The following is a 57,671-nucleotide window of genomic DNA, read 5'->3' as shown; positions in this document are numbered from 1 at the left end:
TGGTGCCTTATTTAGTGGAAGACGAGCTGCGAAATAAAGGCGGTAAATTTGAAGCTGCAGACGATTTTGCAGTGAAGGTATGTACCGACGGGTTACTGGTAACGGGTCAGAATCCACCGTCATCACGACCTGCCGCAGATGCCTTAATTAAGTTGCTGTCATAGAGTGCTTCGTTGCACTACACCGATGGTGTGAATACATGATAACGTGAACTAAAACGCAAAAAGCCGCCAATGGCCTCACTTCATAGTGAATGTCTATCGGCGGCTCTTTTACAGGCTGTGACGTTTATTGTTTGGCGCTACTTAGTAAGATTGTCTCAGTTAGAGACTGTCTTTATTAAACGTTGTCTTAGTTAAACACTGTCTTTATTAAACACTGTATTAGTCAAACGTTGTCGAATAACTCTTCCACACGAATTCGCAATTCTTCAATTTTTTGAACATCCGCAGGCGCGATAAAGATAGTATCGTCACCAGCAATGGTGCCCAGTACGCCATCTTTTTTACTCAACGAGTCTAGTAGCCTGGCAATAAGTTGTGCTGCGCCTGGGCTGGTTCTAATAATGACCATTACATTGTTGTGTACTACATCAAGCACAAGCTGTTTTAACGGGCTTTTGGCAGTGGGCATTCCAAGCTCTGGTGGTAGGCAGTAAACCATGTCTCCACGAGCGTTACGAGTGCGTACAGCGCCAAACTTACTGAGCATTCTTGATATTTTCGACTGACTAATATTGTCGAAGTTTTGCGCCTTTAAGGCATCTACTATTTCACCTTGTGAACCGTAGCTCTCAGCTTTAAGTATTTCTTTGAAAGCTTTAATCAGTTGTTCTTGTTTTGTGTTAGCCATTAAGCGCTCTTTTTTGTCTCATTAGTTGTTTTAACCAGTAGGGTATGGCCAAAACAACTGAATTCAGTTTTTGTTCGCATATTGTGCCCCACAGGTGGACTTTAGGCAATTTGTTTGCATAATCATCCATGATAATGAATATTGACAAAAAATCGCTGTTTATGGCGTCAATAAGACGATCCGGTGATTGAGTTTTCCCCCGCGTTGCATTAGTGTGACGTTCCGTTTAAATACGTGAGTAATCCCATAGGAGAAATGGTATGAAAGTAGCCGTGTTAGGTGCTGCAGGTGGTATCGGTCAAGCGCTGTCGTTGTTGTTAAAAACACAATTGCCAGCAGGTTCAGATTTAGCGCTTTATGACGTTGCGCCAGTTGTTCCTGGTGTTGCAGTTGATTTAAGCCACATCCCCACTGCGGTTAAAGTAACCGGTCACGGTAAAGATGACCTAGCTGGTGCACTAACTGGATCAGACGTTGTTCTTATTCCAGCTGGTATGCCGCGTAAGCCGGGTATGGATCGTTCTGATCTATTCAACATCAACGCTGGAATCGTTAAAAACCTTATTGAAGGTGTTGCTGATAACTGTCCAGACGCGTGTGTTGGAATCATCACCAACCCAGTTAATACTACAGTTGCTATCGCAGCTGAAACGCTTAAAGCAAAAGGCGTTTACAACAAAAACAAACTTTTCGGTGTAACTACGCTAGACGTAATCCGCGCCGAAACTTTTGTTGCTGAGCTTAAAGGTGTAGACGTATCTTCTGTGCACGTGCCGGTAATCGGTGGTCACTCTGGTACAACTATTCTTCCTCTTCTTTCACAAGTTGAAGGTGTTGAGTTTACCGACGAAGAAGTGGCTAGCCTAACGACTCGTATCCAAAATGCGGGTACTGAAGTTGTTGAAGCAAAAGCGGGCGGCGGCTCTGCAACCCTTTCTATGGGTCAAGCAGCAGCTCGTTTCTGCCTATCTCTAGTTGCAGCAATGCAAGGCGAGAACGTTGTTGAGTACACTTATGTACAAACAGACGACAGCGATGACGCAGCATTCTTCGCTCACCCAGTTCGCTTAAGTGCAAACGGTGTTGAAGAAATCTTGCCATACGGCGAGCTAAGCGCATTTGAAGAAAAAGCGAAAAACGACATGCTTGAAGGCCTACGTGGCGACATCAAGCTAGGCGTAGATTTCGTAAACGGCTAGGGGTGAAATCACTGGTAGGCTTGTAAACGCAGGCCCGCCGTGAATACATCCTTGTAGGCTTCGCCACCGCATCCCTGCGGTGGAGAGCCTGCTCATTACAAGCCCACCAGTTTAAGCATTCCCCGCATAGCATCCATTTACTGCGTTTGAGTATAAGAACAGACAGTCTGTTACGACCTTACGTATCCAGCCTTTTTGTTACATCTTGTAGGCTTCGCCGCCGCACTCATGCACGGGCTCTTGAAAGAGTAAAAGCCTGCTTGTTACAAGCCTTCCAGTTTAAGCATTCCCCGCATAGCATCGATTCACTGCGTTTTAAAAGTAAGCGATCAATATAGGCCGTCTTCCCCAGATTTAGCTACTCCGTAAAATAGCCTCCGTAGATTTTACTAACGGAGACTTTACTGATGGCAACAAAAACTTCGGCTGTGAAGCACGGTTAGATATAGAACGCATCTCCTTAAACGAAGATAGCCTCAAACACTAAACGAATCACAACGGTCTATATTGATCGCTTACTTTTAAAATAAGTAAATGCAGTCTGTTACGACCTTACGTATCCAGCCTTTTTGTTACATCCAGTAGGCTTCGCCACCTTATTGATTTTTAATTCTGTACAGTTTTATTTCGCCCGAGCCTACTGGGTAACCTTTATGTAGGGCATAGGTATAGCCGTGTATCATGCCTTCAGCTTTAACAAATAAAAGAATGTTTGAGGCGAAGGTAGTGTGTGAGGCTTCAATCTCGATCACTTTACCGTTTATACTGACGTTGTCTGGCGAAAAATGAGTTTGAGTTTCCTGAAATGTATTAGTGCCTTTGCTATATACACTTAATGTTCCCTGTTTATGCTCGTTTAATTGGAGTAATGCCAGCTCTGGCTCATCTAAATACTGCATCACGCCAACCCATGTACCGTAGGGGTGCTCTACTAAACTCTTCTCAGCGTCCAGAATGATATGCTTACGATTCTCAACAAATTTACGGGGAGTGGATTTTGCTTCTTGTTTTACAAGCCGATAGGTTCGAGATAAATAACTATCATCCCCTTTATAGCTAGATTCTAAAACCGAAAAACCGATCCCTAAATAAGGAGATAGGGTGAGAGTTCGCGTTACGTTGTCTTCAATAATAGTGTTGATTGTGCACCGGTTTTCTATGCACTTTATATCGCTGTTGGTGAAGGTTGTACGTCGAACTTTTTTCAAACCACCCGGAATGACTATTTCATAGAAGTAGTGTTCATCACTGTCAGTTATTTCAAGCAGTCTGAAGGTTAATTCATCATCAGCAATGCCTTCCCATAACCCTGGTGACATTTCCATAGTTTTAGCGTTGCCGATATTACTTAGCGACAACGACGCAATAAATAGTGTTAGTAGAATAATGCGCATTTTTAATCCTTTAAAAAAGAGGAGACGGCTTTCAAGGTTGTCAGGCTCGTACTGCCAATAGGAGTAATACCAGTTTTCTTTAATAATTCAAATAAAAAAGCCCGTGCTGTTAATCCAGTACGGGCCTTTCGAATAATGAGGTCGTCAATCGGTTAACTGACCGCTCATCAAATTAACGTTATTTATATTAACCAGTATTACGCATACCAATGGCAATACCTGCAATTGTCACCATCATGGCGCGTTCTAAGCTGGTATTTTGCGACTCGTCACCTGCTTTTCTAATGCGGTCAAGCAATTCAATTTGCAGATAGTGAAGAGGCTGCAAGTACGCTGCACGAATTTCCATCGACTCTTTGCCTTGAGGGTCATTAGTCATAATGTCTTTTTCGCCAGTAATTGCGAGTAAAGAAGAAATGCTTTCTTTTAGCTCAGTACGTAGGGCTTCACCGAAGTGTTTAAGCTCTTTTGGCACTAGGCGCTCGTCATACGCCTCACTAATGCGTGGGTCGGCTTTGTGGAACACCATATCAAGCATGGATAAGCGCGAACGGTAGAATGGCCACTCACTGAACATCTCGTTGACGACTTTTTCATTCTCAGGCGTTTTTACGCTATCGATTGCACGCATAACGCCAAGCCAGCTAGGCAGTACTAAGCGGGTTTGTGCCCATGCAAATATCCACGGAATAGCGCGTAAGCTCTCAATACCGCCTTGTGGTTTACGTTTCGCAGGGCGGCTACCTAGTGGTAACTTACCAAGCTCTTGCTCTGGCGTTGCAACGCGAAAGTAAGGAACAAATTCTTCATCGTGACGTACAGTGGCGCGATAGTTGTCGCGGCCCTGACCTGCCATAGTAGTGATAAGCTCGCGCCATTCTTCTTTTGGTGCTGGAGGCGGGAACAACATAGCTTCTATAATAGCGCTGGCGTAAATACCTAAGCTGCGCTTAGCAAGAGTTGGCATGCCGAACTTATAGCGAATGGTTTCGCCTTGCTCCGTTACGCGGAAACCGCCTTCAAGTGAACCAGGAGGCTGCGAGTAAATAGCGGCGTGAGCCGGTAAGCCACCTCGACCAATAGTGCCGCCACGACCGTGGAATAGCGTAAGCGATACATCAAATTCTTCGGCAATAGCAACAAGCGCTTCTTGAGACTGATACTGTGCCCATCCCGCGGCGAGTGCTCCGGCGTCCTTTGCCGAATCAGAGTAACCAATCATCACAAACTGACGACCCTTCACGTATCCGCGATACCAGTCAATAGACAGTAGTTTGCGCATTACATCAGGTGAATTATTTAAGTCGTCTAATGTTTCAAATAGTGGAGCCACTGGCATTGGCCAGCTTACGCCGCTTTCTTGAAGTAGTAATTGCACGGCAAGCACGTCAGACGGCTCGCTCGCCATTGAGATAATATAAATACCAAAACCATGCTTACTGTGCTTAGCAATAACTTTACAGGTTTCAAGTACTTCTTTAACGTCGTCAGATGCATCCCACTGTGCTGGGAATAGCGGGCGTTTCGAGCCAAGTTCTCTCAATAAGAAAGCTTGTTTATCGGCTTCACTCCACTGGGCATAGTCGCCTAGTCCAAGATAGCGAGTTAGCTCACTAAATACGTCTGAATGACGTTCGGAGTCTTGGCGAACGTCAAGACGCAGCAAATGGATACCAAATACACGAGCACGGCGAATGGTATCTAGTAATAAGCCGTTAGCCACTACTTGCATGCCACAGTCAATCAATGACTGGTGACAAAGCATCAGTACGTCAATTAACTCGTCATCGCTTTCTACCCACTCTGAAGTATCTGGGTTTTTACCAGCTAAATAGTCATCAATACCATCGCGTGTTTTAATAAAGCGAGATACCAATGGACGAAGCAGCGCACGATATGGCTCGTTAGCATCGCCAACTTTTGCGCGAAGCTCATCGTTACAGTCGTACATTGACAGCTCAACCTGTAAGCGGTCTAAATCGATAGCAAATAATTTTGCTGCTCGCTTTCTCGCTAACAACAATACCTGCTCAGTGACTTTTGAAGTAACGAATGGGTTACCATCGCGGTCTCCACCCATCCAAGAACTGAACTGAACTGGAGAAGCGTCAAGTGGTAACGCAACACTGTAATCTTTAGTAAGACGATCGCTTAACTCGCGAAGGAAGTCTGGCACCGCTTCCCATAGTGAATTTTCGATAACCGAGAAGCCCCAGCGAGCTTCGTCTACAGGTGTTGGGCGTACCGAGCGAATTTCTTCGGTATGCCAGGCTTGTGCAATCAAATCGGCGATACGAGTTTCTACTTTAGCGCGATCGACATCGTTGAGTGATTCTTGGTGAACGGCCTGTAGGCAATCAGCTAATTCTTTATGCTTATGTATCAGGGTTCTTCGAGTGACTTCAGTAGGGTGAGCAGTTAAAACAAGATCGATATTGAGTTTGCCTACAGCTTCTTGCACTTTTTCAGTGGTGAGCTCAGCTTTATCAAGGTGCTCAAAAAGAGCGTCCATCGACGCATCAACATTCATTGCTGCGTTATATTCTTGCTCAGCAATATTGCCTAAATTCAAAAATTGCGCGAAGGCACGGCCGACGGTAAGTAAATCGTCATCGGTCATGGTTTTGAAAGTTTCTTTCAGTTCTTCGCTACATTTTCCGTCGCCTTGATACGAGGCTCTGCCGTCGATTCGTATTTTTTCAATACGATCAAGCCATTCTTGACCCAACTGATTTTTAATAGTTTCGCCAAGTGTCTTTCCAAGATATCGAACGGTATCTTTTAGTTCAGCATCGTGATGAGTTTGCATGCTATCCTCCTAAATATATGGTTCTAACCATACTGCGTCCTTTGCAACTTGTCTAACCTCTTTCGGTTATAATTTACAACATTTTGATACTTTTACAGCCTTATTAACAATGCTGAAGGCAAGATAAATTATGGTGTGGTACACTCTCGCACCGGAAAATGCAGAAAAATTCTCGCAGTATGCGAGTTGTTTAAAATTCGTACTGCATTTGTAATTTAATTTCAGGAGTTATTGTGACTGATACTTTCAATACAGTAGAAACCCAAGCGAGTTACGGCATTGGTTACCAAATGGGCCAACAACTACAATCTAACCCTTTTGACGGTTTAGCAATTGATGCAGTTGTTGCTGGCTTAAAAGATGCGTTTGCGGCTTCTGCACCTCAAGTTGACAACGATACACTTCGCGATGCGTTCGGTGAAATACACAACCGTATGCAAGCGGCTAAAGAAGAAGCTAGCAAGGCTGTAATAGAAGCAGGCACTAAGTTTCTTGAAGACAACGCTAAGCGCGATGAAGTTAACGTTACCGAGTCTGGTCTTCAATACGAAGTTGTTGCTGAGGGCGAAGGTGAGTCACCAGTTGCAGCAAGTACAGTGCGTGTTCATTACCACGGTACACTCATTGACGGCGCAACATTTGACAGCTCTTATGAGCGTGGTCAACCTGCGGAATTCCCAGTAGGTGGCGTAATTAAAGGTTGGACTGAAGCACTTCAAATGATGAAGGTTGGTTCAAAGTGGCGTTTATACGTTCCTCACGACCTTGCCTATGGTGAGCAAGGCGCGGGCGCAGCCATCGCTCCTTACAGCACACTTATTTTTGATGTTGAACTTCTTGATATCCTTGGCTAATTAAACGCCATCAATTGCAAAAGTAAGCGCAGCATCTTGTTGCGCTTTTTCATTCCTAGAGTTTATAACCAGTAATTCCACTCTCATTTTCCTTTACTAAAAACCCCGTATTCAACCAACCCCAATATGCGTTATGCTTTAAAACATGCAAGATACATCTGCTCCGAGTTGTTAAACGCAGTCACAGCATTACAATAGCGCCACGCTTAAATAAGGAAAATTATTATGGTTATCAAGCCTAAAGTGAGAGGCTTCATTTGTACAAATGCACATCCAGAGGGGTGTTTGGCATCGGTGGAAGAGCAAATTGCCTACGTGGAAGGCCAAGGTGATTTGGGAGAAGGGCCCAAAAACGTACTCGTTATTGGTAGCTCAACCGGTTATGGTCTCGCGTCTAGAATAACATCCGCTTTTGGCTATGGCGCTAAAACCTTAGGTGTGTGCTTTGAAAAAGCGCCTACTGAACGTAAAACGGGAACCGCGGGCTGGTATAACACTGCCGCATTCCATCGTAAGGCTGAAGCAAAAGGATTATTTGCAGATACGATTAATGGTGACGCTTTTTCAGACGAGATAAAGCAACAAACTATTGAAAAGATCAAAGCGGGGATGGGCAAGGTTGATTTGGTAATTTACAGCCTGGCATCGCCACGTAGAACCGACCCAGATACTGGCGTAACGTATAAGTCTACACTGAAGCCCGTCGGTCAGGCATACACAACAAAAACTTACGATACTGACAAAGACAAGGTACATGAAGTTGCGTTAGAGCCGGCTAACGATGAAGAAATCTTGCACACTATTAAAGTAATGGGCGGTGAAGATTGGGAACGTTGGATGGATTTTCTGCGCGATGCAGATGTGTTATCAGAAGGCTGTAAAACCACTGCTTACACCTACATTGGCAAAGAATTGACTTGGCCTATTTATGGGCAAGCCACTATCGGAAAAGCCAAAGAAGACTTAGACAGAGCTGCTGCAGCCATTATTGGCAAAAACAGCGACTTGTTTGTTCAAGCGAATGTAAGCTCGTTAAAAGCGCTGGTAACACAAGCGAGTTCGGCAATACCTGTCATGCCTCTTTATATCTCACTCATATACAAGGTAATGAAAGAAGAGGGCACGCACGAAGGATGTATTGAGCAAATTCATGGATTATTTACACAGTGTTTGTTTGGCGATAGTCCAACGCTGGATGAGGCCAATCGCTACCGCATGGATGGTAAAGAAACCAATGATGCCACTCAAGCGAAAATAAAGGCGCTTTGGGACCAAGTTACACAAGAAAATTTTCACGCGGTAAGTGATTATGAAGGTTACCACCATGAGTTTTTGAAGTTATTCGGGTTTGATATTGAATCGGTCGATTATGAAAAAGACGTCGATCCAAAGGTAGAATGGTAGTCTACTTTTAATGCGTTATACTATGCGATAAGCCGCTGCTGAAAGCGGCTTTTTTATATTGTTTTTTACTGCCATTTACATCGCATAAATCAGTAAATAGGTGATACAGACCATTGGTTTACATTAAATTGTCGAAAATTTTGCCTTTATCTGTGATTTGCGTGGCACAAACGTGTTGGTTAATGCTAAAATCCCGAAATTAAGTGGGGGGCCGTTTTAATCCTCGCTAAAACAACAGTCTCATATTTGGCATCAGTATAGTAAAAACAACGGTTTCCGATGAGATTGTCCAAGAAAGATAGGGTGAAAAGCCCGCATTAGGAATGAATCACCACGGTTTCGTTTTCGCAAGTCGTGAAAAGTTCGGCAAGTTCCGTCAATCAAGAATAAAAGGTGTTTAACACCTGTTACTAGTACGCTTTTGCATGCTGACAGGCAGGATTACTGCGGTTATGCAAAAGGGTATTTCTATTAGAGTAGTGCAATTACATATGATTAAAATCAAGAAAGGTCTCGACCTCCCAATTGAGGGAGCGCCAAAGCAGGAGATTGCTGATGCATCTGCTGCAACGCGCGTTGCCATTCTGGGAGAAGAATATGTGGGTATGCGCCCTACCATGCACGTCCAAGTTGGCGATGTAGTGAAGAAAGGTCAGGTTCTTTTTGAAGATAAAAAGAACCCAGGCGTTAAATTCACTGCACCGTTAGCGGGTGAAGTGGTAGAGGTTAATCGTGGTGCAAAACGGGTACTTCAGTCTGTAGTGATTAAAGCTAACGGTAGCGATGCTGTTAAATTTGATACGCTAACAGCTGACCAAATCTCAAGTGCTTCACGAGAGCAGCTCCAATCAATCCTCGTAGAATCTGGCATGTGGACAGCGCTTCGCACGCGTCCATTTAGCAAATCGCCTGCGTTAGATTCTGTACCAAACTCAATTTTCGTCACAGCAATGGATACTAATCCACTTGCAGCCGATCCGGCTGTGATTATTGCTGAGCGCCAAGAAGACTTTGCAAATGGTCTGAAGGCGTTAACGCAATTGAGCGGTGGAAAGACTTACGTCTGTAAGGCGCCAGGTACATCGGTAGCAACCGGTGATGCCGCGGTAGACGTAGAAGAGTTCGGTGGTCCACACCCAGCTGGTCTTCCAGGTACGCACATCCATTATTTAGATTCTGCTGGCATGAACAAAACTGTTTGGCACGTAAATTACCAAGACGTAATCGCCATTGGCGCATTGCTGACAACAGGTGAATTAGACAGCAGACGTGTAGTTTCATTAGCCGGTCCTGCAGCTAAAAATCCACGCCTTGTTCGCACAACGGTGGGAGCTGATTTAGCAGAATTAACAAAAAATGAACTTGTAGACGGTGACGTACGCGTTGTGTCTGGCTCTGTACTTAACGGTACAACAGCACAGGGTGTTCACGGCTTCTTAGGTCGTTTCCACACACAAGTATCAGCATTAAAAGAAGGTCACGAGAAAAAGTTCTTTGGTTGGATTACTCCAGGCTCAGACAAACACTCAGTGACACGCGCATACCTAGGTCACCTAGGTGGTAGCAAGAAATTTGATATGACAACAACTACCAATGGTTCTGAACGTTCTATGGTTCCAATTGGTAATTATGAACGCGTTATGCCCCTAGATATCATTCCTACGCTTTTGCTTAGGGACCTGATTTCTGGAGATACTGACAGTGCTCAGACATTGGGTTGCTTAGAGTTGGACGAAGAAGATTTGGCATTGTGTACTTATGTATGCCCTGGCAAATATAATTATGCTCCTATTTTACGCGACTGTTTGGCCACGATAGAGAAAGAGGGTTAAGTCATGGGTTTAAAAGCGTATTTAGAAAAAATCGAACCGAACTTCGAGCCAGGTGGTAAGCATGAAAAGTGGTATGCGCTTTACGAAGCTGCGGCTACCATCTTTTACACGCCGGGCAAAGTAAACAAAGCAAATACTCACGTGCGCGATAGTATCGATCTTAAGCGCATCATGATCATGGTATGGATGGCAACATTCCCAGCTATGTTCTTTGGTATGTACAACATTGGTTTCCAAGCACAAGATGCAATTGCAGCGGGTGCTGGTACATTACCTGATACATGGCAAGCGGGCCTTTTCACTGCGCTTGGCGGTGATTTGTCAAATGCTGGCGTACTAGGCATGTTCTTCTACGGCGCATGTTTCTGGTTACCTATTTATGCCACTACTTTTATTGTAGGTGGTTTTTGGGAAGTGCTATTCGCATCTGTACGTAAGCATGAAGTTAACGAAGGTTTCTTTGTAACCTCTGTGCTCTTTGCTCTTACACTTCCAGCCACTATTCCATTATGGCAGGTAGCTCTAGGTATTACTTTTGGTGTTGTTATCGCCAAAGAAGTATTCGGCGGAACAGGCCGTAACTTCCTTAACCCAGCACTATCAGGTCGTGCTTTCTTGTACTTTGCTTATCCTGCACAAATCTCAGGTGACCAAGTATGGGTAGCAGCAGACGGATATTCTGGTGCTACTTCTTTAAGCCAAGCAGCATCTGGCAAACTTGATTACTCAAACATGGACCACTGGATGAATAGCTTCATCGGTACCATTTCAGGTTCTGCGGGTGAGGTATCTACCTTAGCCATTATTCTTGGTGGTTTATTCATCATGTATATGGGTATTGCAAGCTGGCGCATCGTTGCAGGTGTAGGCTTAGGTGTGGCGTTCTTCGCAACACTACTTAATGTTATTGGCAGCGACACAAATATGATGTTTGCTATGCCAGCATACTGGCACTTCGTTGTGGGTGGTCTTGCATTCGGCATGTTCTTTATGGCGACAGATCCAGTATCTGCAGCGTTTACAAATCAAGGTAAGTGGGCTTACGGCTTCTTTATCGGGTTCATGACCGTGTTAATACGCGTATTGAACCCAGCCTTCCCTGAAGGTGTGATGCTAGCGATTCTATTTGCTAACTTGTGGGCACCACTGTTCGACTATTTTGTCGCACAAAGCAATATCAAGCGGAGGGTAGCACGTGTCGGCTAAGAAAGAATCTTTAGGCAAAACGTTTGGTATTGTTGTTGCCGTATGTTTAGTGTGTTCAATTGTTGTATCTGGCGCGGCCGTAGGCCTGCGCTCGTTACAGCAAACAAACGCCGCTCTAGATAAAAAGAGCAACATCCTAAATGCTGCAGGCCTTTACGATATGGGCATGAGCAACAGCGAAATTGAAAGTACGTATTCTGAACGTGTTGAGTCGCGCTTTGTGAACTTAGACAGTGGACAGTTTGTTGAAGCACCAAAGCCAGATTACGATATGTATAAGGCTGCAAAAGAAACTGAGTACAGCACAAAAGTGACGAATAGTAACGTTGGATTCCAACGTCGTCCTGACGTTGCCAGTGTTTACTTGGTGCGTGATGCACAAGGTGAAGTATCTCGCATCATCTTGCCTGTTCACGGCAGCGGTCTATGGGATCTTATGTATGGTTTCTTAGCATTAGATGCAGACGGAAAAACCGTTCGCGAGCTAATCTACTACCAGCAAAAAGAAACACCAGGGCTTGGCGGTGAGGTTCAAAATCCATCGTGGCAGGAAAAATGGGACGGCAAAGAAATATACGAAAATGGCGAAGTTGCTATTCGTGTAGTTAAAAATGCGAACCCAAGCAATCCTCACACAATTGATGCGCTTTCAGGTGCAACCCTTACTAGTAACGGTGTTGAAAATACAATTCGTTACTGGGTAGGCGAGCAAGGCTTCGGCCAGTTCCTGAAGAACCAAGCATGGCGTTCATAAGGGAAGTCTCATGGCAGATACTAAAGAAATGAAAAAGGCCCTCTTTGGGCCGATATTGGACAACAACCCGATCGCCCTTCAGGTATTAGGGGTATGTTCAGCACTGGCAATTACCACCAAGCTAGAAACGGCGTTGGTAATGTCATTGGCGCTTACAAGCGTTGTAGCGTTCTCTAACTTGTTTATCTCACTAATACGTAATCAGATACCGTCGAGCGTGCGAATTATCATTCAGATGACAATTATTGCGTCTTTGGTAATCGTTGTTGACCAAATATTGAAAGCGTATTCCTATGAAATATCGAAGCAACTGTCGGTATTCGTTGGCCTCATTATTACAAACTGTATTGTAATGGGCCGTGCGGAAGCTTACGCAATGAAGAGCCCACCTCTTATGAGTTTCCTTGACGGTATTGGTAACGGTTTAGGATATTCTTTCGTCCTTGTTGTTATCGGTACAATTAAAGAACTGTTCGGGTTCGGTACTATTCTTGGTTTTGAGATCCTTCCACTTGTACAAAATGGTGGTTGGTATCAGGGTAACGGGCTATTAATACTGCCATTCAGTTCATTCTTCTTAATCGGCGGTATGATTTGGTTTATCCGTACCATCCGTCCAGAGCAAGTAGAGCCTAAGGAGTAAGTCGTGGAACATTATTTGTCGTTATTTGTTCGCTCAATTTTTGTTGAGAACATGGCGTTATCACTTTTCTTAGGTATGTGTACCTTCTTGGCGGTATCTAAGAAAGTAAAAACTGCAATGGGTCTTGGTGTTGCGGTAATTGTTGTTCTTGGTATTTCAGTACCTGTGAACCAAATAATTTACGTAAACATACTTGCTCCTGGTGCGCTAGCTTGGGCAGGTTTCCCAGAAGCAGACTTAAGTTTTCTTAACTTTCTTACGTTCATCGGTGTAATCGCTGCATTGGTTCAAATTCTAGAAATGAGTTTGGACAAGTTCTTCCCAGCGCTATACAACGCACTTGGTATATTCTTGCCGTTGATCACCGTTAACTGCGCAATCTTTGGTGGTGTTGCATTTGCGGTTCAACGCGAATATAACTTGAGCGAAAGTGTGGTTTACGGCGTAGGAAGTGGTATCGGTTGGGCAATTGCCATTGTGCTGTTGGCCGCTGTACGCGAAAAGCTGAAATATGCCGATATGCCTGATGGTATTCGTGGTCTTGGATCTGTATTCATGATTGCGGGCCTAATGGCGCTTGGCTTCCAGTCATTCACTGGTATTCAGCTTTAATCGAGCTCGGGAGCATTTAAATGAATAACGTAGAAATTTATCTAGGCGTCGCCATGTTCATTGCCATTGTATTGGCACTAGTATTCATCATCATGTTTGCCAAGTCGAAGTTGGTACCTAGTGGTGACGTGACTATTACGATTAATGGCGATCCAGACAAAGCAATCAAAACTGAGCCAGGCGGTAAGTTACTTGGCGCACTGGCAGATGCAGGGTACTTCGTATCTTCAGCATGTGGTGGCGGTGGCTCTTGTGGTCAGTGCCGTGTAGATGTGCACTCAGGCGGCGGTGAGATATTGCCTACTGAGCTAGATCACATCACTAAAGGCGAAGCACGCGAAGGCTGTCGTCTTTCATGTCAGGTAGCTATTAAGCAAGACATGGAGATTGAGCTAGAAGAATCTGTATTTGGTGTTAAAAAATGGGATTGTGAAGTTATCTCTAACGATAACAAAGCAACCTTCATCAAAGAACTTAAGCTTAAAATTCCTAACGGCGAAAGTGTACCTTTCCGTGCGGGTGGTTATATTCAAATCGAAGCACCAGCTCACCATGTTAAGTACAAGGATTTTGATATCCCTGAAGAGTATCGCGGTGACTGGGAGCGATTTGGCTTCTTTGACATTGAGTCTAAAGTTGACGAAGAGACAATTCGTGCTTACTCCATGGCCAATTACCCAGAGGAAGAAGGCATTATTATGTTGAACGTGCGTATTGCTACGCCGCCGCCTAATAATCTAAGCCTGCCTGCTGGTAAAATGTCATCGTACATTTGGAGTCTTAAAGAAGGTGACAAAGCAACGATTTCTGGTCCATTTGGTGAATTCTTTGCGAAAGACACTGATAACGAAATGGTATTCGTTGGTGGTGGTGCCGGTATGGCTCCAATGCGTTCGCACATCTTCGACCAATTACGTCGTTTAAAATCTTCACGTAAGATGAGCTTCTGGTACGGTGCACGTTCACTTCGTGAAATGTTCTACACAGAAGATTTCGACGAGTTAGCGGCTGAAAATGAGAATTTTGAGTGGCACGTGGCACTTTCAGATCCACAGCCTGAAGACAACTGGGAAGGTGAGACTGGATTCATTCACCAAGTGTTACTTGAGAGATATCTCAAAGACCACCCAGCGCCAGAAGACTGTGAGTTCTACATGTGTGGGCCACCTATGATGAACGCTGCCGTTATCAACATGCTTAAAGATTTAGGTGTTGAAGACGAGAACATCATGCTAGATGACTTCGGTGGTTAATCTACGCAATTAAGTTGTAAAAAAGGGGCGTAAGCCCCTTTTTTGTTTGTGCTAAAGATAAAGTAAGGAACATAGTGTGATTCGATTTTTTGTTCGAATTCTTTTAGCGGTTATAGCCATCAGCATGGTCATGCTTGCAAGCTGCAGTGATGACAGTCGTCCTGTTGTGCATTTGCAAGGGCAAACCATGGGCACAACTTATAACGTTAAATATATAGCGGCGGACGGAAAAGCAGTAGAGGGCCTTCAGTCACAGATTGATGCACGCTTGGTGGATGTAAACAAAATGATGTCTACATACGATCCTACTTCTGAATTGTCTCGCTTTAATCAATATCGCTACACTGACAATTTTTCTGTGTCTGGTGATACTTTATTGGTTGTAAATGAAGCCTTGCGTTTGGCGAAACTTAGCGGCGGCGTATTAGACGTGACTGTCGGACCGCTCGTAAACTTATGGGGGTTTGGACCCACAAAACGCCCAGAAAAGGCACCTAGCGAAGACGATATCAATGATATTCGCGATTATGTAGGCTATGAAAAGCTAGTAAGTACCCCTAGCGGACTTAAAAAGCGTCATCCTATGCTGTATGTCGACCTATCTACCATTGCTAAAGGCTTTGGTGTTGACGAAGTAGCAGAAATACTTGAGCACTATAATATTGAAAACTATCTCGTGGAGATAGGCGGCGAAATGCGGGTTAAAGGCTTGCGAGGTGACGGAAGTGAATGGTTAATTGCTATTGAAAAGCCTGTCACCACCGAGCGAGCGATACAGAAAGTTGTATCTATTGGCACAAATGCTGTCGCTACTTCAGGTGATTATAGAAATTACTATGAAGAAGACGGGAAAAGATACTCTCATCTTATTGACCCCACTTCAGGTTACCCAATTTCCCATAACTTAGTGTCTGTCACTGTTGTGCATCCCTCATCAATGACGGCTGATGGCCTTGCCACGGCATTTAATGTAATGGGGTGGGAACAGGCTATTGAAATTGCCGAAAGAGAAAACCTGGCGGTATTTCTCATTCGTCGCACAGAAGATAGTTTTGAGGAGTATGCGTCGCCAGAATTTGATAAACTAGTGACAGTTCACAATTAAGAGGTAGTTATGTCTACATTTATTCTCGCATTTGGTTTCTTTTTAACAATGGTTGCTGCTATGGCCATAGGTTACCTTGTGCAGCGAAAAACTATTTCAGGAAGCTGTGGTGGACTAGGCGCGATTGGAATTGAAAAAGCGTGCGACTGCCCAGAGCCTTGTGATCGCAAAAAATCACGTATGGAAAAAGAAGAAGCGCGTCAGAAAAAATTGAACGAATGGAAGCAAAACCAAATTTTATAGGCAAAGACGCCCTCAAACATCTTTTGCTTTATACACAAAGCCGTTAGTTATCTACTAGCGGCTTTTTTCTGCAAGCTGCAGGGCACGTCTTACTGGATTAAGTCATCGCTAGTCGCTACTATACTGTCTAAATGTACAGTTTGGTATTAGCATACACTTATAAGCATCCTAGTACCGCAATGCGAGTTTGAATGCGAAAAATCATCCACGTTGATATGGATTGTTTTTATGCCGCAGTGGAAATGCGGGATAATCCTGCGCTTAAGAATATCCCCATTGCTATCGGCGGGAGTTCCGACCGAAGAGGCGTTATTTCTACCTGCAACTATCCGGCGAGAAAATATGGCGTACGTAGCGCAATGGCTACCGCTTATGCCATGAAACTGTGCCCAAATCTTACCTTAGTGAAAGGACGCATGGATGCTTATGCTAGTGAATCTCAAAAAATCCGAAAAATTTTCGCCGACTATACCGACCTTATTGAACCCTTGTCATTAGACGAGGCATATCTTGATGTTACTAACAGCCAGTTTTGTGGCGGCAGCGCTACCTTAATAGCCGAGGAAATACGGGCAAGAATTCAAAGCGAACTTGGCCTTACGGCATCTGCGGGTGTCGCACCCTGTAAATTTGTGGCAAAGGTTGCAAGCGATGAAAACAAACCAGACGGTATTTGTGTCATCACGCCGGATGAGTTAGATGAGTTCGTTCGCAACATGCCGCTTAAAAAAATACCCGGAGTGGGCAAAGTCACCATGCAAAAGCTCGCTCGTATGGGGCTTAATACCTGTAATGATGTGCGCCAATACCCATTCGAGCGTATTCAAAAAGAGCTCGGTAAATTTGGCAGCGTGTTGTGGGAACGTGCTCATGGCATAGACGAGCGAGAGCTTTCTGTATCGCGAGAAAGAAAGTCGATAGGGGTAGAGCGCACGTTAAGTGATGATATTCAAACCCTTGAGCAATGCAATGCGTTCCTACCATCGTTACTGGAAAAGCTACGTGACAGAATGGAAAATCATAAAAAACGCACAGGCAAACCTGTTCGATTGAGAACCCAAGGTGTAAAGCTTAAATTTAATGACTTCCAACTGACCACGGTAGAGCACCGTCATGGAACTCTCGATGAGGATTACTTTACTACTTTAATGAAGGAAGCTTTTGAGCGTGCTAAAGGCCGAGGTATACGTTTAGTAGGTATTCACATTGGCTTAGCGGCGGAACAGTCAACTCAACAACTAGCGTTTGCTTTTGAAGACGAGACGCAAATAAAAACTTAAAAGGAGTATCTGGTGGATACACAACTATTGATTGCGCCAGGGCGCTACAAACACTACAAGGGCCATTTGTACGACGTATATGAGGTGGCCACACATTCAGAAGATGAATCTAAGTTGGTCGTGTATAGGCCTTGCTATGGCGATCGTGAACTGTGGGTTCGTCCACTAGAGATGTTTACAGAGTCTGTAGAGTTAAATAATGAAACAGTACCTAGGTTTGCTTATATAGGAGATATTCCTGACGGTGAAAGCACGCTTTAATGCCAAGGGAAGGTTAAAGTGAACAGGTTTAACTATTTGAGGGTATAAGTTACATCGTAAAGTAGCGACTGAGGTAAATACGGCTCTAAACACGAAGCGCTTTACCCTACACGTCACTAGAACTCGTACAGAAAACTTAAGTGAAGAACTTAGGTGTAGAACTTAAGTACTAATAATGCCCAGAGGAACGCGTAATGAAAACAGCAAAGAAAAAACCGTTGATAGCGAAAGCTTTAATCGCTGCTACAGCGGTAGCGGCTATATCGTCAATTATCTCTCCGATCTCTTCGGCGTATGCCCAAGATCGCTTTGCCAATGTAGAGGTAAAAGCGACACCCATCAAAGGAGCCGTTCATATGCTAACGGGTATGGGTGGAAATATCGGCGTATCAGCCGGTGAGGATGGCGTGCTTATTATTGATGATCAGTTTGCTCCGCTTGCGGAAAAAATTGCAGCACAGCTTGGAGAGCTTGGCAGCGACAAACCTAAGTATGTGATAAACACCCATTATCACGGTGATCACACTGGCTCGAATGCCTTTTTCCATAGCCACAAGGGCGCCACGATATTTGCTCACGAAAACGTTCGTGTTCGTTTAGCTGGCGATGAAAATGTTAAGCCTGAAGCTCTGCCAGCAGTGACTTATGAAGACGGCATAAAGATATATTTTAATAACGAAACGCTACATGTCATGCACCTTCCTGTAGGGCACACCGATGGAGACAGTGTTGTTTGGTTCGAGCAGCCTAATGTTATGCATACAGGGGATCTGTTCTTCAACGGCATGTTCCCGTACATCGACCAAGGCGCTGGAGGAAATGTAGAGGGTTACATGGAGTCGGTTCAACATCTTTTGAATAAAATAGACGATGACACCATTATCATTCCGGGCCACGGAAAAGTGGGCTCAAAAGCCGAGTACGCCACCTTTCTTAATATGATCAGCGAAACCTTTGACTATGTTAAAGCCCTTAAGCAAGACGGAAAAACCTTAGATGATATCAAAAGCATGGGGCTTGAAGATAAGTGGGCACAGTGGAGTTGGAATTTTATCAACGAAGAAAAATGGATAAGCACGTTATATAACGATGCTTAATCTTTTAGGCTGTGCCGATACTATCTGTTGATGCCAGAATCATGTGTTTATGCTATGCATTTAACAACACGTAGCAACATGAACTGTAGCAATAAAAGAGTGCGTCACAGCCTCTTTTATTGCTGATAAAACTTATAAATAAAGCATTTCATCGCGAGTTGGTGCTAACGCCCTTAGTACCTTATTTTGCAACCGATGCGGCACGTCGGCTTTGTTCATGGCATTTATGAGTAAGTCTACAGTGCGGTTAAAATCGGCCTCGGTAATGTTCATACCACCATGAACTTGTGCCATAGTGTCGCCAGTGTAAGAGCACGGTCCGCCGGTACGAGAGCATATCTGTTCACTTAATTTTTCAACAAAGCGGTTGATATCCGCACCCTCAAAGTAAGCTAAAATGACAGGGTCGCGCTCAATCTCAACAACGAAGTTTTCGACGATTTGCTCTACCTTCTCATTACCTCCTAGCTGATGGTAAACGGAATTTGATTGGCTGGCGCAGCCGGCTAATAACGCTCCCATGCAGCACATACCCAATAAGCCGCTTAGCGAAATAATTCTTAATTTAAACATGATGTCACCACAGTTGACCGTTTATTGAGAGGTAAAGACCATTTTGATCCTCAGCGCCAGCAATACTGCCTAATTCTGCCCACGCAAGCGTAAGCGCGATGTGTTTGTTGGGAATGTAACTTACAAAGTAGTCTATCCAGTCTTCTTCGCCTAACCCAAGGTTGTCGGGCTTTTGCCGATACTCCATGCCTACCGCGACATTTCGGGAAAGCAAAACGCCAGCGGAGGCTTCAAGCATAATCTCATGGTCACTATTCTGCGCTCCGCCAAAACCTAGCAACCCAAGTTGATTGGCTTTTGTGGCTCGTGCCGTAACATTCCATACCGCATTAAAGCCTGCAATAGCGCCTAAATGTATTTTCGTCGCAGCAATATAATAGTCGGTGCCGCTAGATGAAGAGTCAGCGCCGAGTAAGTCGGCTATTGCGCCATCTTCTAATTTCTTATGCTGAAGGCCAATGCTTATTTGCGGGAAGTTGCTATATACTGCATCGCCATAAAGTCGGTATTTTACACCTATTACATTTTGTCTGATGTCACCGCCAAGCTGTTTCAAATCGAAACGTTGATGCGCAGCGCTTATTTCAACACGGTCGTAAAAAGAGGCAGAAACTCCCATCACGTTTAGGCGATAATCATCAAGGTCAACTTGGGTCATTACCGCGCTTACCGAAATTTCATCTTGTGTGTCGTAGCCGGATAATGTTGCCCATGGAACAATACCGCCGCCTCCTGAGCCCTCAATCTGCACAAGCCCTGAAGTAGCGAGTAGCTTGCCATCGCCGGCTAATGCATAGTTGCTGGCTATTAAGCAAACTAATGCGCTCAGTACAAAAAAGTAGTGTTTCATAATGAAAACCAATCAGTGTTTATATTATCTTTATACCATTGAATAAAGCTCTCTACGGGGACAGGACGACTTAAAAGGTAGCCTTGCGCATAGTTGCAGCCCCACTTTTGTAATAGCGCCAAACTACCCTGAGTCTCTACACCCTCGGCGATAACTTTCAGATCGAAATTATGGGCTAAATCAATGATCGTTTTTACTATTTGCTGGTCACTTTGGTTTTTGTCTAAATTGAGGACAAAACTCTTATCTATTTTCAGCTCGTTTACTGGCAGGCTTTTTAAATACGACAGCGACGAGTAGCCAGTTCCAAAGTCATCGATAGCAAGCGCGAAGCCCGCGTCGCGATATAAAGCCAGCTCGCTATACACCCCTTCTGCATCGCTCACCAAATCACTCTCAGTGATCTCAAAGGCCAATTGAGACGCCGTTAAACCAGCCTGAACAATTTGCGATTTAATATCTGATAACAGAGTTTTGTTTAAAATGTCTTTGGCAGAGAGGTTGATAGCGACGCATACATCAACATCACTTTGGAGTAGGTTTTTCGTATCCTTGATGGCGCGTTTTATTACCCACTCGGTAACCGCACCAATTAGACCAGCTTGCTCAGCGATAAGAATAAATTCATCTGGGCCGACAAAGCCAAGTTTTTCACTGTTCCAGCGCATAAGCGCCTCTGCGTGGCTTACCGTGTTAGTAGTGAGATCCAGCTTGGGTTGATACACTAGCGATAATTCTGGGCTGTCTTCGCTCAGTGCCAGTTTTAATTCAGTGATGATACTAATTCGGCGGGTATATTCGGCGTCAAAATTGGCGCTGTAGTGAACCCTATGTGTCGGAAGGTGACGAGCGTGATCCAACGTTATCGCAAGGCGTTTAAGTAGAGTTAATGCGTCATTAGCGTCTTCAGGGCACTTTAAAACTCCTAAAGACAACCTTAGCGTTATAACAACATTCTCAGCTTGGATAGGCGCTGCTAGCTCAGCTTGCACTGAGGCTATGTCTTCGTTGGTGAGAGGGTTTGTTGGTATCCATAAAAACTCACCGCCGTTTAGTCTAGCTGTTACTCCCCCAAGTGCACTTAATCGGCCAGCGAGGGTATGCAAGCATAAATCGCCGTTTTGATACCCAAATACATCATTAACGTTGCGAAAGCCGAGTATATTAATGCCAATAACTTGCAATGTTTCATTGTGCTTAAATTTGTTATTCAGTATCTCTGTAATGTGATAGCGGTTAGAGAGACCCGTAAGGAGATCGTGTGTGGCTTGATATTGAATTTGCTCTTCTCGCATTTGAATATTGCTCTGCATAGACTGAAAAGAGTCTGAAAGCGCTGCAATTTCTGTTGTGTGGGAGGTAACAAAGGTTTTGTGATTGTAGAAGCCTGCGGCTATTTCTTGGGAGATTTTCGATAAACGTCGCAATGGCCTTGATATACGTTTGGCAAATAACGCTGCAATAATTAAAGAGGCGGCTAACAGCAGAGCAGCAATGATACTGATTTGTTTCTGCAGGGTAGCAAACTCGGTAAACAAGGTTTCCGCGCTTTCAGATAATTCCAGTGTTATTTTCGTGTCGTTTCCACTAAAAAGTGGAATATCCTGTGTGATATATTGTGATTGGTCAGAGGGAATAAAAGATAGCCATGAAAGACCCTCTACGCCATTCACCCGCTTAACGTTGTCCTGTTCTTCCGATAGCGTAGACTGCTTAAAAATAATACTGTCGTTTTTTTTCGCGATAATCGCCACTTCAGAGAGCGTAATCGATTTTAAACGCTCCAGAACGGGCGCATCAATTTTAAACCCAATAGCCGCTATCGCAATGGGGTTTGGTGCTTCCACCAATAGCAACAACACTTGGTACAGTTCATTGTTGAGCACGATAAATGCGTTGTCTCCGCCCTGTTTAAGGGCGTTGTCTACAAGCTGAGGGTGAGGGAATTGCTGGCCAGGCAATAAGCCATCTGAAGTACTGCTGGTAATGTCGCCAGATAATGTTAGCAGGGCCATAACGTCAGCACCTACGCGATTGCCATGATTTTCCAACGTACTTGCTATGGTGGCGTTATCTTGCGATGCCACTGCGCTTTTAAATCCAAAATCGTCGGTAAGTACACTGGCATTCGTAAAAAGCTGCTCTTCTCGATTACTGAATACTTCAGCGACTACATAACGAGCTACTTCCAGGCTTTCGGCAAGCTCTCTTTTGGCATGCTCTGTAGTAGACGACCAAACGCTGAATAAAATAGCCACCGTTGACAGCAGCACAAGTCCTGCAGAGAGTCTAAATACGTGCTGATTGAGAGGATAGGATTTCAAAGGCTGCCTCAACCCCCAAAACGGCTAGAACCAAAGGTTCGTTTGCTAGGTTGCGGTGCCTTACTGACAAGTTCGACATTTGCTGTTGCTATTCCATCTTTTTCAGTCAGCATGACATTGACTTTTAAGCTACCATCGATAGATAGGCCTTTATGCCATATTGCTACACGTTCTGGGACGGCTTCGTCAAACGTGGCTTCCCCTTCGGCATTGGTTACACGAGTTACCTCACCGTCTGAAACATAGATATGACCCACCATGTTATCGTGGATATTACATCCTAATGTTCCAATGCCGGGCTTATCGAAGAGAATAGGGGCAACGTTTGAACCTTTATAGAGCTTTATCTCGAAAGGTTTTGTAGGGGAAAAACTGTAAACATGATGACGAATGTCATCACTATTTGGAAATTTAACCTTCTGACCTTTTTGTATGGCGATAACGCTGGGTAGAAACTGTTTGTTTACTTGGTCCATAACAGCAATGTCGTTGGTATCGGCAGTTGGCGAGGAGCTTTTGGAGTAGAAGGCCACGACAGCATTGTTTACTGGGTTGTTCTCTTGATCCACAACTTTAACGGTATGAACAGCCGCCTCGCAATACGTAACAAAGATTGCAAATATCATAAAACAAAAAACTTGTTTAACCATGGCTTATTTCCCTGTTATGGAATCCGTTTTTCGAACATACAGCATACAGATTTAAGCGTATATTAAAAATAAGACGTTGGCACCAAAAGCATAAATATAATTACTTTTAGTAAAAGAAAAAGGCTCAATATCGAAAGTGAATTTGCTTAAATAATTTTGGTAGCTAAGCACTAATAAGCCTAAGAAAATGTCTGAATATAAAGCTGCTCTACTTTGTCTCTCGCCCATTGAGTTTTGCGTAAGAATTTTAACGATGACTTAATCGATGGGTCGTTTTGAAAGCAATTTATTCGAATTCTGTAATACAACCCTTCCCATCCGTAGCGCTCGTACAGCTGCGTAACAATTTTCTCAAGTGTAAGCCCATGGAGTGGGTTATTCGGTTGTTCTGTCATATTGAAACCAAGGTTTAAGCTTTTAAAAGATTAATTCATTAGAATGATAGCATAGCCGTTAACAAGACTAAAAAGAGACACGCTTTGAATATTCATTGCATTATTGATTCATACTGCGTGCTTGCGTATTCTCGCTTGATGATAACCAAGGAATAGAAGGGCAGAAAGCAGTGTGTGAACTTTTGGGCATGAGTGCAAATACACCAACCGACCTATGTTTTAGCTTTACAGGGCTTACCCGCCGCGGCGGTGAAACCGGGCCGCACAAAGACGGTTGGGGCGTAGCTTTTTACGAAGGAAAAGGCGTGCGCATGTTTCACGATCCTGAGCCCAGTGCAACATCGCCTATTGCAGACTTTGTGGCGACATTACCCATAAAAAGTAAAACCGCGATTTGCCATATTCGTCAAGCAAACGTGGGCAATATTACCCTTGCCAACACACATCCCTTCGCTCGAGAACTCTGGGGCGAGTATTGGGTGTTTGCTCATAATGGTCAGCTACCTAATTTCTCCGCACAAAAGGGAATGTATGAGCCAGTAGGTGATACCGACAGTGAAGACATGTTTTGTGACATGATGAACCATGTACGTCAGCATTTATCACGAGACACATCGCCCCTGAAATTGGTCGAGTCTCTTGTTTCATTAGCTCAAGCCTATGCCAAGCAAGGTGTCTTTAACTGTTTGTTGGGGAATGGTGATTGGTTGTTTACGTTTTGCAGTACCAAGCTTGCCAGTATTACCCGAAGAGCACCATTTGGTCCTGCCTGCCTGAAAGATGTAGAAGTAGAAATAGATTTTGCAGCCGAAACCACCCCTAAAGACGTTGTAAGTATTATTGCTACAGAGCCTTTAACCAATGATGAGCAATGGGACATATATGAAAGAGGCGAGTGGAAGTTGTGGCAAGACGGTGAAGTTATTGCGAAAGGTAAAGTAGATGTCCCCGAGCATAAAAAAGAAACCGAAATGCTGTCACCAGACCCTGAGATTGAAAGAGCAAATATAAAGTAGTCGGACGACATGGCAAGCACGCAATAAAGACGACTCGTAACTTTGCTATGGCGGCTTGTAGGCCTAATAAAAGTGTTACTTAAAAGCAGTGAAAACGCTATTTCAGAACCTCGCTAATAGTATCTTTAACCACATTATACCTAGCGGGCAGCATACTGTGTGGCGTTTGAATGCAATACAGAGGTTCGGTTACCTTGTTTTTGGGTTTGTAAACAGTCAGCCTATCTGCAACATCAACAAAGTCTAGCGTGCTGCTAGGTAATACAGTAAACCCAAGCCCCTGACTAACGGGGATAAGAATTTGAGAAAGTTGATTAATATAACCAGACTGTTTTAATGTAGTCGGGTTGATGGTTGCTAAATCATCTTCACCACTATCTTTTATATATCGCTGTAAATAATGCACAGCATCTGGATGATTAATCAGGCCCAGCGCGTTCAGCGTATCAACAATGTTGGTATTCTTTTGTGAGTAGGCAAACAAGCTACTGTGTTTCACAAACTCTCTTGGCAATATAAGCCCAAGGGACTCCTCGCCTAAATAGGTACTCGATACCTCATCAACGTTCGGAGTATTTGTAACAATACCAAGCTCGAAGGTGCCATTAATAATTCCCGATAAAATGGTTCGTCTGGGGGCAACTTCTACATGTATCTCTAGTTTTGGGTGCTTTAGCTGTTGGGCTAAAAGTGCGGGGTAGATGCGTTGGGCGATAGCGCCAGAACAGGCCACAACGCACTTCCCTTCATAAGGTTCGTCAAATTTTAAGCTGGCTATAAAGTTTTGCTCTTGGTGCTGTTGTGATTTCGCATACTCAAATACTCTTCTTCCTTGTTCTGTTAATTGAATACCTTTACCAAGGCGAACTACTAATTGACATTCACATGCTTCCTCGAGCTTTTTTATATGCTGGCTCACTCCCGGCTGTGTCATAAACCGCTGCTCTGCTGTACGAGTAAAGTGACCTGTCTCAGCCAGCGTAATAAATGTATCGAGCCAGATTGGGTTTAGCATTGTCATAAATTCATATTATAAAATTAAGAAATAATGATAATTTCAAATTCTAGCGCTGTCTAGTTACGATGTGTTCACGCTGACTTGAGCCAGATAGAAGAGGTTCCAAGTTTTCTTTTAAGACTTACACTACGCAGCAATGCGTTAAGGAAGTACTCGTGAACGACATGACTAAAACACCGTATCCACGCACGTTCTCTCATATTGGGCTATCAGTACCCGACTTAGATGCAGCAGTTAAGTTTTATACAGAGGTACTTGGCTGGTATTTGATCATGAAGCCAACAGAAATCCTCGAAGACGATTCAGCTATTGGTGAAATGTGTACTGATGTGTTTGGTGCTGGTTGGGAGAAATTTCGCATAGCTCATTTATCGACAGGCGACCGAGTAGGCGTTGAGATATTTGAGTTTAAAGACCAACAAAATCCTGAAGATAACTTTGAATACTGGAAAACGGGTATTTTCCATTTTTGTGTTCAAGATCCAGATGTTGAAGGCCTTGCAGATAAAATTGTAGCGGCAGGGGGTAAAAAACGTATGAAAGCTCCGCGTTATTATTATCCTGGCGAAAAGCCTTATCGCATGATTTATATGGAAGACCCGTTTGGCAATATCCTAGAAATTTACAGTCATAGCTATGAGTTGCATTATGCCAGTGGGGCATACGAGTAAAAATATATGGGCGGGCCATGTTTGCGCATGGCCTGGTTATATAAAATGCTTATCCCCACTGTCCCGATACGTAGGGATTGGTCGCTTTTTCTGTTCCCACTGTGGTAGTAGGTCCGTGGCCCGGATAAATCATCATATCCTCTGGAAGCGAGAGAATTTTTCGCTTAATCGAGTCGATAAGCTGCTGCTGATTTCCTTGCGGAAAATCGGTACGGCCAATAGAGCCTGCAAAAATAATATCGCCCACTATTATTCTATTGCTACTGCGCTCTACTAGCGCCACATGACCCGGTGTATGCCCTGGACAATGCAATACCTCTAGCGTAAGCGTGCCAACAGATATAGTGTCGTTATCGTTTAACCATTGGGTAGGCTCGAAAGGCGAGGCTGGTGGAAATCCAAACATCTGACTCTGTTGCATTAACCCATCTAGCCAAAACTTATCGCCTTTATGTGGACCGATAATTGGAACATTAAAATGCGAAGCAATAGCAGTTGTTCCACCAACGTGATCAAGATGGCCGTGAGTTAGTATTATTTTTTCTATCTCAACGTGATTATCTTTGGCAGCTTTAATCAGTTGCTCCACATTACCACCAGGGTCGACAAAGGCGCCCTTCATTGAGCTTGGATCCCAAATAAGTGAACAATTTTGGGAAAATGGGGTGACGGGTATAACGACAATCTTCACTCTATTTCTCTTCTTTATTTACATTGTTTTTCATGCGGGTTGTGCCGGTGGTTTATCCACTCAGCATTTGTCTGGCTCTTTATTTAGTTTTTTGTTCAGCTTATTATTCAGTCATTCGCGGTCTTGCTGCAAATCCAATACAAAATGGCACCAACGGCTAATTCGCCCATTAAAAACAGCCACGCATTCATCGATGACTGACTGATAGACCAGATGCATACAATCAGTGCAATAAAGGGGATAAACCGCTTAATAATATTAGGGGAGTAGGTGCGCTGATGCTGCGCCTTTATGAGAACAATTACACACACCGCGTACACCACAAGCCTTGCTAATACGCTTGAAATAGCCAGCCATACAAAACTTCCACTCAGTGCCATTAGACCAGCGAATACACCCAGCACTAATACCGAAATATAGGGAGTGGCAAACTCACCGTGTACCTTGCCTAGCCAGTTTTTACCCAAGTGCTTCGGAATGAGAGATTGACGGGCCATCGAGTACGTTAGGCGAGATGTTGATATCATATTCGCCAGTAAGTTACCGGCTACAGACACAACAGCTGTCAATGTCATAACAAGGGCGCCTGTTTTGCCAAAAATAATGTTGGCTAACGCAATAAGGGGCGCACTGTCTGGTGTTTCTGCGCCAACAGTGTGCCAATAAAGCCACTGCACACAAAAGTAAAACAGAGCGATGCCTGACACTGTGAGCATAAGTGCTCTGGGAATTGTTTTCTTTGGCGAGTTAGTTTCACCACTGGTTACCACGACAGTTTCAAAACCGATAAAGGCATACAGAGTAATTAGAGCACCTGCTGAAATAGTATCTAATGCAGGAGTTGTTGCCGCTGTAGCTGTAGAGAAATCAAGCTGCCAATAGCCCACACCAATAAGGGCGATAAAAGGTAACAGCTTTAAAACAGAAATTGTGTCGAGAGAGCGCATAGCCGCTTTCAAGCCCACAATATTGACAAATATCAATAAACTCGTAAGTGCAATAATTGCCAGCGACTTACCCATGCCGGTATTAATTTCTGGCCATAAATATCCAGCATATAGCAGCAACACATGCATATTGGCTGCTATCGCGGTAGCTCTGGCAAGATAGTAAACAAACCCGGTTTGAAAGGCCGCAGCATCGCCAAACCCTTTTCTAGCGTAAACAACAGGACCGCCCGTTTCCTGATAAAAAATGGCAAGTTGACCAAAACACCACACGATAGTGAGCATTAAGGCACCAAAAATCAGGAAAATATAGGGGCTGAACGCTCCTAGCTCCGCTGCCATTTTGGCCGGTAGGGCAAAAATGCCTGCGCCGATCAAACCATTGAGCACAAGCAAAGCGGCACCTATGCCGCCTATCCCTTTTGTAAGCAGGCTGTTTTTAGTCATTGGTTAGCGAAAACACTTGCTCACCGGCTACATAGGTTGAAAGTACTTTAGTCTTCCAAATATGTTTCGGCTCAATGGTAAAAATATCTTGGTCTACCAAGATAAAGTCTGCCCATTTACCCTCAGTAAGTGTGCCTAATGTATCTTCCATATGGCCGGCATAAGCGGCATCAAGGGTAAAGCCTTTAAATGCCTGCTCTATAGAAAGTGCCTCATGGGCATACCAGCCTTTAACCGGCTGATTGTCTCTGTCTTGACGCGTCACTGCTGCATGCAGTCCGTAAAACGGATTAGCGAGCTCTACTGGGAAATCTGACCCAAGTGGCAGCGCGATGCCAGAATTTAGTAACGTTTTCCATGCATATGCCCCTTTCATTCGATCTTTACCAATACGATCTTCTGCCATGTTTTTATCGCTTGTGGCGTGGGTTGGCTGCATGGAAGGCAATACTTTTAAATCAGAAAAGCGAGCTAAATCATCAGGTGCAATAACTTGCGCGTGCTCAATGCGATTGCGCAACTCGCTGCCACCAATACGTTTAAATGTGCTTTCAAATTCATTTAGCGCGACATGGTTAGCTTTGTCACCAATCGCGTGATAGTTCAGCTGGAAGCCAGCTCCAATGACTGTGGTAAAAAGGTTTGTCATATCTTCTGGTTGAGTAAGCAATAACCCATGTTGATGCGGCGCATCTGAATAGGGGGCTAGAAGCGCAGCACCACGACTACCAAGAGCGCCATCGCCATAAGCCTTTACCGAGCGGATGTACAAATAGTCGTCTTTATCTCTGATAGTACCGTTACCTAACATAGTACTTAATTCAGGGTCGGTAGCACTTACCATGGCATAAATGCGAATGGCGAGTTCACTTTCTACAGATTCTTTTAAATAAAAATCGTATACGTCGCGGCTTATACCAGCGTCGTGCATGGAGGTAATGCCGTTAGCTAATAAATGCTCTGAGGCTGCATCAAGCTGCTGCTGATACACAGCATTACTGGCCGAAGGAAGATGTTTTTCTATTAGCATAGAGGCGTTATCAATAAATACCCCAGTAGGATTACCCTCGGCATCTTTAATAATTTCGCCACCCACAGGAGATTGGGTGTCTTTCGTAATACCTGCAATTTCCATGGCTTTACTGTTTACCCAAGCAGCGTGCCCGTCAACGCGAGTTAACACCACGGGGCGGTCTGATACTACGCTGTCTAAATCCTTTGCCGTAGGAAATGCACGGTCGCTCCACAACTCTTGATTCCAGCCGCGGCCGGTTATCCACTGCTGAGTAGTATTGGCAAACGCATAATCAGCAACCATTTTAGCAGCGTTAGCCGCACTGGTGCTTTCTCTCAAGTTCACCTCTAACAGGTTTGCCCCGAGGCCAAGAAGGTGACCATGGGCGTCGATAAGCCCTGGAAGCATCACTTTGCCGCCACCATCTATGGTGCTTTCAATGTCGTAATTTTTCGGCTGCACATCCAGTGCCACTACTTTTCCTTCGTCCATCACTAAATTGCTGAACTGAATAAGGTTGCCCTTATCATTCAGGGTGTAGCCTTTGACATTACTTACCAAAGTAGCCGCATTGGCATAATTCAGCGCAATACACGATGCGGCGAGTGTAAGGCCGCTCAGGAGCTTTTTCATTGCAATTGTCTTCATCATTATTCTTCTATACTGTCGTCAAAATTTATTATTGGAGGTTGTAGTAAAAAATCTCGTTCCCAAATAGCCGCCATGGACGCCTGACTGATATTGCCCCCTGAAAGCATCACTAATGCCGTTTTTCCAGGAGGGGTATTGGCTGCCCATGATGCTACGGCTGCCATTGTCATGGCGCAGGTGGGCTCAATATGTAACTTCAATAAATGGTGTAGCCATTGAGTCCAATAGGCTATTTGAAGCTCATCAACTTCGTAAAAATCGTCGAGTTGCTGCAATAACTCAAAAGTAATATCGCCAACCGACGGTGTTGCTGCACCATCGGCTAATGTATTCGGCGTATGCTCAAGGGCAACAATTTCTCCTGCTTGAAGGGACATAGATGCATCGTTAGCCGCTGCCGGCTCAGCGCCAATGACCAGCGCATTTGGTTGAAGTGCTCGTGTGGCTAATAATGTGCCGGCTAAAAGGCCACCACCACCACAGGGCGCAAAAACCGCGTCTACGTCGCCAGCATCTTCTAGTGCCTCTAACGCTGCTGTGCCTTGCCCGGCAACAATATCTTCATGGTTAAAAGGTGGGATCCATACAGTATCTGCAGCATTCGCAGCTTCTTTTACCGCAGCATCAGCTTCAGGTCGTGTAGCGAAAAGTTTTAGCTCGGCACCGTAACTTTTGGTGGCAGCTGCTTTAATAGGGGATATGTTTTCACTGGCGAAAATAGTGGCGGTAATACCAAAATGTGCCGCGGCATAGGCAACCGCTTGTGCATGATTGCCAGAACTATTTGCTACCACGTGAGCCGGAAGCCGGTTTTGCTCTTTTAAAGTCGCCAAAAAATTCATCGCGCCACGAATTTTAAAGGCGCCGATAGTTTGTAAGCATTCGGCTTTAAATAAAATTCGATGGCCCATCCATGAATTCAACAGTGATGATTCAACAATAGGTGTGCGTTTTATATTATTTTTTATGCGTTCGTGAGCGTGTTTTACACTTTCAAAGTTGACCCGTGATGTCATACAGAGTGTCTCTTTCATCTTTTTACTTTAACTTATCACTTACCGCTAACAATACCAATCTGCATGCACCTATCCATAAGATAAGCTGCCTGTTTTGCGGGAGCGAATGAGGGTAGTTCATATTAATTTAATATTTGAACGCTACTATTTAGCGCTAATTATTTTGAGATGACGCTATGTTTAAACAAATGAATCATCGGGTATATGCATTGCCATTGATGTTATTCATTTTTCTTGCGGTGTTATTCGTATCTGCCGGTGTTTATATAAAAAAGGAAGAAAAAAGCGCAAGGATATCAAAAGCGCAGTCGGTGGCTGAGCAAGTCATGATCAGCCTAGAAGTCTTTTCTACAGAGCGTATTCAAGCCGTAACTAATTTGATGCGCACGTGGCCCTCTTTTGAACCAAACAAAAAAGACTGGTTCAATGCCCAATCTATGTCATTAATGGGGATGCAGCGAGGATTCAGTTCTCTCGTGTATATTAATGCTGACCGGCGAATTGAATGGGTAGCTACGCCATCATTTGCCGCTAAAACACGTATTTCAAATGCCCTCATTGGTAAGCCCATGGCAGCGGTAGGCATGACTATCGATGCTGTAACAGAGACATTCACCAGTACGCTAACGTTTTCAGAATTAACTCAACACCATTATATTTTGATTGGGCGTAGCATTAGCCCGCAAGAGCCAGAGCACGGCTACATAGTGGCAGGGTTTGATGTACAAACTATCTTAGGCGTGATGCTAGGTGAGTTGGTAGGCCCTCAATTTAACTTCGAGCTTACTGCGCAAGAAGACGTTCTTTTTCAGAGCGGAGAGTTTGTTAGCGACGGTACGCAAATAACGCTTCCCGAATTTCAGTTTCTAGAGCGGCCGATTTCTTTATCGATGCAGTCGCAGCTTAGCCCATATAACCCTGGCATGCTCGTTATTGCAGTGGGCTTACTTATGTCTGTCTTGGTAAGTTACATTTTTCATAAGCAGCTTAAAGGCGCCGTGCGACTGTCAGATAGTCAGCAGCGTTACGTGACAGCAAGTGAAGCTTCTTTAGATGCGCTATTAATCTATCAGCCTAATAAGGACGACTATGTTCTAGTTGAGTCGAACTCGCACAGTGCGGTTATTTTCAGGGGGGGTATCGAAAAGCTTAAAGCAATGACGTTAGCACAACAGGCGCAGTTTTTAGCGCTTGGCGATATTTTAACGAAAGTAGCCCATGTCGCAAAAACCGGCACTCCCTATGAAGCTTACGTAGCCGTTGAAAATAAAGAAGTAACACCAGACTGGCTGAAAGTGCAGGTGGTAAAGGCAGGGGATAATATCGCTATTACAGTGAGAGATGTTTCTGAACGCTTTAAAGCACAGCAGGATTTAGCTCACAGCGAAGAACGATACAGACGACTTGTTGATGGTATGCGTCGACACTTTGTTTACACCAAAAAGAGCAACCATAAGTTTGCCTATGTTAGCGCTGGAGTTGAGCAGCTGCTTGGGTATGAGCCTGATGACTTTTGCAACAACGAACCAAAGTTCGTGCGTCAAATTCCTGATGAAACTTTAGAAATACGTCGCTTGATTGCACATGGGCAAAAGCCTTCTCCTTATTTGGTAAGGTACGCCAATCATCAGGGGCGAGAGTGTATTATCGAATTTTCAGACACCCCCATACTCGATGAGAACAAGCGCATTATCGCCATAGAAGGGATAGCACGAGATGTTACCGAAGAGCTCGCGCTGCAGGAAAAGGTAACGTTTCAAGCCAATCATGACCAGTTAACTGGCTTGCTCAATCGCTATGCCTTTGATGCAACGCTTCGAAACATTTTAAAAGAAATCCGCGTTGTCGATAGTCTCGATACTGAACCTTTGAAAAATGAAATTAGCTTAGTCAAAGAAAGCACTGGGCAAATACAACCAACAATACAACCTCAAACAAGCCCCCAAACAGGCAACACAAGCAAAGAAAGCGTAATGTGCTTTATCGACATGGACCGCTTTAAGCTTGTTAATGACAGCTGCGGGCACCCTGCGGGCGACAAACTGCTGAGAGAAGTTGCGGGGATTTTTGAAAACCACGTTCGATCCTACGATCTATTAGCGAGAATAGGCGGCGATGAGTTTTGTATTATTTTCAAGAATCAGTGTATAGACGACGTTAAAAAGCGACTAGATAACTTACTTGAGAGCATATCGAACTACCGTTTCTTCTACGACGATAAAATGTTTTTTATTGGCGCAAGTATTGGTGTAATCGAAATTAATGCCAACACAAAAAACGCAGAGTCGCTGATAAAAGCAGCAGATAACGCCTGCTATAAAGCAAAACAGCTAGGTCGAAATCGGTATGTTATTCATAGTGATAGCGACAACCAAAATGCTATTGACGACAACGAAAACAGTCTTCTCCAAACTCTACACAGGGCCCTACAGCACGATGGGTTTGAGTTGTTTAGTCAGGCAATTATGCCGCTTTGTCATAAAAATGCGTCGAAAACCACGCACCTACAGCATTACGAAATTTTACTGCGCCTTCGTAACGAAGCAGGTAGTTTGGTGAGCCCAGGGCTATTCATTCCCTTGGCCGAACGTCACGGGTTGATGAGCAAGGTAGATATGTGGGTGGTGAAAAATACAATTCGCATTTTAGAAGCTCACCCCTCTCATTTAGATAACGTTGGGAAAGTGGCGATAAACCTTTCGGGAATAACCTTAGGTGATGACGTTGCGCTGCAAAAAATAGCGCAACTCATTCAAAGCACTACAGTGCCCGCTGAAAAGATCTGTTTCGAAATAACAGAAACCACTGCCGTAACCAATCTCAATGCGGCGCGAGATTTCATTTCAACACTAAGAGACCTCGGTTGTAGCTTTGCACTAGATGACTTTGGTGCAGGTATGTCGTCGTTTACGTATTTGAAAAATCTCGACGTAGACTATGTGAAAATTGACGGCTCGTTTGTGCGAAACATTGTTTACGATCCTATCGACCGTGCTACAGTAACTGCTATAAACAACATTGCGCATAGCATGGGTAAGAAAACCGTTGCTGAGTTTGTAGTTGATGAGGCGACCACGGATGTTCTTAGAGAGCTTCAGGTAGACTTTGGACAAGGTTTCGCGCTTGATAAGCCCAAGCCCTTAGCGCATAGAGTTCAATGGCGAGTTAAACTCGCCTCAGCCTAAAAGGAATAAGAGTATGGGTTTGTTCGACACCATTATGGGAAATGCTAGTGAAACTAGTGCTGAAGACGTACAAGAAGAGTTATCTCCTATCCTAGCAGACAACGAAACGGTTACATCGGCATTTAAGCTTGTAAGAGATTTGAGTGTGTTTACAAATAAGCGTTTAATTTTAATCGACAAGCAAGGGCTTACGGGGCGAAAAGTGAATTATCACTCTATTCCGTATAAGTCGATTACTCAGTTTATTGTTGAAACAGCAGGGCATTTTGACACAGATGCAGAACTCAAAATTTGGTTATCTGGAAAATCTGATGCCATCGAAATAGAACTAAGCGCTTCATCTGCCCAAGCGGTACAGAAGAACTTAGCCTCGCAAATGTTCTCATAAAAAAAGAGCGGGCTTTTAGTAAAGCCCGCTCTTCATCATTAAAACCTCAACTACTTTTTACTTTAGTGTTCGCTCAAAAAAGTTTGTTATGGTTTTGTATAAGTGAATGCCGGTTTGCTTACCTCTAAGGCCATGCTTTTTACCTGGGTAATCCATAGTTTCAAAAGGAATAGCTAAGTCCTGCAGGTGCTTGTACAACATGGTTGAATGGGTGAACAGCACGTTGTCATCTGCCATTCCATGATAAATTAACAAGTCACCCTTTAGGTCTTTCGCATAAGGGAACACAGAGGAAGCAGTATACGCATCATTTTCTGTGTTTGGATTACCCATGTAACGCTCGGTATAATGGGTATCATATAAGCGCCAGTCGGTCACTGGAGCCCCAGAAACGCCGGCACTGAAATAGTCACCAGCTTTAAACATTGTCATAAGTGTCATATAGCCACCGTAACTGTGACCATGAATACCAATTTTGTCTGCGTCAACGAACGGCAGGGTTCGCAAATATTCAACGCCCGCGACTTGATCATCAACTTCTATAGAGCCCATTTTTTTGTAAATTGGATCTTCAAAAGCTTTACCTCGGTAATTAGAGCCGCGGTTGTCTAGCGTAAACACAACAAAGCCTTGGTCAACCCAGTGCTGCATAAGTAAACCGCGATTTCCCGCCCACTTATTTGTTACAACTTGAGCATGTGGACCGCCATATAAGTAAACAATAACAGGGTGTTTCTTATTTGGGTTCTCAACCGCGCTTTCTGGCTTGTAAATACGATACTTCAGCGTTGCTCCGTCTTTGGTTTTGATATCGCCAAATTCAGGTTTGGCCCAACTGTCCATATAGGTATAAAGCGGGTGTCCTTTTTCTACTTTGTTTTCTTCAAGCCAAGTAATTCGCTCGCCAGAGGCGTCGTTTAAGCTAACTTGAAAAGGAGAGTTAACTGTAGAGAATCGGTCGATAAAGATTGAAGCATCGCTGCTAAATGTTGCGTCATGGTACGCGCCTAACTCGGTAATACGAGTAATAGTGGCTGCGCTGTCTTCGCTATCAAGCGGTACAACATAAATATGACTTTCTAACGGAGTATCTTTTCTACCAGAGAAATAGAGGCGATTGTTGACGGTGTCTATCGCTTCTATACTGTCAACTACCCATTCACCTTGTGTGAGTTGTTTAATCAGCTTACCGCTGTTATCGAATAGGTACAGATGCTTAAAGCCGTCTCTTTCAGAAGCCCATACAAATTGGCCTTTGTCTTTTAAAAAGAAAAGGTCATCGTGCAAATTAACCCACGTATTGCTGCGTTCGGTTAATAATACGTTTTGCGATTTTGTCTTTGTATTGAAAGCACGCAGTTCAAGGGTTTGCTGGTTGCGGGTTTGCCATTGATAGGTAAATGTGGTGCTGTCTGGCATCCATTGGCCTCGGGCGAGATAAACATCTTTGTTCTCGCCCATATCAACCCAAGTGCGCTCATTCGTATTTAGAGACTGAATAGCTAGTTCTACTATTGCATTAGGTGTACCCGCCTTGGGGTATTTTTGTTCAATGAGTTTAATATCATCAGCATAAATTTCCGAGCGCGTAATTACTTCTACAGGTGTTTCATCCACCTTCGTGAATGCAATTTTGCTCTCGTCGGGAGACCACCAATAACCTGTCATTCTGCTCATTTCTTCTTGAGCCACAAACTCTGCCATACCGAATTTGATATTTCCGCCACCCTCTTTAGTGATGGCCATCTCTTTACCTGAGGCGATATGTTTTACGAAAAGATTTTGGTCGCGAATGTAAGAGATGTAATTGCCCTTTGGAGAGAGTTTAATATCTGTTTCAAAGGCATCGGTGTCGAGGAGTTGTTTAGCGCCTTTTTCACCCAGTTTGTGGTAATAAACATCGCCGCCCATAGGGAACAGTAACGCTGTCCCATCATCGGACCACTCGTAACTGACAATGCCGCTGCCTTTTAAGCGCATGCGTTCACGGCGAGCTTTCTCTTCATCGGAAAGCACTTCTTCACCGCTTTGTAGGTCGTTAGAGTTAAACAACATACGTGTTTCGCCGCTGTCAATGTGATACTCCCACAGGTCGAGGCGTTCGTAGTCTGTTTGTTTACCTTTCAAAAACGTAACGCGTGCACCGTCGGGTGATACTTTGAGGGTGCGCGGCGCGCTGCCGTCTAATGAAGGAGATGAGAAAATTCGCTCAATAGTGAGCGTTTCAGCGTGTAAAGCAGTAGAGAGCATAGCGGCTCCAATTAAAAGGGCTTTTTTCATTTTTATCTGCATATTTTACTGTCGAAGGTTAGATTGTAGAGAAACCATCTCATGATACAAGGTGCAATGTATGAAATCCGCAATGGTGCTAGGAGCGACAGGTTTAGTAGGACGAACACTTGTAAATATGCTTTTACAAGATAGACGCTACAACGAAGTGACGTGTTTAGTACGCAAGCCACTTTCGTCACAAATGTTCTACGACCCTCACAATCGATTGAAGCCGGTGGTGATTGATTTTGAAAATCTTCAAGACTACCAAGGGTACTTTAGTGTAAATCATGTGTATTGCTGCCTTGGCACAACGCTAAAAAAAGCAGGATCTAAGAAAGCCTTTAGGCGAGTAGATTTTGAGTATGTGCACGTTGCCGCACAGTTAACTCGTGCCCAGAGAGCCGACAGCTTCGTTTGGATATCCTCGGTTGGTGCCGATGCTAAAAGCAGTAATTTTTATTTAAGAGTTAAAGGTGAATTAGAAAATGCGATAATGCGCATGCCGCAGTTGCCGAACGCCTCGGCGGTAAGACCTTCATTGCTGTTAGGCGATCGAGATGAGCCTCGGTTACTTGAGGATGTCGCGCAAAAAACCGCGCCTATTTGGCAGTCGATCATGAAAGGGCCGTTTAAAAAATACCGACCTGTTGCTCCAATAGATGTCGCTAGAAACATGATGTCGTTGCAGAAGTGGTAGCGTTAGCTACAAATAGAGATACTAAGCTTCAGGCGAAACTGCATAACAGGGCTAACGCAGTAACTGCGTAAACAGAGAAGCCAATAGAATTGAAGAAGCTCATTGGCTAAACGTAATATGTCTAAACACAATATGATCAAATGCTGGCATAAGGTAAAATACCATGCTGTGTTTTTCTCCCTGCTTAATGTGTAGCCTGAAATTATGTTCCGTTGTAAACAATTTAATGTGGCACAAGATAAATGTGCCATGAAGGTCAATACTGACAGCTTAATATTGGGAAGCTGGGTAGCGCCAAACAATGCGCAGTCATTATTGGATATTGGAACAGGGACAGGAATTCTAGCGTTAATGCTAGCGCAGGAAACCGTAGAATCTGCTAAAATCTTGGCCCTTGAGGTTGATAAAAACGCGGCAGAGCAGGCTCGAGATAATGTGAGAGTGTCGAAGTGGCCTAATAAGATTACTGTTCTCCATCAGGCTCTTGATGAATATGAGCCGGAAGTGCGCTTTGATATTATTGTTTCAAACCCTCCTTATTTTGAGCATGTGAATAAGTCTACAAATGCCTACCATACTCAAACTAAATCGAGAACAGTTGCAAGACAAACTCGCTTGCTTACACCCCTAGCGCTTTTTCAGTTTAGTGCGTCACATCTAAAGAATGGCGGAAGCTTGTATTGTCTATATCCATTTCAACGTGTTGAAGAAATAAAACAGGCTGCCTTTTCATGTGGATTTTCTCTCGCCGAACAATTAACAGTAAAACACAACAATGAAAGTGATCCCTACCTGTGTGCGTTTCGTTTTCAAGCCCATTCTGGTGACGATACCTCAAAGGTACAGGGACAGGAACAGACGCTAACTTCACGGATGCAAGCTGAACAAGAGTTATCTATACGAGAGCTCGAAGGTACGTACACACCGGACTTTAAAGCATTATGCCAGGCGTTTTACCTCAACTTTTAATACGTACTTTTAACGCATACTTTTAGAGAGATAAATTCATGATGGTGGTAGCAGAAGCGTTTGGCGCACTTGCTGTAGTTCTTAACTTCATTGGGTATAGACAGAATAATGTAGACAGATACCTGGTTCTATCAGCCTTTGCGTTAGCAAGTTTAAGTGCCCATTTCTTTATGCTAGACGCTATGGCTGCAGGCGTGGGCACACTGCTCGCAAGCGTTCGTAACATCATTGCAATAAAAAATAGAAGCAACCTTATCTTGTTTGCATTCATCGGGATCAACATCGGCTTTTTGTGCTACGAGTGGTTTTTCTTAAACCACCACTGGAATATTTTTATTGCCTACGCCTCGTCTTTGATATTCACCATCGGCTCTATTGTTATTAGAGACACACATAAAATAAGAAGAACATTTTTAGTTGCTGAGTCGTTGGGTTTAATCTACGCCATCTCAGTGGGAAGCATATTTGGCACGGTGTTTAATATAAGCAACCTGATAAGCATAATTAGTAAATTAAAAAGATAGCTTCTTCTAAGAAGCCTCGATAATGGTCGATACAAAAATTAATGTCGAATTTTACTTACGTTGAGAGTATTTACGGCTCTAGATTTCTTTCTCCCCCCCCCCCTCAGTTTGCTTGTTTTTTATCCGAAAGTTGAATTGATACTATTATGTCATTACACGTATTGTTTCTCATTACATTGTATGAAGTGAGCGATGTTTTTTTGTCAGGCCACACTATAGGCTCTTACCAAGCCTCTGTGGAGTCAAAACGTGATTAAGAAACTTGATACGAGTTATATCGGTCAAAAAACCAATTCTGAGAGATTACTCGAACACTCGCTTTGTGATTGTACACCTATCAGCATCTATGAGTATGCAAAGCAGCAAATGCAACTTGAAAGCGAGACTAAACAAACAGCTCGATGCACTATAGAGGAAGACAACTCTTACGTCGAAACGCAGGCCCTTTGGCAGAAAAGACTGCAATTGCTCCAAAAATCCGAAAAAGAGCTCAACAACGCTACTCGTTTACGTAAAATTGCTGGTATATTAACAGTTACTTGCTTGTCGACACTTGTTTTTTCTCTATTCACGGCACCAACGATACCTCCAATGATCTTTTACGGACTCTTGTTGGTTGCTGTTACGGGTCTAGCCATTTATCCGATATGTTTCATTGCTAGCAAGAGTGCAATGCAGCAACGAGATAACATTTCTAGACTTTTTTATAAGAGTAATTATGAAGTCGAAGTTACTGACGATGGTCTGACTTTGATAAATAGAGCGAACTACGCAAGTGTAACTAAACTAAACGTAGTGGATCGCAGCTTTGGACAATTCGCAACATGAAAGGCTTATATTTAAAGAGAGATATGTAAGTGTAGTACTTATTGCTTGCTTGTTACTAGGTGCGTTTTTATTGGCGCCTATGGATGCTATCGGCCAATTGTTTGCATCGTCAATTGTTATACTCACCATTGGGTGGTGTAGTAAAGAAGCCCGACAAACTCAAAAGTATAAAAATTTTTTTCGTGTTTTAGCACTTGTCTTAGGGACTGCTTTAACTACGCGCTATCTTCTTTGGCGCGGTTTATACACGCTTACCTACACCGACCTCATTTCCGCTATTGCTGTTTGGCTTTTATTTATTGCTGAAATTTATGCAGGTGTCACTTCAGTCCTAGGCGCAATCGTAAACGCATTTCCTCTCAATAGACCACTACTTACATTAAAGGGAATAAATACAGAAGGGCTTCCCTCAGTCGATGTCATGATACCTACATACAATGAAGACGTTGATATTCTTGAAGTGACTATAAGAGCAGCGAAGGTACTCGATTATCCGAAGGATAAGTTATTTATTCACTTATTAGATGACGGGGGGACTGATCAGAAAATTAATGCGAAGGATGAAATCGCCGCATCAAAGGCGAAAGCCCGTCGTATCAAACTTCAAAAGCTTTGTGAGAAACATAACATTACCTATCACACGCGCGCAAAAAATGAGTTTGCAAAAGCGGGTAATGTGAATAGTGCGATAAATAACACAAGAAGTGACCTCATTGTCATTCTTGACGCTGATCACGTGCCCACATCGGACTTTCTCGATAGAACAGTACCTTGGATGTTAAAAAATGATAACGTTTTCCTAGTACAGACACCCCATTTCATGGCGAATCCAGACCCCGTTGAAAGAAATTACTTTTCAGCATTCACTCGAATGCCATCCGAAAATGATATGTTTTATGGCACCATACAAAAAGGCTTAGATTACTGGGGAAGCTCATTTTTCTGTGGTTCAGCCGCTTTAATGAGAAGAGCGCATCTTGAGCTTGTAGGTGGTATTTCTGGCGAGTCAATAACCGAAGATGCTGAAACCGCATTAGATTTACACAAATTGGGCTATGAATCTGTTTATGTTGACAGGCCAATGGTCAGTGGTCTTGCCCCAGAAACTTTTGATGCATTCATACAACAACGAATGCGCTGGGCTCAAGGAATGACTCAAATTCTTTTGTTAAAGAAGCCCTTCAAATCCGAGGGCCTCAAGTGGTATCAGCGCGTTGGATATATGAGCTCTATTATGTTTTGGTTGTTTCCCTTCGCTCGTATCATTTTCTTATTGATGCCATTGGCCTATCTTGTATTTGGGCTGCAGGTTTATCACGCTTCAATGCTCGAGATTTTGGCTTACACTATTCCTCATGTAATCGCTACTTATATGATTTCCACCATGTTGTTCGGTAGGACACGATGGCCCTTGGTATCTGAAATATACGAAATACTTCAATGTGCGTTCACATTGAAAGCTCTTATAAAAGTCTTTTTGAAGCCTCGAGCGCCTTCTTTCGTGGTTACTCCAAAAGGTGAGAGCCTAGATAAAACATTTGTATCGCCATTAGCCAGTGTTTTTTATTGGCTTATTTTTATATTGTTATTTGCCTTCTTCACTGGGTTAATAAAATTCTTTTCAGACCCACTCACTAGAGAGTTAACCGTTGTCGTTATGTTGTGGAACGGGTTCAACCTTTTGCTTTTATTGTCGGTATTGAGTGTTCTATTAGAGCGAAAGCAAGTACGCTCTCAAGCTCGTTTACCCGCAACAAATAATGTAGTGATACGAACAATCAAAGGAAACGCTTGGGTTGGTGATCTTGTAGACCTTTCTATTGGTGGTGCTAGAATGAGATTGAAAGGTGAGGGAGCATTATTTTCGGAAGAAGCAACTCTGACGGCTTGGTGTCAGGCTTTAAATAAGAACGTGGACCTGCCAGTAAAGGTCTTAAACTATGACAGCAAGTTGTCTTTACTCCGTGTTCAATTTACACCCTGTACAGAAAGAGAGCACAGTGAGATTGTAGCTTTTGCGCTAGCGGATAGTAGAAGATGGATGTCTTTTCAGCGAAGGAGAACGCGTGCGATAACATACTGGTATGGTGCTAAACACGTACTCAGTGTGGGTTTAAAGCCAGCTTTTCTTCATTTCATGCATGCAGTGGAGAAAATGACTAAAAAAATAAGTCACAAAATAAGTTCTGCCAAGGAATAAATAATGATAAGAATATATTCTACTTTGCTGTTGAGCTTGCTTTTCGCACTCACTGTGCAAGCCGAGACAAGTACCTACCGCTTAACAGACTTTTTCGCAGGTGAAAGTATTATTAGACTAGAGGGAAAGGCAGACTCGTTGGACTTTGCTATTCCTCTGTCTTCAATAGCTGATGTTAAAGAGGCGGTGCTTACACTAGACGTAGTTAGCTCCAGAGCCTTGATAGAAAAGCGCTCCCAACTCGTAGTGCGGTTTAATAACGCCACTATAGGTCAGATAAGATTCGATCCCGCACGTCCATCGCTGATTTCTGAAGTGAAAGTTCCCAATGCATTATGGCGAGATGGCTTTAATACACTTACATTAGAGGTTAGCCAACACTATGCTAATCAATGTGTCGATGGTAGCGCTCCCGAGTTGTGGAGCGAAGTCAATATGTATAATTCCACACTGCAAATATCAACTACGAATAACGTAAGCAATTTCACCTTCGATAAATTGAACGGTTTCTTCAACCCAGGAATTGGCGGAGTACGTGCTGTGTCTCTAGTGACAGCAACAGACACCGAAGACGATATTAAGCAACGTACACTCTCATTGGTAAGCCAAGGCCTCGCACTTAGAAATCAATATCAGCCTCTAGCGATTCAACATGCAACTTTTCCTGAAGGGTATGTGTTACCTGAACTAGGCGACACAACAAATCAAAGTTGGATGGATAAAAATATTCAGCGATATGAACGCTCAGCTTGGTACACAACACAGGTCAGAAAAAACCAAGACACATTATTGGGTAATATCAAAAGCATCACTGAGCCTTTACATGTTTTAGTGGGAACAGCGGCGTCCTTGTCACCCGTATTATCAGATACTCAGGTGGACTCAATTGATGGCCCGTACTTAAACACTCAAGTCACCCCCGCGTTTTCAATTGGCGATCGAGTGATTATACCTTCTACCTATCGCCTTATCGTTAGTGGTATCACTACAGAAGACGTGCACAAAGCGGCGGAAGCGCTTGCGGTAATGGATGATTCCATAAATATGGTTTCTCAAATATCGGTTCTTTCTTTATCGGGTATGGACGCTACGCGAATGCAAAAGCACCATATTGCGGCGCCAGACAATACTTACACTTTCCAAGATTTAGGTATATCTGGTGCACAGTTTAGAGATGAAGGTGATTTCTCTAAACGGGCTTCATTTACGTTACCTGCCGACTTCTATGTACCTGAAAATGCAAGCGTAGGGCTGCTACTTAACTTTGGTTACGGAGCCGGGAACGGCCCCGGAACCGTGTTGAATGTCAAAGTTAATGACGAGTTAATTCACGGTCTTGCGCTAGATAATCCTAATGGGCAAGTATTTAAAAATTATAAACTCTCAGTACCTGCGAGATATTTAAAAGGCGGTGTTAATAACATTGATTTTAACGTCACGTTACGCGCGCCATTAGCTGGAGTGCCCTGCGATGAAGTTGCAGGGAAACACCTAGTTTTCCAATTAGAGAACTCCTCAGCCATTGACCTTCCTGATGCGGGGCATGTGGCAGTGCAACCCAATTTAGCCCTGTTCGGCGAAACTGGTTATCCACTAGCGCGGTTTGAGTCTGCACCTGCCTCTACCATTGTTATACCATCACAAGACTTTATCGACAGTGCGCTGACCTTAAGTGCCAAGCTTGCTCAGGTAGTAAAAGCGCCTTTATTGAATATGTCTATTACTACTGAGATGCCCGAAGGTAGGAAAGGTTCTGCCATTATTTTAGGTACGCCAGAGTCGTTATCGCAGGTTCAGCAGACTGAATTTACAACGGCAATAGAAGCAACCAAAAAATGGTCTTATCGTTTACAAAATAGTCTTCACAATCGCATTAGAAACGCAACTCAGGATATGAGTTTTAAAGCCATGAAGATTGACGGAAATATTGTTCAAAAGAGCGATTTAGGACCGCAGGCTATTCTTACTGCGCATGCTAACCCACAAAGTGAGGACACACTATTTATTCTTGCAGCCGAAACAGCAGAGCTGCTAAACGAAAGGGTAAATGACTTAGTGAGCTTATCTATGTGGGGACAGCTGGCCGGAGATTTTTTCGCTTGGAGTGATGATAATTCACCATCTCTTGTCATGCAGGTGAGCGAAACCTATGAAATAGGAGAGTCTGATGACGCGTGGCTGCAGCTAAGGCTTTGGCTTTCTAATAACCCATGGTACTGGCTGGTTGGCTTTGTCGTCTTGGTATTCATCGTGAGCTTGTTAATTTACCTATTGCTCAAGCGTCGCAATCAAAAAGTACAAGAGACATGGTAAAAAATACACGTTGGTTTTGGGTGTTGGGAATAGTGATCATGCTGACGTCCTGTGCAAAAACTGGCAATAGAGAGTTTGAAAACGCTTTTTCGGCTTACAAGGCGCTGTTTGTTATTGATGGTAGGGTGATAGATACTGGTAATAACAATATCTCTCACTCAGAGGGGCAGGGTTACGGTCTGCTATTTTCTGTAGCGGCAAACGATAGGCGGGCGTTTGATAAGCTATGGACATGGACAGTTAGAGTATTGCAGCGCCCAGACGGTTTGTTTAGCTGGCGATATATACCTTGTGAGGCTAAAAATAGAACCTGTGTGGACGACCCTAATAATGCATCGGACGGTGATATTCTAATTGCCTGGGCGTTATTGCGAGCCGCTGAGAAATGGGGGGTTGATGGTTATAAAAGCGAAGCTATTAAGATTATTAATACTATCGAGAAGAAGCTCATTGTCGCCCAAGAGCCTTACACGCTTTTATTACCTGGAGTAGCGGGGTTTAAGGACGATAGCGGTGTGCAATTCAACCTTTCTTATTGGGTGTTTCCGGCTCTAACTGCATTTTCGCAAAACAGTGACAACCCCGACGTTTGGAAGGCATTATTCGAAAGCGGTATCTTCTTAATTCAGGAAGCGAGTTTTTCTTCGTATAAGCTGCCCTCAGACTGGACACGAATTAACAACGGTAAAATTTCGCTAGACAATGTTATTGCTGGTGAGTTTGGATTTAACGCAATCAGGATCCCACTGCATTTAGTTTGGTCGCCAGCCTTTCACGAGAACGCAAAGCGAGACACTCTTTTGGCGCCATTTACGACATGGTGGAGTTCGCCCAATAAGCCAGCTACCCTAGAGCTAGAGAATGAGGCGCCTTCTGATTATACAATGACTCCTGGAATGAAAGCTGTAGTTCAGGCGGTAAACAAAATTGATAACGGAAAACAGCCGAGGTGGCCAATACTCAATCGCAATACGGATTATTATTCTGCTAGTTTGGTGCTGCTATCGATGCTAGCGGTATCGGACATGTCCTCGTGAGTAATATGTTAAAAATGCTACGAGGTATATCGCTTCTTTTATTGACTCCCTTGCCAGTACTCTGTGCAATCACTCTTGCGTTGACACCGATTTATCACGCGAATGCGCAAACTAAAACCACCTATGAGAAAAATGATATTGATTTTGCACCAATAGAAGAGGGGAAACCGGATGTTACTGGTTTATGGTTTCATATAGAGCAGGGGCAAACAGCACTCGCTAATGCTGAGTTTGGGCGTCTTCGTAATATCTATCCGTCTTGGAAACCCTCTGCCGATTTGCAGGCGGCATTGGCGCAAATTAACCAGCCTCGAAACAAACAGACTGAAACCTCAAGTGGCAAGTTAAGCACACTTAGTAAACAGACCACGGAACCTGTAGCCACTCCTCTTGAGGTATTTGCCTCTAAAAGTCCTCGAGAGCGCAAAATAACAAACCAAGAGTTTGATGCACTTCTAACAATTGCTGAACGTACCGATGATGTAAATTCTCTCTTGTTAATGGGATGGACAGCCATAGAGCGAGGGCAGCTAACAGTCGCCCAAAGCCAGTTTAATAGAGTGCAAACATTAGCAAAAAGTGAGATAGCCAAACGCTCGGCACGCCAAGGTATTGAAACTATTCTTACTTTGGAAACTGAGCAGGCTATATCGCAAGGTAACATGGAAAAGTTGGTCAACTTGCTTGCAGAAAATAAAGAGAACGGTGTTGTTTTATCTTTAATCGAGACAGAAGCATGGAATAGCTTTAATGATAAGGGCTACCAAAGAGCCTATGAGTTCTTTGCTTTAGCGAAAAATTTAGAAGGGCAATATCTATCATTAAACGCACAAAATAAATCAGTACAAGCAAATGCGTTGGCCTGCGCTATAAGCACCGAGAACTTTTTGCGCAGATGCGCAGACGGTTTAGCGCAGCAGCAACTTTTACTCTACGAGGATAAAAAGTATAAAGGGAGTATTCGTGCAGCACAGCGGCTTAGCAACATTAGACGCTTAACCGAAGGTGAGCTTTCATTATTGGGCTGGGCGGCGGCAAAAAACGGCAGCGTAGCTATTGCTACAGAAGCTTTTGAAAAAGTATTGGCCTTGAACCCGAATGACAAGGCAGTTGCCGATGAGTTAGTTCGTTTGAATAGTCAAAATACACTTAAATTAAGGCAGTTGTCGGCAAAATTTTCGATAGTAAATACAAGTCGTCAAGCTCAGATAAACAACAACGCTTGGCCCAGAAAGCAGTTTTTGTTGTCTTATAACAATGCTGATAAGCGTGCTATCAACGCTCAAACCAAGGATGCCTTCAGTGTAGTATCAGGAATGACCACCCGTTCACGCTCTGGCCAAGCAGGGCTTGGGAATTTCGATGTTTTGACTAGCTATGTTGGAGTAGGGGATATCTACAAAGAATGGCAATGGCAAGTTACCTTAGATTATAAACAATTTTACACCGGCCAGGCCCCGCCAAACGTGTGGCTCGGAGATAATTTAGTGGGTAGCTCCTTTGCTCCCGTATCAAATAATATCACGGGTTTTGAAGACAAGGGAATAAGAGCAGAGGTCTCTTATCAAGGTGTAGGATTTAATGTTTATGCAAACGCAGAATACGGCATGTTTGATCAACCTGTAAATACAGCGCTAACAGGGCAAGTTTCGGCTACTTGGTTTTTGCCTGATGTTACGCTTGCTGCCACCGTTTTTCGCTACCCAAAAGGAGACAGTATGTTGAGTCAGACTGGATCTTTTAACGCGCGTAATGAAAACGCTTGGGGTTATGTTCTCGAAGATGGTGTTAGAGGGTTAGCGGCCTATCAAATAGCCCCAAATTGGTCTGCTGCGGGCACAATACAAATCAGTGCACTTCACGGAGATCTTGTGGAAGATAACAAGGCACTGATGCTTCGCGGCGATCTCAGTTACGATATTGGTGCTAAGATAGGATCTTCAGTGGCTGATATTATTGATTACTGGCGCATAGGTCCTTTTGCAAGTTACTCAGGGTATGACAATAACAGCAGTGGGTTTACCTATGGCAATGGGGGATATTTCAGCCCCAATTATTTTGTTTCTATAGGATTATATTCAGAGCTTCTGACACTGGAAGCTCTTGAGTGGCAATTTAAGCTTAGTAACGCCTTAGCAATATCTCGACTTGAGCAAGCAGCAGACTCTCGATTTCCCCTACTGAATTTCCCAGATGAGGGGAGTGACGCATCTCCTGAATTTACCTTGCCTTATTCGAAAGACACGGGTTTAAGTGGAAACTTCCTAGCAGAAGCACAATATCGTATTAGCCCAGAGTGGATAATTGCAGCCTATCTAGGCAAAGCCTTTGCCGTTGAATATCAGGCTTTTGAAGCAGGAATTCAAGTGAGATGGCGAGGCGGGAAAGGTAATGGTGTCACCAGTGATGAGCTAATGCTATCTTCGCCAAAGTTAAAAGGTTTCGCGCTTTAAGTTCACACTATCACGAGAAGTCTTCTTTCTGCGTGCTAACATAAAACACCCCGCACCGAAAAGTAGAACGATCGATGCTGGTTCACTCACATTTATGGCGCCAAACCGATAGTTGTTCACTTGACCCGTAGGGGCTAGATAGGTCTCATCTTTATCGTTTTTTAATTCAACCTCAGGCGTTACCAAACTACTGGCGATAAGGTTTCCATCTATATGGCCATTGTAAAAACTGAGTTCTGCATAAGGAGCAAGAACACTTCCCTTTACGCCCACGGCGTGAAGTGTAACGTCGGTGGCATCGACGAAATTAAACAGAATATTGTTTGTATATAAACCATCATGTCGCTGGTTTTCATTATTATCATTATCGCGATACTGCCCATTCTCTCTGAAGTAGCTGTTCTCCTGTGAAAAAGCAGTATTAAAGAAGCCAGTATTAAATAGCTCCACTTCCTTACCGAATACGTTAATAATATTGATACTCGTAGTGGAGAAGTCGTACACAATATCTTTGCCAGCGGCACTAAACCACGCACTATCAATTGAGAAGATGTTTACATCATCAGAGCCAGAAAAAGTGATGGTATCGATAGGTGAACTTGCACTTTCGGAACATGTTTGGGAACCGCAAGACAGTGTTGTAATACCGTTGACGTCGCGAGCAGCGAAATCTTTTGATTGGGCGATAACTTCGTTTTTCATCGTCGTGAAATCGAGGTTTTCTACGTCGACAATATTAGTTGTATCCTTAACAGAGGCAGATGTTCCAGCGTTACCGTTTTCTACAATTAACTCATTACCATAGGTAACTGAGCCATCGTCTAAACCAGAACTTTTTATGAAAACGCTGCCTTCAGCATCAATATCGCCTTGTCTAATTCCTGCATCTACAAGAGATACATCCCCTTTGCTATTTATACCACCGCTAGAGACAGAGCCGCCTTCAATAGACACAAAGCTCTCGCTATTTACCGCCCCAGCGAACTCCACATAGCTGGCTTCCACCATACCTGAAACAGTAGTTTGACCGCCATTAACTTTACCGCGGCTAAAGGAAAGATCGCCTCCCACATATAGCGAGCTTTCAGACAGATCTTGAGGAAGTAATAAACCAACGTCAAAGTCTTCTACTGTCAGATTACCACCAACAGCAAGCTTGCCTTCAACGTCAGAGCGTTCGCCTGAAAAATCATTGAAAATGAAAGCGTTGTAATTGAACGCTTGGCTTAGCTCGATAGTTCCAGCATAGCTAAGTGGAGAAGAGATAAGGGCTGCGGCAAATGCAGCAGTAGCTTTTAGTTTCATATTTTGCTCCAGGATTGTCTGAGCCTGGAACGGCACTTTCAACATGGCTTTCCAGACAAACCTTACTTTATAGTATAACTAAAAATCATGCGATTGAGCAATCTATACTTTGGTATAGGGGGTAATACGAAAAAAGCCGCCCTAAGGCTGTCTCTTGATCACAAGTCGATATCAAGAGACAGGGCTAGCTCATAGCCTTCAAGGATGGTTTGCAGTTTGAACCATCCTTGCCATATGACTTTCAAATGAGTTAAGTGAAAGATCTGATCAGAGTTGGAAGGAAGAGTTCAAAAAAATCCCCACTAATTACTTAGTAGGGATTTGTGTATAAGAGACAGCCCTAAGGCGGCTTTTTGATGATTAAGCAGAGAAATTATCCCTTCTTAACCAGTACCGATACTTTTGATATACCAGCAACTTTTACTTGGTTCATTACTTCTACCACAACGCCGTGTTCAGCTTCTTCATCGGCTTGGATAGCAGCAGTGTCAGTATTGTTTTCGGCAAGATAAGTTTGAGTGTTAGCTACAACACGACGAACATCAACTTCACGTCCACCCATCATTATTGTACCGTCTTCCTCAATACGAATTGAAAGCGCTTTAGAAGGCTTATCGTTTTTCGCTTGATTATCTTCTGGACGATTTACGTCTAACCCTTTTTCTTTTACGAACGAGGTCGTTACGATGAAGAAAATCAACATGATGAACACGATGTCCAACATGGGGGTCATATCAATCTGAGCCTCGTCTTCGGCCGAGGTATGCTTTTTTCTTTTCATCTCGTCTTCTTTCTTCTGTTACGTTCGAGCCCATTAGTATACTGTTTGTAACAAAAATATACAGGCTTTTGTACAAAACTGTGCGCTCGTAATCACTTGTTGCTGGAAAAATGCTCAATTTCACGGTAATTGCACGCAGAGTTGTTAGCGTTTGTGTGAAATGGCGACGCCTAATTGGTAAAAATACAACATCAATGCTTTATTGAGTGTTATACGCAAATTACCATGAGGATAAATGCCAAGTCTAGCTTCTGTAGACTTTTTTGTACCTTGCACCAAGAATGCATTTTTAATGTGATGGTCCTGTATACACGATTCGAAGGCCCTGGCGGCCATTTCCTGTGGCATAGCGTAGTAAAATGTTTTCAGCGCTCGATCAGCCTCTACGGATTTTACAAAATACTCGTTAGGTCGCTTATTGTGATCTAAAAACATTATGGAAAAGCAATCACTTAGTTTTTGGTTAAGTGGATGAGGGTTCATAACCGCATTGTCGAGCCAGGCTTGTGTGGCAAAGGTGCCTGGCGACAATGCCTCAAACATACGTGGTGCTATATAATGGTCAAAGGCATGAAACCATTCATGCGCCAATGCGCCTGCCCCAGCATTTTTTGCCAACGCTAATTGTCTCTTCGCACTGTTATAATGAGCGCTCGCATTTTTTTGTCCGCCACTTCCAAAAGCAAGTGAAAGCGAGCCGTTGAGGGATAAAACCTGCTCATTAATATTGAGAATAGTAGTGAGATCGTAAAGCGCATCAAAAAATAAGTTGGCCGCTATTTGTTGCTCTTCAGGAGTTACCCAACGACCTACAGTAATAGTGGCAAAGTTGAATAGCTTTCTTATATCTTGAAACGACACATCAGCACCGTCCCGGTGGCTAGGCCCGTTGCGGTAAAATGGCTGGTGGATGCGGCCTTTCGTTTCCACGTCTTTCGATCTCAAATTTGTGGCGCTTAGGTTTTTTTGTTTTTCATTAAGGCTAAACCTTAATTAAACAAGAGAAATAAGAAGTTGCTCGCACCATGCTTCCACGCGCTCATCTGTTTGTTCATATTGATTTTCATCATCAAGCGACAAGCCCACAAAGTGGCTTTTATCTTCGGTAAGTGCCTTAGAAGCGGTAAATTCATAACCCTTATTGGGCCAATAACCGATTATATTGCAGTTAGAGGGTAGAATGGCGTCGTGAAGCATGCCCAAGGCGTCTTGGAACCACTCGCCATACCCCAATTGGTCACCTAAACCAAAAAGAGCGATAGTTTTACCCGACAGGTCTAAACGATGAACATCTTCCCAATGAGACTCCCAGTCTTCTTGCAACTCACCGAAATCCCACGTTGAAATACCAAAAATAATAATGTCATAGTCGGCAGTACGAGATAAATTTACGTCTTTAATATTATGAAGTTCGACTACGTTGTCATCGAAAAGGCTATTAAGCTGAGCTTGAATTTTTTCCGCTGCCATTTCGGTATAACAGGTTGTTGAGCCAAAAAATAAACCTATAGACAGGGCGCCATCACTCATTCGATACCTCTTTCTTTCGTTAGTCGTTATTAACTGGCGGGAATTCTACCTCTTTACCGTTACTCAACAAAGCTTTGCAACGAACATCCTTGCCTTTGTGTGAAATATTTAATACACCAATAGCACAGCCATTGTGCAGTTCTGCAGAGCCGTTGTTGGGATGCCTGGCTTTTACCGACATATTTCTTCTCCGTGTAAAAATGTTCAATGGCGATTTTGAACTGTAAAGTAGTCTATTAAGCCGATCGAACCAGGTGATAAGCCTGTCGGGAAACGCATTTTTCATGCCGCTGCAAGTAAACTGGGTGATATGAGGACTGTTGCGTCTGAAACGAAGGCGAACATCGTAAACAAAGGAGTAGTGAACGTCGCCAGATAAAATAATGAACTCAGGCGGCGTTTTATAGTGTCTAAATATGTTGAGAATAACGTTTGCCGTACCTTTATGAGCCATCCAGTTTTCCGCGTCAACGGTGAGGGCTTTACCAAAAAACGTAAACACCTTTTGAATGGCCTCTATCACTTTTACCCCATAAATAGGTGCTGCAGAAACAACAATAACAGCGTCTTTGCCTATGATGGCGTGCTGAAAGTCGCATAGTGCCTCCCAATCCATTAAACCAGAAGGTTTATTTAAACTAGATTCAGAGCGCCATCGCTGCGTGCGAGTGTCGAGAACCTCGATAGGCGGGGTGGTATCAAGCCGATAATGCCAGTTATTAAAGTCGAGTAAGTTATTGATAAAGCTATCTTGCTCGTTTAGTTCTCTAGTACTGAATACTTGCTGAGCTTGTCGTATAAGGGGTTCGACCTTTTTAGGAGCATTGCCCCATCCTTGGCAAAGTAAATAACCGATTAACGCATTACCAATCATGCGCTTTGACAAGGGATTGGCATAAACTTCTTGTTCCCAACCTCGAGTTAAATTCCAATCATCGGTTACGTCGTGATCATCAAAAATCATGTAGGTAGGAACATGCGCTAGAGCACGCCTAACAGCGGGTAGTTGTTCAACGAAACTCGCTATAATTTTTTGTTCGTGTTGAAAGTTGTCGATATATTTTGCCGGGATATGGGTGTTTTCAATATTGATAAGCGGCCAAAGGCTATCTGACCATACCAAAAAATACATGGCGAGAATTTCGGCGCTACCAATGAGATGGTTCTGCGCATTCACCGACGTAAATACAGGTTTCTTCTTAGCGCCAAAAAACAGAGACGACAACACCGTATTGGTTGAAATTTGCGGCAGCAATTGCTGTCGCTCATAAAATCCGTGAGGATGAGCGGCTAAGTCTTGAGTGTTTGTAATCGTAGCCCCTTCAAGCGATTCATGATACAACCCAAGTAAGTCGCAACACTGATGTATCGCCTTTAGCATGGGGCCAGCAACATCATCGGCGTAAATTTGATCCCCTGTCATTAGCAGTACGTCCGGCAGAGAAACTCCGGATGTTAGCCCTTTCTCTATAAGTCTATCGACCTGCGCTAGCGCGTCTTCGCCATCAAAATGAGGTTTGCGGCAGGAACCATGCAATATCGTTTCGGGGGCATCAGTGTAATGAAAGCTCAAACTTTCTTGCGTTGAATATAGCAATTTTTGCTGTTCTGTTTGCCATCTATTATTAAACTCGGAACTCTCAAACGAGAGGTTGTAATTAATCCGTACATTGTTAGAAAAGGCAGTGGGTGTGCTTGCTGATAAAAGGTGAATAAAGGCTAACTTTCCCACTTGAACAGTTTCTGTGTGCGGCTGATGCTCGATAGCCTCATCATTTTGCGTTAGCGATATTGTTGGCGCGTTTGGCGTAGAGGTTACTAACCATATATGACAAGTATCTTTACTTACTTTGCGAACAATAGGGCCGGCAATGACCACTGGGAGTTGATGGTTTGAGATAGTTAATGCCTCGTTTTCTACTTTTTCAGCTTCCTTGTGAGCACTTTACTCTTTTTTGTTCCTAAACGGTATGCTCTGTATACTCGCTTACAATTTATTCATATTTACTATTAAATATAGCAATCACTCAACTTAGGATCTTGCGTTTGAGTAAGAATATTTTGCCTTACGATTTATTGGCTTTTTTGAAGGTATAAACTTGAAGTAATGAATTTGAGTGCACGAATAAAGGGTGAAATAAGTAATATCCGCAGCTTGATTAGGGCATTAAGCTTATTAGGGATATCGGTCTTTGCTTTCTGTTTTTAAAGCGCTCTGTGTTCAGCAAAGACCAACATGCCCTAATAACTGACACAACAAATAACTGAATATAAGAGAACTATCGATATGCAAAAATACGCTTTACTTGGTAGCGTTTTTCTTTTTCTTGCTACCGCATGTAGCGAACCACAAGAGGTTGTCATTACTCCTGAAAAGCCTGATATGACTGCTGTCACAACAGGACAATGGATAACCAAGCCCAATGGCGATGTTATGTACGACCCGCAAACATCTGGATTGGTTGCCTTAGATGGAGAGCTGTTAACAATTGCAGACGCCAGTGCAGAGAAAAGTCAGCAGTTAAAGTTACATCGCATTGACCCAGCATCATCAACACTGCTCTCATCCACCGACAAATTTACTTTTTCATCTCGGGTAGCGCGAAGTTGTTTTTATAATTATTTAAGCACAGAGCCTGATTTAGAAGCGCTAGCTGTAGACCCTCGAGACAATGATGTTATTTACACCGTAACCGAAGATGCCACTCGAACTGGGGCATTAAGCCCTCGTTGTGAGTCGAAATACAGCAACACGGGGTCTACAGATTACCCCACACTACTGGTGCGGTTAGCTCGAAAGCAAGACGGAAATTTCACGATGACCCATGTGCGTCCTCTTCAATTTCCCGCCAAATTCAATGTAGGGAATTTTCCTAACGATGGTATTGAAGGGCTAACCATGGATGATAATGGAACTTTGTATCTGGGATTAGAAAAGGATATCGCAGGGCAGCCGCGCATTTTTACCGTTGATGTAAATAACGACTTTTTCTCTTCAACAGAATTTGCCGTTGTGCAAGAGCCTAAGCTTTTGCTGCCTACTTTTGCTGCGGGCAATCACCCCATAAACGGACTGACCTTGCATACAGAGAATGCGAAAACGTACCTTTTAGCTGCGGCTAGAAACGACAATGAACTTTGGGTTATTGATACTGCAGCCAGACAGCCAACGCTAAGAGTCCCTATCACTTTTAAAGTGAAGGGTAATGAAACTTGCAGCGATTATGTAATGGATAATGCTTCAATGGAGGGACTGGTGGTGATGCAAAATACCCTATGGATAATTAACGATCCTTGGGAAAAAAATTATCTTAAAAATGCCTCTTGTCAGGTAGATGAGAAGAAATATAAAGACTTAGCTCCGTTGCTATTCTCCCTTCCCCTAAATCCAAGTTGGTTTCAGTAGTTTTTGAGCGGTATATCGTAAAACAGCGCGGGTGTAAACAGCCAAGTGCCCTTGTGATAAGGCACTCTTGGCTGCCGTCTTTTTATTGCCTCTCAATTGGATATAAATTGTCTATGAGAGACCAGCGTTATCTAGGCTTAGCTTCGAAGCTTAGAAGCAAACGTCTTCTTAAATTTTGCCAGTTTTGGAGCCACCACCATTGAGCAATACTGGTTTTGTGGATTATTTTTAAAATAATCTTGGTGATAGCTCTCGGCTTCGTGATAGTTATTAATCTCAACAACTTCTGTAACGACTGGGTCTGGCCAGATTTCATCGTTACTTATCTCGGCAATAATCTTTTCAGCTTCGGCTTTTTGACCTAAGTCATGGTAGAAAATTGCACTTCGATATTGAGTGCCAACATCATTTCCCTGGCGATTAAGCTGTGTTGGGTTGTGCAGTGCGAAGAAAATTTCCAGAACCTCGCGATAGGTAAGTTTGTCTGCATCAAACGTTACCTGTACCACTTCAGCATGACCGGTATTGCCACCACATACTTTTTCATATGTAGGCGCTGGGTCTTCGCCACCGGCATAGCCAGATAATGCCTTTTCAACTCCATCGACAGAATTAAATGCCGATTCAATACACCAGAAGCACCCGCCAGCTAGCGTAGCGACCTGTAAATTTGCCATGATAAAACCTCTTAATTTCAATGACAGTAGTGTGGGTTTCACCTACGTCTAACTCAAGTCATCCAAGCATGTTTTTTTAGCGTATAAACGCATAATAAATAAAAAAACACCTTTCGTGCGCTTTAGTACGTTTCCAATTAACTTGAGGTTTTGTAGTGATTATTTTTTATGATGGCTATTGTCCGTTGTGCATGACAGAAATGAAGCACCTCAGAAAACGAGACAAGCACAAGCGATTAACGCTGGTTGATATTCAAGAGCCGGGCTTTAACGAGCGCTATCCCACATTAGACTGGCACGCACTCAATGCCAGAATACACGCACTCAGAGATGATGGCACGTTAATAACGGGCCTCGATGTTACTCACGAAGCATGGAAAGCTGTTGGGGTGGGCTGGCTGTATGCGCCACTACGGTGGCCCGGAATTCGTATAATTGCAGATGCTTTTTATAATGTGTTTGCCAAGCATAGATATACTATTTCCTATCTGCTAACGGGCAAAAAACGCGGTTGCGATCGCTGTATACCAGGAGAAACCAATGACAAATAAAACACTTATTATTGGGGCCTCAGGCGGCATTGGTAGAGCTATTGTTAAACGCTATGCTGACAACGGCGATGAAGTTATTGCGGTGAGTCGAAGCGGCGCTACAGACGACAGTTGGCCCAATACCGTTACGGCAAAAGCTATGACAGAGCATAATGAAACCAATATTGCGGCTTTCGTCGATGAGCTAAAAAGCCAAGGTACAACTTTAAATAACGTGGTTGTTACAACAGGGATGTTGCAAAACGACGAGCTAGGCGTGAAACCTGAAAAACGCTTGGAAGACATGAACGAATCAGCGTTGTCATCTTACTTTGCGGTGAATTCTATCATCCCTGCCTTATGGCTTAAGCATTTGGTTAACGTAATGGACAAAAACCACTCTACTGTTGTGTGCCTCAGTGCTCGTGTGGGCAGTATTTCCGATAACGGGTTTGGCGGCTGGTATGGTTACAGAGCATCGAAGGCAGCTCTGAACATGCTAGTGAAGACCGCATCAATCGAATATAAACGCAGAGTGAAAAACGCCATGCTGGTGTGTTATCACCCTGGAACGGTAGACACTGGGCTTTCAAAGTCATTTCAAAAGAATGTTGCTGCTAAAAAACTATTCACTCCTGAGTTTACCGCAGATCAGCTTTTTACCCACGTCTCAAAGCTAGATCGCGACCAAATTTGCCATTTTATCGACTGGGATGGCGAAGTGGTAACTTGGTAATACGCTTTGTTACGATTCCTTTAGTTCAACCTCAAGACTTTTTATTACACTGCTGTTACCATATCTTTTGGGGTATGGTGCAGCGTATTAATTGGCCTGTAGAGCCTATACGTGGTCTATAGAGTCTGGAATACAAGGCGTTGACGCCGTTGTGAGTCACTTCAAAACATACCATCCTGATAAACATAACAATAACTCAACAAGAGGAAGGGATATGAGCGGGGCCAGAGAACAGTTCGGATCGCGCATAGGTTTTATTTTGGCAGCTGCAGGTTCTGCAGTTGGTATTGGTAATTTGGTTGGCTTTCCGGTAGGAGCAGCAAAAAACGGCGGCGGTGCATTCTTATTAATGTACGCCATATTTGTATTCGCGATTTGCTTGCCTGTAATGATGGCTGAAATGTCAGTGGGTCGTCATGCAAAAAAGGACCCTTTAGGTGCCTACAACTCAATCAGTAACAACAGTCCAAAATGGAAACTTGCAGGGTGGTTAGCAATAGCGACTCCATTTATGATAGCCGTGTTTTACATGGTTATTACAGTGTGGATTTTTGGTTATTTATACGAGGCGGTCAGTGGCAATTTAGACAAACTAGCTGACCCAGAGACCTTTGGTATTTTTATAAATTCTCCTTCGATTTTCGCTTACATGGCTGTCGTCGTTGGGGTGGTATATTTAATTTTGCAAGGCGGCGTTAAAGAGGGGATTGAAAAAGCGGCAAAGCTTCTAATGCCCGCTCTGTTCGTGATGCTTATTGGGTTGGTTATTTTTGTTT

Annotated in this window: 51 protein-coding genes (2 of these 51 only partly in view); 31 read left to right on the top strand and 20 right to left on the bottom strand. The window is 43.6% G+C overall.

Going from position 1 to position 57,671, the window contains the following annotated elements; translation table 11 throughout:
• A protein-coding gene (locus BM528_RS15730; RefSeq protein ID WP_071980651.1) for a type 1 glutamine amidotransferase domain-containing protein crosses the window boundary here: on the top strand, positions 1 to 164 show its end. It extends 520 nt beyond the left edge of the window; 164 of the gene's 684 nt are visible here — the last part of the coding sequence; the start codon falls outside the window, past its left edge; its stop codon occupies positions 162 to 164.
• Between the two features lie 223 nt (positions 165 to 387).
• On the opposite strand, the gene argR is transcribed toward BM528_RS15730, so the two are convergent.
• Positions 388 to 852 carry a transcriptional regulator ArgR gene (gene argR, locus BM528_RS15725; protein ID WP_071980650.1) on the bottom strand — a complete coding sequence of 155 codons (465 nt, stop codon included), beginning with the start codon at positions 850 to 852 and terminating at the stop codon, positions 388 to 390.
• Between the two features lie 260 nt (positions 853 to 1,112).
• Here argR and mdh point away from each other — a divergent pair, with 260 nt between their 5' ends.
• Positions 1,113 to 2,051 (top strand): malate dehydrogenase, encoded by a 939-nt coding sequence (gene mdh, locus BM528_RS15720; RefSeq protein ID WP_071980649.1) that lies wholly within the window; start codon positions 1,113 to 1,115, stop codon positions 2,049 to 2,051.
• Between the two features lie 596 nt (positions 2,052 to 2,647).
• Here the strand turns inward: mdh and BM528_RS15715 are convergent.
• Both BM528_RS15715 and ppc read right to left on the bottom strand, forming a co-directional pair.
• Positions 2,648 to 3,445, bottom strand: a complete 798-nt coding sequence (locus BM528_RS15715) for a hypothetical protein (protein WP_071980648.1) — start codon at positions 3,443 to 3,445, stop codon at positions 2,648 to 2,650.
• A gap of 187 nt (positions 3,446 to 3,632) precedes the next feature.
• Positions 3,633 to 6,254: a phosphoenolpyruvate carboxylase gene (ppc, locus tag BM528_RS15710; RefSeq protein WP_071980647.1), complete on the bottom strand. Its 2,622-nt coding sequence runs from the start codon at positions 6,252 to 6,254 to the stop codon at positions 3,633 to 3,635.
• 233 nt (positions 6,255 to 6,487) lie between these two features.
• Here ppc and BM528_RS15705 point away from each other — a divergent pair, with 233 nt between their 5' ends.
• From BM528_RS15705 to BM528_RS15645, 13 genes are all read left to right on the top strand, one after another.
• Positions 6,488 to 7,108, top strand: coding sequence for an FKBP-type peptidyl-prolyl cis-trans isomerase (locus BM528_RS15705; RefSeq protein WP_071980646.1), 621 nt, complete (start codon positions 6,488 to 6,490; stop codon positions 7,106 to 7,108).
• Between the two features lie 225 nt (positions 7,109 to 7,333).
• Positions 7,334 to 8,512, top strand: coding sequence for an enoyl-ACP reductase FabV (gene fabV, locus BM528_RS15700; RefSeq protein ID WP_071980645.1), 1,179 nt, complete (start codon positions 7,334 to 7,336; stop codon positions 8,510 to 8,512).
• Between the two features lie 491 nt (positions 8,513 to 9,003).
• Positions 9,004 to 10,344, top strand: coding sequence for a Na(+)-translocating NADH-quinone reductase subunit A (locus BM528_RS15695; protein ID WP_071981359.1), 1,341 nt, complete (start codon positions 9,004 to 9,006; stop codon positions 10,342 to 10,344).
• A 3-nt stretch (positions 10,345 to 10,347) separates the two neighbouring features.
• Positions 10,348 to 11,550 (top strand): NADH:ubiquinone reductase (Na(+)-transporting) subunit B, encoded by a 1,203-nt coding sequence (locus tag BM528_RS15690; RefSeq protein WP_071980644.1) that lies wholly within the window; start codon positions 10,348 to 10,350, stop codon positions 11,548 to 11,550.
• Complete coding sequence (locus BM528_RS15685) at positions 11,540 to 12,304, top strand: Na(+)-translocating NADH-quinone reductase subunit C (RefSeq protein ID WP_071980643.1); 765 nt, start codon at positions 11,540 to 11,542, stop codon at positions 12,302 to 12,304. The genes BM528_RS15690 and BM528_RS15685 overlap by 11 nt, the downstream gene beginning before the upstream one ends.
• A 10-nt stretch (positions 12,305 to 12,314) precedes the next feature.
• The gene (locus BM528_RS15680; RefSeq protein WP_071980642.1) at positions 12,315 to 12,947 is read left to right on the top strand and encodes an NADH:ubiquinone reductase (Na(+)-transporting) subunit D; all 633 of its coding nucleotides are present in this window, start codon (positions 12,315 to 12,317) and stop codon (positions 12,945 to 12,947) included.
• Positions 12,948 to 12,950: 3 nt separating this feature from the next.
• Complete coding sequence (nqrE, locus tag BM528_RS15675; RefSeq protein WP_071980641.1) at positions 12,951 to 13,559, top strand: NADH:ubiquinone reductase (Na(+)-transporting) subunit E; 609 nt, start codon at positions 12,951 to 12,953, stop codon at positions 13,557 to 13,559.
• Between the two features lie 20 nt (positions 13,560 to 13,579).
• The gene (nqrF, locus tag BM528_RS15670) at positions 13,580 to 14,812 is read left to right on the top strand and encodes an NADH:ubiquinone reductase (Na(+)-transporting) subunit F (RefSeq protein ID WP_071980640.1); all 1,233 of its coding nucleotides are present in this window, start codon (positions 13,580 to 13,582) and stop codon (positions 14,810 to 14,812) included.
• Between the two features lie 76 nt (positions 14,813 to 14,888).
• Complete coding sequence (locus BM528_RS15665; RefSeq protein WP_071980639.1) at positions 14,889 to 15,917, top strand: FAD:protein FMN transferase; 1,029 nt, start codon at positions 14,889 to 14,891, stop codon at positions 15,915 to 15,917.
• Positions 15,918 to 15,926: 9 nt separating this feature from the next.
• Positions 15,927 to 16,160 (top strand): (Na+)-NQR maturation NqrM, encoded by a 234-nt coding sequence (nqrM, locus tag BM528_RS15660; protein ID WP_032095528.1) that lies wholly within the window; start codon positions 15,927 to 15,929, stop codon positions 16,158 to 16,160.
• A gap of 191 nt (positions 16,161 to 16,351) precedes the next feature.
• A complete protein-coding gene (gene dinB / locus BM528_RS15655; protein ID WP_071980638.1) occupies positions 16,352 to 17,440 on the top strand; it encodes a DNA polymerase IV in 1,089 nt (362 codons plus the stop codon).
• Between the two features lie 12 nt (positions 17,441 to 17,452).
• Positions 17,453 to 17,701: a DUF1653 domain-containing protein gene (locus BM528_RS15650; protein WP_071980637.1), complete on the top strand. Its 249-nt coding sequence runs from the start codon at positions 17,453 to 17,455 to the stop codon at positions 17,699 to 17,701.
• Positions 17,702 to 17,895: 194 nt separating this feature from the next.
• Entirely contained in the window at positions 17,896 to 18,798 is a 903-nt protein-coding gene (locus BM528_RS15645; RefSeq protein ID WP_071980636.1) for an MBL fold metallo-hydrolase, read from the top strand.
• 132 nt (positions 18,799 to 18,930) lie between these two features.
• Here BM528_RS15645 and BM528_RS15640 read toward each other — a convergent pair whose 3' ends face one another.
• The 5 genes from BM528_RS15640 to BM528_RS15620 form a co-directional block, all read right to left on the bottom strand.
• Entirely contained in the window at positions 18,931 to 19,371 is a 441-nt protein-coding gene (locus BM528_RS15640) for a group I truncated hemoglobin (protein ID WP_332249001.1), read from the bottom strand.
• Between the two features lie 4 nt (positions 19,372 to 19,375).
• Complete coding sequence (locus BM528_RS15635) at positions 19,376 to 20,221, bottom strand: DUF3034 family protein (protein WP_071980635.1); 846 nt, start codon at positions 20,219 to 20,221, stop codon at positions 19,376 to 19,378.
• On the bottom strand, positions 20,218 to 22,545 hold the full coding sequence (locus tag BM528_RS15630) for a GGDEF domain-containing protein (protein ID WP_071981357.1): 2,328 nt from the start codon (positions 22,543 to 22,545) through the stop codon (positions 20,218 to 20,220). The genes BM528_RS15635 and BM528_RS15630 overlap by 4 nt, the downstream gene beginning before the upstream one ends.
• A gap of 8 nt (positions 22,546 to 22,553) precedes the next feature.
• Positions 22,554 to 23,195 carry a methylamine utilization protein gene (locus BM528_RS15625; RefSeq protein ID WP_071980634.1) on the bottom strand — a complete coding sequence of 214 codons (642 nt, stop codon included), beginning with the start codon at positions 23,193 to 23,195 and terminating at the stop codon, positions 22,554 to 22,556.
• A 179-nt stretch (positions 23,196 to 23,374) separates the two neighbouring features.
• Positions 23,375 to 23,590 carry a VF530 family DNA-binding protein gene (locus tag BM528_RS15620; protein WP_071980633.1) on the bottom strand — a complete coding sequence of 72 codons (216 nt, stop codon included), beginning with the start codon at positions 23,588 to 23,590 and terminating at the stop codon, positions 23,375 to 23,377.
• 170 nt (positions 23,591 to 23,760) lie between these two features.
• On the opposite strand from BM528_RS15620, the gene BM528_RS15615 reads away from it, so the two are divergent.
• Positions 23,761 to 24,606, top strand: a complete 846-nt coding sequence (locus BM528_RS15615; RefSeq protein WP_071980632.1) for a class II glutamine amidotransferase — start codon at positions 23,761 to 23,763, stop codon at positions 24,604 to 24,606.
• A gap of 97 nt (positions 24,607 to 24,703) precedes the next feature.
• Here the strand turns inward: BM528_RS15615 and BM528_RS15610 are convergent, their stop codons facing one another.
• Entirely contained in the window at positions 24,704 to 25,621 is a 918-nt protein-coding gene (locus BM528_RS15610; protein ID WP_071980631.1) for a LysR family transcriptional regulator, read from the bottom strand.
• A gap of 167 nt (positions 25,622 to 25,788) precedes the next feature.
• Between BM528_RS15610 and BM528_RS15605 the strand changes: the two genes are divergently transcribed.
• Positions 25,789 to 26,295 (top strand): lactoylglutathione lyase family protein, encoded by a 507-nt coding sequence (locus BM528_RS15605; protein ID WP_071981356.1) that lies wholly within the window; start codon positions 25,789 to 25,791, stop codon positions 26,293 to 26,295.
• Positions 26,296 to 26,344: 49 nt separating this feature from the next.
• Here the strand turns inward: BM528_RS15605 and BM528_RS15600 are convergent, their stop codons facing one another.
• The 4 genes from BM528_RS15600 to BM528_RS15585 form a co-directional block, all read right to left on the bottom strand.
• Positions 26,345 to 26,986 (bottom strand): MBL fold metallo-hydrolase, encoded by a 642-nt coding sequence (locus tag BM528_RS15600; protein WP_071980630.1) that lies wholly within the window; start codon positions 26,984 to 26,986, stop codon positions 26,345 to 26,347.
• 107 nt (positions 26,987 to 27,093) lie between these two features.
• Entirely contained in the window at positions 27,094 to 28,380 is a 1,287-nt protein-coding gene (locus BM528_RS15595; RefSeq protein WP_071980629.1) for an APC family permease, read from the bottom strand.
• Positions 28,373 to 30,028 carry an amidohydrolase gene (locus BM528_RS15590; protein WP_198033620.1) on the bottom strand — a complete coding sequence of 552 codons (1,656 nt, stop codon included), beginning with the start codon at positions 30,026 to 30,028 and terminating at the stop codon, positions 28,373 to 28,375. The genes BM528_RS15595 and BM528_RS15590 overlap by 8 nt, the downstream gene beginning before the upstream one ends.
• Positions 30,029 to 30,045: 17 nt before the next feature.
• Positions 30,046 to 31,062, bottom strand: coding sequence for a serine/threonine dehydratase (locus BM528_RS15585; RefSeq protein WP_071980628.1), 1,017 nt, complete (start codon positions 31,060 to 31,062; stop codon positions 30,046 to 30,048).
• A gap of 176 nt (positions 31,063 to 31,238) precedes the next feature.
• Here BM528_RS15585 and BM528_RS15580 point away from each other — a divergent pair, with 176 nt between their 5' ends.
• Both BM528_RS15580 and BM528_RS15575 read left to right on the top strand, forming a co-directional pair.
• Positions 31,239 to 34,247: a putative bifunctional diguanylate cyclase/phosphodiesterase gene (locus BM528_RS15580; protein WP_071980627.1), complete on the top strand. Its 3,009-nt coding sequence runs from the start codon at positions 31,239 to 31,241 to the stop codon at positions 34,245 to 34,247.
• 13 nt (positions 34,248 to 34,260) lie between these two features.
• Entirely contained in the window at positions 34,261 to 34,635 is a 375-nt protein-coding gene (locus tag BM528_RS15575; RefSeq protein WP_071980626.1) for a PH domain-containing protein, read from the top strand.
• Between the two features lie 57 nt (positions 34,636 to 34,692).
• On the opposite strand, the gene BM528_RS15570 is transcribed toward BM528_RS15575, so the two are convergent.
• The gene (locus BM528_RS15570; protein WP_071980625.1) at positions 34,693 to 36,915 is read right to left on the bottom strand and encodes a S9 family peptidase; all 2,223 of its coding nucleotides are present in this window, start codon (positions 36,913 to 36,915) and stop codon (positions 34,693 to 34,695) included.
• A 70-nt stretch (positions 36,916 to 36,985) separates the two neighbouring features.
• Between BM528_RS15570 and BM528_RS15565 the strand changes: the two genes are divergently transcribed.
• From BM528_RS15565 to BM528_RS15530, 8 genes are all read left to right on the top strand, one after another.
• Entirely contained in the window at positions 36,986 to 37,606 is a 621-nt protein-coding gene (locus BM528_RS15565) for an NAD(P)H-binding protein (RefSeq protein ID WP_071980624.1), read from the top strand.
• Between the two features lie 204 nt (positions 37,607 to 37,810).
• Positions 37,811 to 38,575 carry a tRNA1(Val) (adenine(37)-N6)-methyltransferase gene (locus BM528_RS15560; RefSeq protein ID WP_071980623.1) on the top strand — a complete coding sequence of 255 codons (765 nt, stop codon included), beginning with the start codon at positions 37,811 to 37,813 and terminating at the stop codon, positions 38,573 to 38,575.
• 38 nt (positions 38,576 to 38,613) lie between these two features.
• Positions 38,614 to 39,099, top strand: coding sequence for a YgjV family protein (locus tag BM528_RS15555; RefSeq protein WP_071980622.1), 486 nt, complete (start codon positions 38,614 to 38,616; stop codon positions 39,097 to 39,099).
• Positions 39,100 to 39,348: 249 nt separating this feature from the next.
• Positions 39,349 to 39,927, top strand: coding sequence for a DUF2975 domain-containing protein (locus BM528_RS15550; RefSeq protein WP_083595312.1), 579 nt, complete (start codon positions 39,349 to 39,351; stop codon positions 39,925 to 39,927).
• Positions 39,908 to 42,127 (top strand): UDP-forming cellulose synthase catalytic subunit, encoded by a 2,220-nt coding sequence (gene bcsA / locus BM528_RS15545; protein ID WP_071980621.1) that lies wholly within the window; start codon positions 39,908 to 39,910, stop codon positions 42,125 to 42,127. Before BM528_RS15550 ends, bcsA begins: the two co-directional genes overlap by 20 nt.
• Before the next feature lie 3 nt (positions 42,128 to 42,130).
• Positions 42,131 to 44,440, top strand: a complete 2,310-nt coding sequence (locus BM528_RS15540) for a cellulose biosynthesis cyclic di-GMP-binding regulatory protein BcsB (protein WP_071980620.1) — start codon at positions 42,131 to 42,133, stop codon at positions 44,438 to 44,440.
• Positions 44,434 to 45,477, top strand: coding sequence for a glycosyl hydrolase family 8 (locus BM528_RS15535; protein ID WP_071980619.1), 1,044 nt, complete (start codon positions 44,434 to 44,436; stop codon positions 45,475 to 45,477). Before BM528_RS15540 ends, BM528_RS15535 begins: the two co-directional genes overlap by 7 nt.
• Positions 45,478 to 45,482: 5 nt before the next feature.
• A complete protein-coding gene (locus BM528_RS15530) occupies positions 45,483 to 47,930 on the top strand; it encodes a cellulose synthase subunit BcsC-related outer membrane protein (RefSeq protein WP_232230652.1) in 2,448 nt (815 codons plus the stop codon).
• On the opposite strand, the gene BM528_RS15525 is transcribed toward BM528_RS15530, so the two are convergent.
• The 5 genes from BM528_RS15525 to BM528_RS15505 form a co-directional block, all read right to left on the bottom strand.
• Positions 47,910 to 49,235 (bottom strand): choice-of-anchor A family protein, encoded by a 1,326-nt coding sequence (locus BM528_RS15525; RefSeq protein ID WP_156844080.1) that lies wholly within the window; start codon positions 49,233 to 49,235, stop codon positions 47,910 to 47,912. The two genes, BM528_RS15530 and BM528_RS15525, sit on opposite strands and share 21 nt — an antisense overlap.
• Before the next feature lie 373 nt (positions 49,236 to 49,608).
• Entirely contained in the window at positions 49,609 to 50,016 is a 408-nt protein-coding gene (locus BM528_RS15520) for an ExbD/TolR family protein (protein WP_071980617.1), read from the bottom strand.
• 144 nt (positions 50,017 to 50,160) lie between these two features.
• A complete protein-coding gene (locus tag BM528_RS15515; RefSeq protein WP_071980616.1) occupies positions 50,161 to 50,946 on the bottom strand; it encodes a CLCA_X family protein in 786 nt (261 codons plus the stop codon).
• A gap of 63 nt (positions 50,947 to 51,009) precedes the next feature.
• Positions 51,010 to 51,546 (bottom strand): flavodoxin FldB, encoded by a 537-nt coding sequence (gene fldB / locus BM528_RS15510; protein WP_071980615.1) that lies wholly within the window; start codon positions 51,544 to 51,546, stop codon positions 51,010 to 51,012.
• A gap of 19 nt (positions 51,547 to 51,565) precedes the next feature.
• On the bottom strand, positions 51,566 to 53,425 hold the full coding sequence (locus BM528_RS15505) for an alkaline phosphatase family protein (RefSeq protein ID WP_232230509.1): 1,860 nt from the start codon (positions 53,423 to 53,425) through the stop codon (positions 51,566 to 51,568).
• A 408-nt stretch (positions 53,426 to 53,833) separates the two neighbouring features.
• On the opposite strand from BM528_RS15505, the gene BM528_RS15500 reads away from it, so the two are divergent.
• Positions 53,834 to 54,952, top strand: a complete 1,119-nt coding sequence (locus BM528_RS15500) for a hypothetical protein (RefSeq protein WP_071980613.1) — start codon at positions 53,834 to 53,836, stop codon at positions 54,950 to 54,952.
• A 137-nt stretch (positions 54,953 to 55,089) separates the two neighbouring features.
• On the opposite strand, the gene msrA is transcribed toward BM528_RS15500, so the two are convergent.
• Complete coding sequence (gene msrA / locus BM528_RS15495) at positions 55,090 to 55,629, bottom strand: peptide-methionine (S)-S-oxide reductase MsrA (protein WP_071980612.1); 540 nt, start codon at positions 55,627 to 55,629, stop codon at positions 55,090 to 55,092.
• Positions 55,630 to 55,784: 155 nt separating this feature from the next.
• Here msrA and BM528_RS15490 point away from each other — a divergent pair, with 155 nt between their 5' ends.
• The 3 genes from BM528_RS15490 to BM528_RS15480 all read left to right on the top strand — a co-directional run.
• Positions 55,785 to 56,180: a thiol-disulfide oxidoreductase DCC family protein gene (locus BM528_RS15490; protein ID WP_071980611.1), complete on the top strand. Its 396-nt coding sequence runs from the start codon at positions 55,785 to 55,787 to the stop codon at positions 56,178 to 56,180.
• Entirely contained in the window at positions 56,170 to 56,895 is a 726-nt protein-coding gene (locus tag BM528_RS15485) for an SDR family NAD(P)-dependent oxidoreductase (protein ID WP_071980610.1), read from the top strand. The genes BM528_RS15490 and BM528_RS15485 overlap by 11 nt, the downstream gene beginning before the upstream one ends.
• Positions 56,896 to 57,109: 214 nt before the next feature.
• A protein-coding gene (locus tag BM528_RS15480; RefSeq protein WP_071980609.1) for a sodium-dependent transporter crosses the window boundary here: on the top strand, positions 57,110 to 57,671 show its start. Its footprint extends 860 nt past the window's final position; the window shows 562 of its 1,422 coding nt (coding positions 1–562); the start codon lies at positions 57,110 to 57,112; the stop codon falls past the right edge of the window.

The sequence above is a fragment of the Alteromonas sp. RW2A1 genome (assembly GCF_001886475.1).
Lineage (GTDB): Bacteria > Pseudomonadota > Gammaproteobacteria > Enterobacterales > Alteromonadaceae > Alteromonas > Alteromonas hispanica.
Note: the sequence above shows the minus strand (reverse complement) of the source record. Positions and strands in the feature narration are given on the sequence as shown.

Excerpts from the sequence above, each read along its gene's own strand:
- BM528_RS15645 (WP_071980636.1), top strand. The coding sequence starts at position 17,896 with ATGAAAACAGCAAAGAAAAAACCGTTGATAGCGAAAGCTTTAATCGCT.
- BM528_RS15535 (WP_071980619.1), top strand. The coding sequence starts at position 44,434 with ATGGTAAAAAATACACGTTGGTTTTGGGTGTTGGGAATAGTGATCATG.
- fldB (WP_071980615.1), bottom strand. The coding sequence starts at position 51,546 with ATGAGTGATGGCGCCCTGTCTATAGGTTTATTTTTTGGCTCAACAACC.
- mdh (WP_071980649.1), top strand. The coding sequence starts at position 1,113 with ATGAAAGTAGCCGTGTTAGGTGCTGCAGGTGGTATCGGTCAAGCGCTG.
- BM528_RS15530 (WP_232230652.1), top strand. The coding sequence starts at position 45,483 with ATGTTAAAAATGCTACGAGGTATATCGCTTCTTTTATTGACTCCCTTG.
- BM528_RS15580 (WP_071980627.1), top strand. The coding sequence starts at position 31,239 with ATGTTTAAACAAATGAATCATCGGGTATATGCATTGCCATTGATGTTA.
- BM528_RS15640 (WP_332249001.1), bottom strand. The coding sequence starts at position 19,371 with ATGTTTAAATTAAGAATTATTTCGCTAAGCGGCTTATTGGGTATGTGC.
- BM528_RS15680 (WP_071980642.1), top strand. The coding sequence starts at position 12,315 with ATGGCAGATACTAAAGAAATGAAAAAGGCCCTCTTTGGGCCGATATTG.
- BM528_RS15575 (WP_071980626.1), top strand. The coding sequence starts at position 34,261 with ATGGGTTTGTTCGACACCATTATGGGAAATGCTAGTGAAACTAGTGCT.
- BM528_RS15525 (WP_156844080.1), bottom strand. The coding sequence starts at position 49,235 with ATGAAACTAAAAGCTACTGCTGCATTTGCCGCAGCCCTTATCTCTTCT.
- BM528_RS15590 (WP_198033620.1), bottom strand. The coding sequence starts at position 30,028 with ATGAAAAAGCTCCTGAGCGGCCTTACACTCGCCGCATCGTGTATTGCG.
- BM528_RS15690 (WP_071980644.1), top strand. The coding sequence starts at position 10,348 with ATGGGTTTAAAAGCGTATTTAGAAAAAATCGAACCGAACTTCGAGCCA.
- BM528_RS15635 (WP_071980635.1), bottom strand. The coding sequence starts at position 20,221 with ATGAAACACTACTTTTTTGTACTGAGCGCATTAGTTTGCTTAATAGCC.
- BM528_RS15625 (WP_071980634.1), bottom strand. The coding sequence starts at position 23,195 with ATGGTTAAACAAGTTTTTTGTTTTATGATATTTGCAATCTTTGTTACG.
- ppc (WP_071980647.1), bottom strand. The coding sequence starts at position 6,254 with ATGCAAACTCATCACGATGCTGAACTAAAAGATACCGTTCGATATCTT.
- BM528_RS15605 (WP_071981356.1), top strand. The coding sequence starts at position 25,789 with ATGACTAAAACACCGTATCCACGCACGTTCTCTCATATTGGGCTATCA.
- BM528_RS15555 (WP_071980622.1), top strand. The coding sequence starts at position 38,614 with ATGATGGTGGTAGCAGAAGCGTTTGGCGCACTTGCTGTAGTTCTTAAC.
- BM528_RS15500 (WP_071980613.1), top strand. The coding sequence starts at position 53,834 with ATGCAAAAATACGCTTTACTTGGTAGCGTTTTTCTTTTTCTTGCTACC.
- BM528_RS15485 (WP_071980610.1), top strand. The coding sequence starts at position 56,170 with ATGACAAATAAAACACTTATTATTGGGGCCTCAGGCGGCATTGGTAGA.
- argR (WP_071980650.1), bottom strand. The coding sequence starts at position 852 with ATGGCTAACACAAAACAAGAACAACTGATTAAAGCTTTCAAAGAAATA.
- BM528_RS15695 (WP_071981359.1), top strand. The coding sequence starts at position 9,004 with ATGATTAAAATCAAGAAAGGTCTCGACCTCCCAATTGAGGGAGCGCCA.
- BM528_RS15570 (WP_071980625.1), bottom strand. The coding sequence starts at position 36,915 with ATGAAAAAAGCCCTTTTAATTGGAGCCGCTATGCTCTCTACTGCTTTA.
- BM528_RS15565 (WP_071980624.1), top strand. The coding sequence starts at position 36,986 with ATGAAATCCGCAATGGTGCTAGGAGCGACAGGTTTAGTAGGACGAACA.
- BM528_RS15540 (WP_071980620.1), top strand. The coding sequence starts at position 42,131 with ATGATAAGAATATATTCTACTTTGCTGTTGAGCTTGCTTTTCGCACTC.
- BM528_RS15610 (WP_071980631.1), bottom strand. The coding sequence starts at position 25,621 with ATGCTAAACCCAATCTGGCTCGATACATTTATTACGCTGGCTGAGACA.
- dinB (WP_071980638.1), top strand. The coding sequence starts at position 16,352 with ATGCGAAAAATCATCCACGTTGATATGGATTGTTTTTATGCCGCAGTG.
- nqrM (WP_032095528.1), top strand. The coding sequence starts at position 15,927 with ATGTCTACATTTATTCTCGCATTTGGTTTCTTTTTAACAATGGTTGCT.
- fabV (WP_071980645.1), top strand. The coding sequence starts at position 7,334 with ATGGTTATCAAGCCTAAAGTGAGAGGCTTCATTTGTACAAATGCACAT.
- BM528_RS15585 (WP_071980628.1), bottom strand. The coding sequence starts at position 31,062 with ATGACATCACGGGTCAACTTTGAAAGTGTAAAACACGCTCACGAACGC.
- BM528_RS15715 (WP_071980648.1), bottom strand. The coding sequence starts at position 3,445 with ATGCGCATTATTCTACTAACACTATTTATTGCGTCGTTGTCGCTAAGT.
- BM528_RS15520 (WP_071980617.1), bottom strand. The coding sequence starts at position 50,016 with ATGAAAAGAAAAAAGCATACCTCGGCCGAAGACGAGGCTCAGATTGAT.
- BM528_RS15595 (WP_071980629.1), bottom strand. The coding sequence starts at position 28,380 with ATGACTAAAAACAGCCTGCTTACAAAAGGGATAGGCGGCATAGGTGCC.
- BM528_RS15560 (WP_071980623.1), top strand. The coding sequence starts at position 37,811 with ATGTTCCGTTGTAAACAATTTAATGTGGCACAAGATAAATGTGCCATG.
- BM528_RS15620 (WP_071980633.1), bottom strand. The coding sequence starts at position 23,590 with ATGACAGAACAACCGAATAACCCACTCCATGGGCTTACACTTGAGAAA.
- nqrF (WP_071980640.1), top strand. The coding sequence starts at position 13,580 with ATGAATAACGTAGAAATTTATCTAGGCGTCGCCATGTTCATTGCCATT.
- msrA (WP_071980612.1), bottom strand. The coding sequence starts at position 55,629 with ATGGCAAATTTACAGGTCGCTACGCTAGCTGGCGGGTGCTTCTGGTGT.